Below are 56,726 nucleotides of genomic sequence, written 5' to 3'. Positions count from 1 at the left end.
GAACTGTTAACACAGAGGACAGAATACTGCTCACAACACTCCCCCCTTTACTGGTTCTTTTCCCTTAATAAAATGATAGACGTTCTCTAATAGAGGAGCCTGTTTTTCTTGCTTGTTTGCCTCCTCAAGGATAAAACCGAGAATGGCGTCTACTTCTGTCAGCCGATTCGCCTCGATATCTTTTAACATAGAGGAACGATTCTCGGCAGTTTTCTTACAGATTTCCATCACTTGTCGAAGGTGTTCCTCTGGGTGGTCTAAGTTCAAAATGAAGGATATTTCATCAAAAAGGCTCGTTAAAACGCGAAAAAAATATTCATTCTGAATCAATTCCCCATTTTTCACATGCAGAATAGAGGTTAATGGATTGATAACCGCATTAACAATTAATTTATTTATTAGCATCGAATAATAATCTTCTTGTACATGGATTGGAAAATCAGAAGGTACTGCAGCTGAAAAGCTTTGTAAGAAGGAGAAATCCCCTCTAAAAGGCGCCACATTTGTTGCCCCTTCACCATTATGGCTGACAGTAAAGGCATTTTCCTTCAACGCACCATGTTCAACCGTACCTACAAAAATATTTTTATTCTTTAATTCTTTTAACCACTTTAAATGCCCCATACCATTTTGTAAAAATAATAGGTTATCAGGATCTTCAGGAAGCTGATTAATAATCTCTAACACGGGAGTAAGTTGATATTGTTTAACCGTAATAAGGGTTAAATCCTCAGTTCCCTTCCACTTTGAAATTGGAAGTGCCTTGACTAAGGATACCGTTCTTTCGGCTTTTTTTTGAAGAATAATTCCATTTTCATTAATTTGTGAAGCTTGATTTTCAGTCCTTGTATAAATTGTTACCTCATAACTTCTACTGATATAGGATGCAAATAATAGTCCAATTGACCCAGCCCCAATGATTCCAACCTTCATGGTATCCCCTCATTTAGTCGTCTTTACCCACATTTTATCAGATATTGTCAGCATTCTGTAAGTAAGATGAAAAAAAATCCCTTATCGCTATACGACAAGGGATTCTAGAATCAAACTGGGTATACAGGATGCTTTCGGTCACTAAAGTTTAATTCTTTTGATTGATAGTAATCAAAGCGCTGAATAAGCACGTATCTTAATTCGGATGGAGCAACAATTTCATCGACAATTAGCTCTGAAGCCAGCTTGTAAATGTCAATATGCTCCTTATATTCCTTATGTTTTTCTTGAACGAACTTTATTTTTTCCTTCGGATCTTCAATTTCATTAATTTTATTAGAATATACTGCATTTACCGCTGCTTCTGGTCCCATGACTGCAATTTGAGCCGAAGGAAGAGCAATACAGCAATCTGGTTCAAAGGCTGGTCCGGCCATTGCATATAGCCCTGCCCCGTAAGCTTTTCTAACAATAACAGAAATTTTTGGTACTGTTGCAGAGCTCATAGCTGCAATTAACTTGGCTCCATGACGAATAATCCCAGCTCGTTCAACTTTAGTACCAATCATAAATCCTGGAACATCTGCTAAAAACAATAATGGAATATGGAAGGCATCACAAAGCTGAATAAATTTAGCCGCCTTATCAGCAGAATCGACAAATAAAACGCCACCTTTTACTTTCGGTTGGTTAGCTATAATTCCAACAGCTCTTCCATCCATTCTAGCTAACCCGGTGATTAGCTCTGGGGCAAATAATTTCTTCACTTCATAGAAACTATCTTGATCAATGAGTCTATCAATACATTCATACATATCAAAAGGTGCATTTTGATTTTCAGGGATAATTGCTTCTAAATCTCTACCCTCTTTTGGTGCGACGCCATTTGTCCTCTTCGTTTTTTCTTTAAAGCTGGCTGGAAAATAACTAATGTATCTTTTAGCTGATTCAATAGCTTCTTCCTCACTATAGGCAAGAACATCTCCACAACCGCTTACTGAACAGTGCATACGTGCCCCGCCCATTTCCTCCAGCGTTACCTTTTCCCCTATAACCTTTTCAGCCATACGAGGGGATCCTAAATACATGGATGCATTTTGGTCAACCATGATAACAATATCACAGAAAGCTGGGATATATGCTCCTCCGGCAGCGGAAGGCCCAAACAAGATACATACCTGCGGAATCATACCGGAAAGCTTCACCTGATTATAAAATATTTTCCCTGCCCCTCTACGGTTTGGGAACATCTCTAACTGATCAGTAATTCTCGCTCCCGCAGAGTCCACAAGATAAAACAACGGCACCCTCAATTTTTCCGCTACTTCTTGAATACGAATAATTTTTTCAACTGTTCTTGCTCCCCAAGAACCTGCTTTAATGGTAGAATCATTAGCCATGACGCAAACAGTTTGACCATTAATTTTACCAATCGCTGTGACTACACCATCAGCAGGAAGATCAGCTGCTTTAAAATTAGCAAATTTCCCGTCTTCCTCATATTTGCCATCATCAAATAATAGGGCAAGTCTATCACGAACAAACATCTTATTCTGTGATTTCAGCTTTTCATGATATTTAGGGTGTCCGCCAGCCTCGATTTGTTTTCTATTTGCATTTAATTGATCATTTAACATGTTAGTGGTCGTCATTCTGATCCCCCTCTCCTGTTATTCTAATACCATAAGAACATCGCCTTCATTTACGAAGTCACCTATAGTTACCTTTACATTTAACACAGTACCCTCCGTACTGCTCTCGATTGGAATCTCCATTTTCATAGACTCAAGCATTAATACTTCTTGGCCAACATTTACTTGGTCACCATTTGCTACAAAAATATTTAATACCGTACCTGCCATAGTTGCTGTAATTTCTTTCATGTTTCTCTCTCCTTATTTCACTAAATTTTTTGTAAGAAAACTCGTAGTATACAACCCTTTTTGGAAATCAGTATCAGCTAGAATGGATAAAAACAGGGGCACATTTGTTTTAATCCCTTCAATCACCACATCCTTAAAGAATCCTTCCGCAGTCGATAATACCTCTTCTCTTGTCTGTCCATAAACAATACATTTTGCAATCATTGGATCATAGAACGGTGTTACCGTTCCCCCCTCCTCATAGCCAGAATCAATTCTGACTCCTTTTGTCGCATTCATTTTAAGAGAAGTAATTTTTCCTGGTGACGGCAAAAATCGAACAGGATCCTCTGCGTATAAGCGGAATTCAATAGCACTTCCATTTGAGTTAATTTCAGATTGCAGCAAAGGTAATTTTCCACCTCGTGCTACAAGTATTTGCCATTTTACTAAATCAAGTCCTGTAATCATCTCTGTTACTGGATGTTCGACCTGAAGACGAGTATTCATTTCTAAAAAGTAAAAGTTCCCCGCTTCATCAACGATAAATTCGATGGTTCCCGCGTTAATATAATCAACCGCATGAGCCGCTTTCACCGCAGTCTCATACATCTTTTTCCTAACTGTTTCAGTTAGAAAAGGAGATGGTGATTCTTCCACAACCTTTTGATGCCTTCTTTGAATGGAGCAATCCCTTTCAAACAAATGCACGATGTTTCCTGCAGAATCCCCAAACACTTGAATTTCCACATGTCTAGCATCAGCAATATATTTTTCAATAAAAACCTCGTCTGAACCAAAGTAAGCCATGGCTCGGGTTTTAGTCGAATCATAGGACTTAACGAGCGCTTGCTCATTTTCACAAAGCACCATTCCAATTCCACCGCCACCGCCGCTCGCCTTAAGCATAATAGGATATCCAATCTCCATTGCTAAACTACAGGCTTCTTCAATAGTTTTTAAACCATTACCACTTCCAGGTACTACTGGTACTCCAGCCTTTTCCATCGTTTGTCGCGAAACTATTTTATCCCCCATTAATTCGATTGTTTCCGGTTTTGGTCCAATAAAAATAATTCCTTCTTTAATAGCTTTTTTGGCAAACGCTGCATTTTCAGATAAAAAGCCGTAACCGGGATGAATGGCATCCACTTTTTCACTTTTTGCTATTTCCAAGATTTTATCAGCTTGTAAATAGGATTTGTTTACTGGCGGCTCACCTACATATACAGCCTTAGTTGCGGCTTTTACAAAAGGCATATCCTTGTCAGCATCTGAATAAATAGCAATCGTTTCAATCCCCATCTCCTGACAGGTCCTTATGATACGAAGTGCAATTTCTCCTCTATTGGCAATTAATATTTTTTGCACATTTTTTCCCCTTTCATGCCCCTTTTGTTCCTCCATTAAAATTTCTACATCATTCTCGGAATTTCCTGCAAATTTTGAAAACGCTTCCTGAACTTATTTGAAGAATTTTTTGTGCTTTTGTTATATAATAATATTAATTCATTTCGAATAATGCAAAAATTAATACATCTTCATGTTATTCATGAACAAATGAATATATACAATATTATGAGGTTATGATTTCTTAGGAGGTTTACTATGAGAGCAAAAGTGGAGAAACTAAAAGTTAACTTTAAAACATTAGAAGAATTTAAAAAGTTTAAAGAATATGGAATTCAGGAGTTATCCATGCTTGAAGACCTTGAAGCCAATATGGTTGAAGATGATAGTGAATCACCATTTTACGGTATTTATTTCGGGGACAAACTAGTAGCACGAATGAGTTTATATCAAATTGATGCGAAATTCGATCGTTATTTTTATCCAGCACAAAATTATTTAGAATTATGGAAGCTGGAAGTACTAGCGGATTATCAAGGGAAGGGCTTTGGTAAAGCTCTTGTCGAATTCGCGAAGAACTTTGGTCTACCTATTAAGACAAATCCAAGAGTACAATCAAGTGGTTTTTGGGAAAAGATGGGCTTTTCTAAAGTTGATTATGATATGGAACGGGATCGCGGGGAAAATCCACTAGTTTGGTATCCAGAAGGCGTAGAACCGCAAAATTAATATATATCATTCCATCAAAAAAGCGGACAAAACATTGTCCGCTTTTTGCTATTTTTCTACCCTTTCCAGATTACCATTTTTGTCCATTTGGAATTTCACCTTTTGTTGTCTGTCTTCATCTTGAAGCACAACCATTTTCCGCGCTCTTTCCATAATCTCAATTAATGAGCGGTAATCCTCTTCAATAGCCTTTAAATTCTTAGACAATCTTTCATTTTCTGCAGCTAGATAAAAAGTCTTCTTTTCTAACTCTTTAATTTTATCAAGAGAGTTCTTCCTGTCCACTTCATAACTTGCCCAATCTTCCGCCTTTTGATGGATTCCTTCTAAGAAATGAATGACAGCAGGAAAAGTAATGGTAGGTCCCTGTTCACAACCTACAGGTGATGAGACTGTCTCAACCTTAACTGAATCTTGAATGACCTCACCTTCTGTGGTGACTACTTGCTTTTTTAGTTCTTTTCTTTGTCTTTTAGCAAGCTCAATACCTGATTTATATTGTTTACGTACATATGAGTTCCAACGGAAACCACAAGCAGCCGAAGTACGCGAAAGCTTTTTGCCTACTTCTTCAAACGCCTGCAATTGTGTCCCACCTTCACGGATATGCCGTAACACAACTTCAGCGAGTAATAAGTCTTCGTCTTGGGACCACGCATCTTGTCGAGTAGGTGACATAAGAACATCCCTCCTAGTGTTTTTATAATACATATGCATCTACTAGAAAAGATAGACTTAATCAGAAGTTGTCTTTTAATCTTTATTCATGGTTTTTTTATTAATAAAATTATTTACATAGTTATGGTGGGCATCGCTTTCCCATAATAAGGCACAAGTCCTTACCTCTTCTTCTATCCGTTCTCGCAGCTTCGCTTCCTCCCACTTCCTAATCCACATCTTCTTATAGGATTGCAGCACACTTAACTCTTTCTTTAGTATGTTTTCTAGGAACGCCTCACAAGCTTCCAATGCGTCATTTTCAAAGAGAGCATCAATAAACCCAGCCTCTTTTAACTCTTCTGCTGTTTTCATCTCCGCTTCCATTAGAAGCTTCATTGCATTTGACAGAGTGAGCTTTTCTCCTAAAATCGAACCGCCTCCCCAGCCAGTGGTTATTGCTTGTTTCCCTTGAACAAATCCTGCTTTTATTCCTTTTCTAGCCAAACGGAAATCGCAGGCTGTTGCAAGCTCACAGCCTCCCCCAATAGCCGTCCCATTTATAAGTGATATAGTGGGAATAGGCAAGGTCAATAAGGAGTAGAGAATGTTTGACATTTTAGAAAGCATAGGATAAGCCTCTTCTTTTGAATGAAGAAGGTGAAAAACCGACAAATCTCCACCTGAACAAAAAGCACGATCTCCTATACCAGTAATGATTAATGCCAAAACATCCGGTTCTGCTGCTCTTTTCATTACCTCCATTAATCCTTGCATTACTTCGTAATTGATTGCGTTTCTCTTTTCAGCTCTTGTAATGGTAAATAATAAATAACCTTTCTCTTTTTTTTCAATTAAATATGACAAACCTACCACTTCCCTTCTGCCAGTCAAAAGTCTCTATCAACATTCTAGTACAAACAATTTCAATTAATTATGTAGAAATCTTCTTAAACGACAAAAGCACAAGGGATTTATCACCCTTGTGCTTTCTATCCAAATGGAAATTAGTCGTTGACAACGTCTTTTCCTTTGTATGTTCCGCAAGCTTTACATACGCGGTGTGAAAGTTTCATTTCACCACAGTTTGGGCAGCTTACCATACCAGGTACGTTTAATTTAAAATGAGTACGACGTTTTCTTTTTGCAGTTTTAGAAGTCCTTCTAAAAGGTACAGCCATTCTTCCCACCTCCTTAAAGAGTATTAAGAAAGTAATGAAGGCCAGGAATGCTGGTTCTTCACTTTGCTTCTTAGTTTTTGCCGATTATGATTCGGAAGAAGAATTGTTTTCGTTAAAAAACTTTGCAAGTCCTGCCAATCTAGGGTCAATCTTCTTAGATTGCTCCTCTTCATGAACAACCTCCCAATCCTTACCAGACTGTGGAGCTGCTCCTTCACTATTGACATCTTCACAAAAGACTTGCATTGGAACCTCAAGTAATAGTATTTCGCGAATGATTGGCATTACATCAATCACGTCACCTTTTACTTGATTTACATCCTCTTCAGTTTCATAAACTGAACCTTGTAAGAGGAAAGTTTCAGTTGTTTCGACATTAATTGGAAGTTTTACATCCACTAAAGTACGAGAACAAGGAAGTATTAAATGACCTTCTATTTTTATATGAAAAGTCACTTTCGTTGAATCTATATCCCCACGACCTGTTATATGCATAGGAGATACCTCTCGGATAGAAGGATCAGTTTCTTTAATCTCATCAACCCGAATAGTTTCATCAATCGGAAAATCCTTGTTTCGATATTTTTGTAATTGACTTAATGTCCATTTCAATTGAATCACCCCAAGGCAACAAAAGTAATTATAGCCTTCATAAATTTTTTTGTCAATGTTTTTTCTTTACACCCCGTCAGGCGATTGTTAAAGAATACAAATCATCTAAATAAGCTCTCAGTCCTAGTTTATCCAGTTGTCCATTTTGCAAACATCTTTATCATCTTATCATATATTCTGATTGGTTTCCTTACAATTTTGCTATAATGATAATAATTAATATAATCGGTTAACTGTCTGTTTTACAACGGATTCTCATACCTTTTTCATTTTTAGTTTTAAGGAAGGAGATAAAAAATGAAAGCTGTTGGTTTAATTGTTGAATACAATCCATTTCATAATGGACATGCTTTTCATTTAAATGCTTCAAAGGAAGCCGCTAAGGCAGATGTTGTCATTGCGGTTATGAGTGGGAATTTTTTGCAGCGAGGGGAACCTGCACTGGTATCCAAATGGTATCGGACGAAAATGGCCTTGCTAAATGGTGTTGACATCGTTTTTGAGCTGCCCTACCATTTTGCCACACAGAAGGCTGAAACATTCGCTAACGGTGCGGTATCTATTTTAGATGCATCTGGTTGTGAGACCTTATGCTTTGGAAGTGAGAGTGGGGACATCAATTCCTTTCTTCAAACGCTTGATTACATTAAAGAAGAAGAAAAAAAACTAGATGTGGGCATAAAATACTTTATGGATACAGGTGTAAGTTATCCTAAAGCATCAGCATTAGCTTTTAACCAGTTACAAGCTTCAAAAAACTACTTGGACCTAGGTAAACCCAACAACATTTTAGGTCTGGAATACATAAAGGCAATAAAACGACAAAAGAGTTCTATTAGGCCAATGACTGTGACACGGAAAAATGCCAATTATCATGATGAACATTTCACATCAGAAACTATTGCTAGTGCAACTAGTATTAGAAAAGCTATTTTTTCTCCAAAGGACGATAACCATGGTATTGACCAATATGTACCTATGGCAACAAAGCAGTTATTAGAGGAATATTTCCATCATTTCCAACTGTTTCATCAATGGGAAAATTATTGGAGTTATTTACAATACCGACTAATTCATAGCAATAGTGAAGAGCTTAGGGAAATATATGAAATGGAAGAAGGCCTTGAAAATAGGTTACAGGCTGCAGCTATCGAATCAGAGAGCTTTCAGCATTTTATGCAGAAGATAAAAACAAAGAGATATACTTGGACAAGGCTTCAAAGGCTTTGCATTCATATTTTAACTAATGCAAAAAAAATAGAAATGAACAGAAACCTAGAGAAGGCTTCCTATTTAAGACTTTTAGGGATGACTACTAACGGAAGAGAATACTTAAATAAAAAGAAAAAGGATTTGAGCCTGCCTCTTGTATCAAAGCTTTCTAGCTTTAAGGAGAGCGAGATCAATCTTGATGTGAAAGCCGCTCGTGTTTATGCTCTAGGAGTCCCAAATCATTTAAAGAATGAAATGTTCAGACAAGAATTTAATCAACCACCTATTTATATAAGATAGCTCTTTTCGTAAACTTTGGTGCAACTGTCCAAACCTAGGGCAACTTCTGACAGGGTTGATAAATTTTACGTCAACTCTGTCCAAACATGGGCTAACTTCTGACAGGGTTGATGAATTTTTGGTCCACTCTGTCAGAACATGAGGCAACTTCTGACAGGGTTGATGAATTTTTGGTCCACTCTGTCAGAACATGAGCTAACTTCTGACAGGGTTGATGAATTTTACGTCAACTCTGTCCAAACATGGGCTAACTTCTGACAGGGTTGATGAATTTTACGTCAACTCTGTCCAAACCTAGGGCAACTTCTGACAGGGTTGATAAATTTTACGTCAACTCTGTCCAAACATGGGCTAACTTCTGACAGGGTTGATGAATTTTTGGTCCACTCTGTCAGAACATGAGGCAACTTCTGACAAGGTTAATGAATTGTAGGTCCACTCTGTCCAAACATGGGCTAACTTCTGACAGGGTTGATGAATTTTTGGTCCACTCTGTCCAAACATGAGCTAACTTCTGACAAGGTTAATGAATTGTAGGTCCACTCTGTCAGAACATGAGGTAACTTCTGACAAGGTTGAAGAATTCAAGAGAAACATGTCCGCCGATGTGAGACTTCAATAGAAAAATATAATATGAATAAGAACAAATTTTGCGAAAACAGTATATAAAATAAAAGATGATGCAGCTGCACCATCTTTTTATTTTTGCTTTAATTTTTCTAAGTAACTAACTGCATCGTCGAAGGTATCGATAGGAATAATTTTCATTTTTGTCTTGATATCTCGTGCAGTTTTTACAGCTGCTCGATAGTTAGAATTTTTTGCTCCGTTTTCATTAGGTGCTAAGAAAATTTCTGCACCCGCTTTATCCGCAGCTACAATTTTTTGTTCAATTCCTCCAATTGGCCCTACGACTCCATCTTCACTGATTGTACCTGTACCTGCTATTTGGTAGCCTCTTGTTAGATCTTCTTTAGTCAGTTGATTATAGATTTCTAATGTAAACATAAGCCCTGCCGAAGGTCCGCCAATTTCATCTGTTCTCACCTTTACCTTTGGATCAACAAGAATTTCCTTATCGTCTACTAAAGATATTCCAATACCAACCTTATTAGGATCCTCCTTGAAACGCTCAACGTTTAATGTTTCTGTCTTCGTTATTTTATTTCTAGAAAAAGTTAAAGTGACCTTGTCTCCTGCTTTTTTAGTACCTACATACTCAATAAATTTTTCCGAGGAAGAAAATTGATGTCCATCTACTTTAAATATTCGATCCCCTGCATTGATCTTTCCTGCAGCCGGCATTCCAGGAATCACTTGAACAACATAGATCCCTTTATATTTATAATGAACAGGTAAATCAGCTTTCCGATAGGCAACCTCTATTGCATTAAGTTTTGAACCTGCCATTAAGTGAAGCTGTCTAGCATTATATTCTTCTTCTGTCTCTTTTTTATATAAAATCATTTCTAGTGGATATAGCTCTTCATATTTTAGAAGTTTTGCTTCTAAGTAAGAATAGATATTTGCTCTACCCATTCTGACGGTTGTTAGCATAAAATTCCCTTCATCCTTATACCCACCGTCTACCGTTATGATCGGTCCCAGTTCTTTCGCCATTCCCGGTTTTGATACATAATAGGGTAAGGAAAAATACATCCCCCCAATTAAAAGCAGTGTAATGAAAAGTACAGAACTTATATATATTTTTTTACGCATTGCTCATTGTTACCCCTTCCACTGTTCAATGACAGTTTCGATTTGCTTGATATACTTCTTTGCTTCTTCTTCACCAATATTGATAATCTCCTCAATATTGGTAAATGCCCGGGAGCTATAGTTTTCTACAGGAGGGCGAATCATGACATCGGCAGTAATCTCCCTGTTTTTGACTATTTCTGATTGCATGATATCAATACTCTGCATAATAACGTCATAAATAGAGGAAATTTCCGCATTACGTTTTACTCTTGATACATCTACAGCAATGACGATATCCGCTCCCATTTCCCTAGCGACAGATACAGGAACGCGATCACTGACACCTCCGTCTACAAGGATTCTTCCATTATTTTTTTCCGGCACAAAAATACCGGGAATAGAAATACTAGCTCTCACCGCATCAGCAACAGGCCCCTTCTGAAAAACGATTTTCTCTCCTGTTAATAAGTCAGTTGCTACAATCCCGATTGGGAGGTTTAAATCTTCTATGTTTTTTCCATGGGTAAAAACCTTTATAAATTCCTTCACCTTTTTCCCGGAGATAAAGCCCATCTTTGGTACCGTAAAATCCAAGAAATATTTTCTCTTAAAGGCAGTGGATAGTTTATATAGCCGTTCCATGTCAATACCTGCCCCATAAAAACTACCAACAAGGGCCCCCATGCTGCTCCCAGCGATTAAATGAATGGGAATTCCAGCATCCTTAAATGCCTTTATGACACCTAAATGAGCAAACCCACGTGCACCACCAGAACCAAGTGCCAACCCTATTTTAGGGTGCTCCATCTTTAGCTACCTCCCATATATAGATGAACATTTCCTTCCATTGTAAAAGATAAATCTCGTTCAATCTTATGGTCTAAATTGACGTTCTATGAGTATATTTGTGTTATATGAGGACAAGTGTTCATATGATTATTAGGAATAATCTCTATTTTAGCATTGATAACATAAATTTGCACAATGTTACCAATCCCCTTGGAAGGAGGTCCCTCCATTGTTTCGGTCAAAGATAAAAACACTTTTTCTTTCTTTATCTGTCACCATTTTAGCAGTATCTCTGATTTCTTATCCACAGGAGTCATTTGATGCTTCGATTCGAGGCCTGAATATGTGGTGGGAAATTGTTTTTCCTTCCCTGCTGCCTTTTTTTATTGTTTCTGAAATGTTAATAGGCTTTGGAGTAGTAAAATTTATTGGGGTGCTATTAGAGCCACTTATGAGGCCGCTTTTTAAGGTTCCAGGAGTCGGAGGATTTGTTTGGGCCATGGGAATGGCTTCTGGATTCCCAGCGGGTGCAAAATTCACCGCAAGACTACGCCAAGAAGGACACTTAACTCAGATTGAAGCAGAAAGGCTTGTTTCCTTTACCAATTCCTCAAATCCACTATTTATCTTTGGAGCGGTCTCGGTTGGATTTTTCTATAATCCTCACTTAGGTGTCATCCTTGCTCTTTCACACTATTTAGGCAATATTTGTGTTGGGCTCCTTATGCGCTTTTATGGAAAGGAATCACCAGAGGTCGCTAGTGAGAAAAGAAAAAAGTTCAAGGTCAGGTCTGCCTTATCTGCACTGCATCAGACTAGATTGAAGGATAATCGCCCAATTGGAAAACTTTTAGGTGATGCTGTTAACTCCTCCATCCAAACCTTATTAATGGTTGGCGGTTTTATCATCTTGTTTTCCGTTATTAATAAACTGCTCTATCATTTACATATTACAGCAACACTGGCGAAAGCTGTTGAGGTAATACTGTCTTCCATCTCCTTTCCAGAAATGCTAAGTATCCCTTTTATTTCTGGTTTATTTGAAATTACTTTAGGAAGTCAATTAACTAGTCAGGTACAGGATGCCACCCTTCTCCAAAAAGCTATGATGACCAGTTTCATCTTAGGTTTTAGCGGATTTAGTGTTCAAGCTCAAGTAGCTAGTATTTTAGCTCAGACAGATATTAGGTTTCAGCCATTTTTTATTGCGAGAATCCTTCAAGGAATATTTGCCAGCTTGTTTGCACTTATATTATGGAAACCCATATATATGCGCTTTAATAGTAATGAACAGCCTTCTAATGCATTACCTGTTAGTTTTTTCGGGCAAGGATCGTGGGCTGATCACTTTTACCATAAATTGATTGAGATTGGCCCCCTCATAACGATTCTTTCACTTATGGTTTATGTCTTACTATTGTTTGCCAGATTAAAAAATCAAAAAAGCTAGGCCATTGCCTAGCTTTCCATTTGTTTGTCAATAAACTTTTTTTGTAATTCTTTTTCAACAATAGGAGGGACAAGTTCTGTAATTTTCCCATTGTACTTAGCAACCTCTTTCACAATACTGGAACTTAAAAAAGAGTATTGGTTGTTGGTCATTATGAAAAAGGTTTCAATATCTTCATCTAACACCCTATTCATTGAGGTTATCTGCATCTCATACTCGAAGTCAGAGACTGCCCGTAATCCCCTAAGAATCGCATTAGCCTTCACACTCTTTGCATAGTCCACAAGTAAACCAGCAAATTCATCGACCATTACGTTAGGCATATCCTTAGTTACCTCTTTGATTAAACTCATTCGCTCTTCAACAGTAAAAAGTGGATTTTTTGCTGAATTGTTTAAAACTACCACATATACCTTATCAAAGACCTTGGCTCCTCTACGGATAATGTCTAAATGACCGTATGTAATCGGATCAAAACTCCCTGGACAAACGGCTATACTAGCCAATATGACTCCCCCTTATTCCTCGCTGGTCCGAGAATAAATCGTCACAGCAATCATCCCATATTTTTCATGTTTAATTTGCGTAAGCTGTCTCACTGACTGTGGTAAATCTACGTCAAAGCTGTGTTCACAAACTATAATTCCATTTGTCTTTACAACATTCTGCTGATCCATTTTTTCCATTAAACTTACGAGTTGCTGCTTTTTATAGGGAGGATCTAAAAATATGTAATCAAAGGTAATCTCCCTTTTGATTAGGGCTTTTAACGCTCTCTCTGCATCATTACGGTAAACCTCTGTCTGCTCTTCAAACTTACAGGCCCTAATATTTTCATTTATGACTTGGATTGCTTTCGACTCTCGATCAATGAAAATAACCCTCTCCAAGCCTCTACTAAGTGCTTCCAAGCCTAGTCCACCACTTCCAGCAAATAAATCCAAACCTATTCCACCGTCAAAATAAGGGCCAATCATATTAAATAACGCTTCTTTTACTTTATCGGTTGTAGGCCTTGTTGTATTTCCTGGAACAGCTTTTAAAGGTCTACCTTTACATGTGCCCGAAACGACTCTCACTACCATATCACCACATTTTTCGGAAATAATTTTTCTTTATCCATCCTATCATAATTCACAAAAAGTAGACAATCTGTTGTCACATATCTTTAGATTGTAACAGGTTCACTAGCTAATTTTTGTTTCATATGGAAATTTTTTAAAATAGACGTATAAGCTTAAAGGTTGTGGAAATAATGTTATTAACAACATCAATTCGAGGATGTTGTTGCCAACCGCGGAGAAGACTTACGTTTCCCCATAAGTTCTTCCTCCGGTTTCTCCTCTCCCTTTGCCTTCTATCCTTTAGAGGATGTGGAAGGACCCCGCAGATTATTCTGCGGGGTTTTTTTTGTTTATAGAAAATGGTAAAGTATTAATGAATTTAGCGATTAAAGGAGAGTTTTCATTGATACAACGTTTTATTGAACTCGGAGAAGGATATTCAGATATTTATGAACTAATTGAGCTTGCTAAAGCCAATCAACATCGGCTTCACCATATGATGGCTCTTCATACTACGATAGATAACAAGGAGTTGACATCCTTAGTTGTTGTGTTAAAACCAACTGATCCAGGCAAGTTTCAACCTTTATACATTTGCCGTGAAGGAATACCAAACCCAAATATTTCACCTAATAAGAGATACTCACTTTTTTCTGAAACTGCTGAGGAACTTGGTAAACAAGTTATCCAACTATCTGTTAAACCATCTACCATCTTTAATGAAAAGGAATTATTCTATCAACACCTAATCGGAATTCTTAGATTGAATCACTACTTAGCTCCTTTACAGTAAGAAAAGAGGTTGACACTTGAGTCAACCTCTTTTTATATTCCCATTTTATAATCATATTCCTTTGCTTTGTCCGGTGCAGAATTCTCATACTCCATTCTTAGGAATGGTTTATAAGATGGCTCTACTTTTTTTACGAATGAAAAAGAATTTAACTTTTCCATGATGCCTTCCATGTCTTCTTGATTACAATACAAGACAACATATTTTAGTTTTTTTGAGACATAATGAACATTTCCAAAGCGACGTAGCATCTTAGCTTGTTTTAAAGAGTATAGCCAAACTACTAATCCTTGTCTTTGAACAAACATACTTTTTTCCCCTTCAGCAAAACCATCATTTTAGATAAGTCTAGCATATAGAAAAACAAAAAACCAGCTGAAATATGCTGGTTTACACTCATTAACTACACCCACAGCTTCCTCCGCCGCCACAGCCGGCGCCGTGATTAGATTCAAAAAATGGATTCCCTGAAGGAACTTTTATATGTTTAGAAACCGAGCCACCTACTAACAAGCTGATTTCATCCAATAGACTTTGCAAATCGTTTTCTGCTAATTTAAACTCAGCTACTAACGGGTCCAAATCCATTTCCCTCTTTACTTCTCGGATTTGAGTCATAACCCGTTTATAATCAGGGTGATACTTCCCAAAACGTTGGACTTCTTCGTATAACTCCTTCAGGCTTACAAAACGGTTAATTTTCCGTTGTGTCTCCTTATTACTTCTCAATTTATATAAACAAATCTGATATTGTTCCACTACCTCGGAATCAAGTACCATCCTAGCTAACGCTTCCGCATTTTCTAATAATTCCATTCTTTCTAACGTAGCAAGCATGCGCCCACCTCCAAGGACATTTTACCATGAAAAATGAGAGAATGCGAAAACTTCATTTTATTTATGGACATTTACCATAAATTCTTTTACCAATCCATAAGGCTCATTATTTAACTTAACAACCTCAAGCCTTACTTTATGCGTCCCTTGAGGTAGTCCTTTAATTATAAATGCAGCAGTCGTTACCTCTCTATTTCGTTTGCCATCAACCCAGATAACCATTTTTCCAATTTTTTGACTTGACTGGTTCGATTCTCTAAAGCTGATCCCAGTGACAATACATTCAACCAATACATCTTTCCCCTTCGTTTCGTGCTGTACCATTAATGTAGGTATTTCTTGTGCACTTGAATGAAAAATTGTTAGCATTCCTTGTAATAGAAGTAGAAGAACAATAGATGGTATAAACCTTTTCAAACCAATCACTCCTTTTTAGTATTGTTCGCCTCCTTTTTGATTTTTAGTCTATTTCTAAAAATTGCAATAAAAAAAGGCCACATTTTTCCCATGTGGTCCCTGATTAATTTTGGTTTTTCATTGCCTGAAACATAGAATACATCATCGATGCCATTTGCACGCTATTTGAAAACTTTTCTACTTGGTGTGGGATTGTTTTCTTATAATGATGTAACGACGCAATTTCAAGTGATTGTAAGTCATAAGGATTTCTGGATAGTTTTCGGTACCAATAGGGCTGCTCGCGTACAAACTGCTTTAAATCCTTTTGATTTTCTAAATAATCAAGTACCTCTCTTCGCATAATCTAATTCCCTTCTATTAGTCTTTTCGAAATGAAAAAGGATGTTTTGGCCCCTCTGGAGTCTTGACAGGACCTGCTGCTGCATTCGGATTCCCTCCTTGAAACTGTGCAATAACACCTTGAACGGCACCTAGTGCCTGACTTAGATTATTAATATGATTTTGCATTTGGTTTGGGTCCATTTTCTTGACCATTCCCATAATATTTGACATCCAATCTCCCTTAGCACTGCTGCTCTCTGCTTCAGATTCCGAACGTGTTTCTACACCGATGGTTTCCCAACGTTTATCATCTTCACCCAATAAGTACCAATCTTCATACAGTTCTTGCCACGTGGCCTTTCCATTCCGAACTTCCTTAATAATATTTGGATTGTTTTTAACAAATTCTTTGAATTGCAGTACGGAGGGATGTAATTTTTTTTGCGACATTTCTCTCACCTCTGCCCATATATATTGCCAATAATACAATATGTAAGAAAAGTAAAAATGTGAAATGCAAATGGAAATGAAATTATTTATAAATATATATCTTAGTGGTAAGATGACTTAAGAAAAGGCTGTGTTAAAGAACAGTGTTGATTTTTATACCCTGTTGATTGGAGCGGAAGGCTCGAAGACTCCTGTGGGAGTACGGTTCAGGGGAGACCCCGCAGGCGCAAGCGCCGAGGAGGCTCGCCGAAACGCCCACGAACCGCTCGAGCCTGGAGCGGAAATCAACAGGCAATTTTTACAAAGCCTATGAAAAAGAAATGAAAGAGGTAATTATTATGGAAGATGCATTGCGACAATTATTAGATTCTTGTATTAAAAATGGGACTGAAACGGACCTAGATGCATTACAACACCTACTTGAAGGTGTTCAAAAAAAAATTATTCAAAACAAAAGCACATTTATTGATGGAATTCTCCATATGGAAAGAACTTTTGATCAAAATACCTGTGAAATTACGATTCCCGTAAATTCTGTCCTTAATAATAATCTAAATATATTGCATGGCGGTATTACAGCAACAGTACTTGACACTGCCATGGGAAGCTTGGCCAATTATTATCTCCCTGAAGGATTCGGCGCCGTCACAAATCAGCTTAATATCCACTACACAGCCCCTGGAATAGGAGACCTGCTACGATGCAAAGCAGAAATTATCCATCAAGGGAGCAAAACCATGGTTATATCTGGGGAAGCATATCGAAGTGACGGCAAAAAAATCGCCCATGCAACAGGAACGTTTTTTATTATAAGTAAATAATTATGGAGGAGGCTGATTAAGAATGGTCACCGCCATTGTAATACCAATCATTTGTCTTTACTTTTATTGGCTTACAAAAAAAGAGATGAAAGAACAAGATAATAATTGGCTTTCAGTTAGTAATATACCCAAGGAATCCATATTAGCTGGTGAAATAAAGAGCATAAATGAGGAAAAACAACGCTTTTATTATCATCGATACATATATGTACAAACACTAAAACTCCAGACAGCAACCAAATTAATTACCGCTAAAAAAATCACTCCAATAACTAAAAATATTAAGTTAAATTCTTTTGTTGTTGGGGAACACATTCGTATGTTCGGTAAGTGGGAGGGTTCAACCTTTCTATTTAGCCATTATGAAATGGATAATAAACAAAAAGGTGACCAATAAGTCACCTTTTTTCATTGTTAAGCCTATTCAACTTTCTTAATAAAGTTCTGTGTATAGTATTTTTGGAATACACCAATTCCAATATGTGAAAAATCTTTATTTAATAAAGAATCCCGATGTCCTTTACTATTAAGCCATCCTTCCACTACTGCAGGTCCATCTGTGTAATTTGCAGCAATATTTTCGCCAGCTTCTTGATATGCTACTTTAGCTGTTTGTAATCGCTCGGTAAGGTCCCCAAATTTCTTGGACGTATGGGAAAAATCATTGTTTTCGGACATATCCTTACTATGTCCATATGCAACTTCTGCTGTTAGTTCGTCCCAGCTTAAAGGTTTCAGTTTGTGTCTTTGTCGCAAAACATTGGTAATATCAAAGATCTCCTGCTCCGTTCCAATTTCAATACTCCTCCATGTTTCATCTGAAAGTGCAGGTTCTTCAACTAACTCTCCTTGATAAACTAATTCATATGGACGCTGTTTAATTAGTGTTTCAGCATCTAGGAACCGAACACTTGAAAGATTGCCTGTAAATTTGTCTATATAAAGCTGGACATAAATGTCCCCCAACTGAACCATTGGTCGAAGATTTAGATCGGTATCATTGAGCTCAAAACGGTAGGTAGTACCCTCCCAATCCAAATTAATATTTGTATCAATGTATTGAGTATTAAAAATTTCTTCCACTGGCTGTCCAATTTCAAAAGGAGCAACATCTAAGTTTTCACCAATTGCAAAGATGGTTACCACTTTATTATTTGCAACACCTACCTGTAGATATCGCTTGTAATCTTGATTATATATATACCATTGATAGCCATATAATGATTCATCCTTGCGCACTGGTGTCCCAAATTCTTTTTCTAAAATAGAAACATCTTGCCCAATCATTAGAGCTAAACCCTCTTTCGGCTTTTCAGACGATGGTTTGTTACTTGACTTTAAATTTGGACTTTGTGGTAACGATATCTTACTTTCTTGCGTGTGATCTTCCTTTATTAAAACATTATTTCCGGTTTTTTCATTTATACTAACATAAAAACCTATGGATAAAAAAACAACTGAGAGTATCAGAATTCTAACAAGCGTTCGCAGAGGTTGTCACCCTCTCTATTCCTTTTTCTATCATTATATGTATAGATAAGATAATTATATCATCTATACCCCGATAAGTAATAGATATTATCGAAAATGTCTGATAAAAGAAGAAAAAACAGGTACAATTGGTACCTGTTTTAATAAAAATCCTATTGCCCATATAATAATTTTAATGTTGTATCCCATGCTCAGAAATCTCTGTTAAAGCTTCCTTTGCTTGATCATCTGATAATTCACGAACAGCAAAATCACCAAGTGAAACAATACCAATTAACTTATCGCCTTCTACAACAGGTAAACGGCGAATTTTATGCTGAGCCATTAACTTTGCAGCCTCTTGGCTTGTGGCTTCAGGAGAGATGGTTATCAGCTCACTACTCATGATATCTTCTACCTTAGTTGACCCTGGATGTTTTTCAGCGACACCTCTAATAACAATATCACGGTCAGTAATCATTCCTACTATCTTTTCTTGATCAACAATAGGAATTGCCCCTACATTAAGTTCTTTCATTTTAAGAGCTACTTCGTACATATTATCTAGTAAGGTACAACACTCTACATTGTCTGTCATAATATCAAGAATTTTTTCCATTAATTTTACCCTCCAAGATTTTCAAATATACTCAGGACCATATTTTATATTTTCCAATCATGAATGTTTTATTCGATGAATGAATTCATTGCAAGTTGAAACATTTTCAACTATTATTATAATGAATTATATTTGCTATAACCAATGAGGAAACATAGGGGTAAGGCAAGCGTCATTAGGAGGGATTCATAATGAAATTTGAGAATACGGGAATTGAGAAGTTAAAAGCAGATTTAAACCGTTTAGATGAGGTCATGACTGATTACGGTTTAGTTCGTGCAGGTCAATGGGATTACGAACGTGTTACATACGACCGCAAATTTGAATTAAAAGAAGGTGTGTTTTACCTTCGTGTACAAGGTTATTCAGTTGAAGGTGATGTTGATACTTTTAAAGCAACAATCCAATTGATGACACCTTTACTAGGAAAGCATTATTATCCACATGGTGTTGAGTATGGTGAAGGAGAAAATTTCCCATCCTCCCTTGTAAATCAATGCAAGAAAATTCTTGAGAACATCAACACAGAAATAAGTAAATTCGCATTGTAATTTCTAATAAAAAAGGAAGGACCACGGTCCTTCCTTTTTTATATTGGCTGTGTTAAAGAACAGTGTTGGTTTTTGCACCCTGTTGATTGGAGTGGAAGGCACGAAGACTCCTGTGGGAGTATGGTTCAGGCGAGACCCCGCAGGCGCAAGCGCCGAGGAGGCTCGCCGAAACACCCACGGAAAGCGAAGTGCCTGGAGCGGAAATCAACAGGAAAGATTAACAGAGCCTTTATATTAGAAAAAGTCATAGAATGATGATTTGATATGTGGAACCATTTTCTCTAGCTTTTGGACTTCCTCTTCATTCCCCTTTAAATACCCCATCTGATATAACTCTAATGGCCGTTTATAACCAAAAATGATGGCAGACAGGTCATTAATTGATAACTGGATTCCCCTCCTTGGCGGCTGTACACACTGGCTCCCATTCTTTTCTTTAAATACTTTTATTTGTTTATGTCCAGTTAAGTAGCTTCCATTATTCCATGGTGCAAAGGTATCTTCTAAATGGAGAAAAACAGGCTCAGTTCCTGAATGGAACCCAAACTTTCTTAAACATTCTTCTACATCAACAATCCGTGCCATGAAATACGGCTGTAATTCCATACTTACCTTCGGCTGTTGAATAAAGTATGGAAATGGGTCATGGATCGGCAGGGTCAGATACACTTTCTCCACCATAGAATCATGCTGACAAATAAAATTCCAAAGACCTACCCTTGCTTCTTGGTCAAGGCACACCATTTCCTCCACATCCATTTTTCTGTCCTTTACATGATAAAGGATATAACCCTTCGCTTCATTATCTGGATTATAATAGACAGCAATTTGAGAATCGTCATTAAGTACATGATCCTTCCACCAGTCAAAAGAACGAACTAGCATTCCATTAAATTGGTTACAGTACAATTGATAGATATGATTGATATCCTCTGGAAAAGCTTCCTTAGAATATCGGATGATTTTTCCTGGCTGTATTGGCAGTAAAGCTAGATCCTTTTTATCAAGAGTTACTTTTTTATACTCACTTAATATCTCCCATCCAAACTTCCGATAAAAGGAAAAATCAAAAGGATGAAGGAAGGAAACAATCTGACCGTCAGCGTGCATTTGTTTCAATGCCTCTATCATTAATGAGCGTACATACCCACTTCTCCTGTATTCAGGATAGGTAGCCACACCAGCTACTCCACCCATTTTCCACTCAGCCCCATTCATATAGACCCCAAGGGGAATAATATGTAATTTAGCTGCAAGATTCTCTTTTTCTTTTATTCCTAGGATTTTATGTTTCTTTAACATATCTCTTCTTGCGGAAATTCGTTCATCAGCTATCTTATATTGAAAAGCATACTCTGAGAGTTTTAATGATTCTAGAAAATCATCGTCCGTTAGAATCTTAATATCCAATTGATTTCCCCCTTTACACTAAAAACCTACCTTTATTATAAAGTGTTACCGAGGAAAAATGGGAACATTCTGATAAAGAAACATAAAAAAGTGCCTATTGGCACTTTTTTTATTAAAACCCTAGAATAGCTTTAATCATTGAAGTAGTTTCTCCACCATGATAAAAAACATATAGTAAAAGATAAACCGCAACGCCTGTTATTCCAGTAAAGAACCAAATAATGCTAGTAACAGGCCCAAGCTTTCGGTGGAGGGCAAGGTTATTTTTATAACCTGTTGTTAAAGAAACAATTCCAAAGACTGCCCCGATGGTTGCTAATGTAATATGAAATACTAAAAACACGGTGTAATAAATTTTAATGTCATCTGGTCCGCCAAAAGAAGTATTCCCTATAAAAATAGTTCTTGAAGCATAAATAATAAAAAAGATTAGTGCAAAAACAGCGGCGAAAAACATTGTTTTTTTATGGGCTTCTATTTTTCTTTGTTTAATTTGCCACCAGCCAATTGCAACCGTTATGGCACTTAAAACAATAAATGAAGTACTAATCGTAGGTAAAATCGGTAAGGAATTCATTTAAAAGTCCTCTCTTTTGTTTATTCTACAATAATAGTAGTGTAACAACCCTTTTATTTCAATCAATTTCCGAATAAAATAAAAAATTCTCGAAAAAAATCCCCCAATTTGTTGGGGGACTATTTAATCGGAGATGGATTTAATGTTTGGTTCATCTCTCGTTCGGATTCTTCCTGATCTTTACGGTACCATTCAAAGAAAACATGACCTAGTATCACACCATAGATGATTTCTTGGATAATCTTCATTAATACTCCGCCAAGTCGTTGATCTTCGATTACTGACATGGAACTAAAAAGTGCAGGACCACTTAAATTTAAGCTAGCAAAATTAGATGCCCCTACACATAAACTCATGACCTGTCCCCATACATGAGGATCAGAATAAGTTGCATAGAGTGAATTATCAGCAAAAATAATAAGTGCACATGCTGGAGTTAACAAGATACCGTCAGCAAAAATATAGCCAACCTTCTTCAACCCACTTAGAGTTTGGTGTTCCGGCATCTGATTTAGTAAAGGCCACCACATGAAAATAGAAACAAGAAATAAAAGAATAGAATAGCCTGCATGAAGCCAGAAATTCTGCATGACATGATCAAATATGATTGGAACATGGTAGAAAGAAAACAAGCCGTTAAATACGACTAAAGCAATTAGTGGTTTCGTTAAGAATCTAAACAAAGAATCAATTTTTTTAACGCTCAATAGCTTTTGCCATACCCAGTTTGGAATACTCAAAATAAATAAAGGGGGTACAACCAGAACTAACACGGCCATCTGCATCATATGGACATAAAACATTAGGTGTGCTAATAAATCCAAGGGTGACCCTTTTATAGCGTAGAGAAGAATCATCGATATTAAGAATAATGACCCTTGTTTTTTGGACAATGGCTCATTCCCTGGAAATAACATTCTATACTTTGTTGTAATGACTAAATAACCTACGGTTAATGCGATTAATATTAATAAAAAGTACGGGCTCCAAAGTGCTTTAAATCCAAATATATCTAATGTAAGCACCGAAATCACCTCAATGTTAATTGAAAGAATTATTGACTATATTATACCCGTGGCAAATAAGTTAAGCAAACCATGAAAACTTTCCATTTTTTCAAAAAAGAAAATCGGCATAAAGCCGATTTTCCTTTTTTTATAGCCCAATTCTTACCACCAAATAATGGTTGTAAAAGTTAGAATTGTTATTGCTCCTACCAACGCTCCAGAGTATAAGAAGAGAGATGGAGCTTCATGTCCTTTATGGCTCATATGCATGAAATAGTATAGTTGGAAAATTACTTGAACAACAGCTAAAAGGATAATAAATGGTACTGTAAACCATGCAGTAAATCCTTTGACAGCTACTGCAGCAAATGCGATTAGAGTTAAGAAAATCATTAGGGTAAAAGATACAACTTGATATCTCATCTCTTCAGTACTTTTCCGACGACGATATTCAATGTCAACTCTTGGGTTTCCTGAATTTAATTGTTGATCTGCCATCAGTTTATCCCACCATTCCCATTAAATATACTACTGTAAAGATAAATACCCAAACAACATCGATAAAATGCCAATATAAGCTAAATACATAGAATTTTGGCGCGTTGTATAGGTCTAAACCACGTTTTCCATTTCGGAACATTAATGTTAGACACCATAATAGACCAAACGCAACGTGGCCACCGTGAAAACCTACAAGCGTATAGAAGGCAGAACCGAATGCACTACTTGTAAACTTATGTCCTTCATGAACATAATGAGAAAACTCGTAAACCTCAAGTCCTAAGAAGCCTGCACCTAATAATGCTGTTAAGCCAAGCCAAACCATCATTTTTTTGAAGGCAAAGTTTTTCATGTGATACATAGCGTATACACTAGTCAATGAACTTGTTAATAACAACATAGTTGCTACAAATGTTAATGGAAGCTCAAATAATTCCTTAGCAAGCGGCTGTCCAGAATCACCGACTTTATCCTTTAACGCTAAATACGTTGCGAAGAGGGAGGCGAATAGAACCGTCTCTCCTCCTAGGAAAAACCAAAAACCTAAAAATTTATTTTTTGCTTCAAGGGTTGCTTTCTCCGGCGCAGCAGGCCATGTTTCATAAGTGAATTTATCTTCAGCGTGCATTATGCCTTACCCCCCTTATCCTCGTCATCAATTAGCTCTTCCTTGTGAATATGGAAACCATGATCATCTTTAACTGAACGCGTGAACATAGAACCCAATGTTATTAGTAGGCCTATAATCATTACTGGTAGAGACCATGAAACCTTATCTTGATGGTACAATGCACCAAAAGCAGCAATGAACAAGCCGACAGACATAATAAATGGAATAAAGGATGAATTAGGCATATGGATATCACCAAGCGGCTCGGCAGGAGTCATAGCCTTTTTCCCTTCCATTTTTTCAACCCAAAATGCATCTAAACTACGAACAAGTGGCAACTGTTTAAAGTTATAGAATGGAGGTGGTGACGGAATAGACCATTCAAGTGTTCTTCCATCGCCCCATGGATCATTCCCAACCTTAACATTTTTCACTGATGTCATAATGATGTTAATTAACATAATAATGACACCAAGCCCCATGAATGCTGCTCCAACTGAGCTTACCATGTTTGCTAATTCAAATCCTTGACCTGGAAGGTATGTGAATACACGACGTGGCATTCCCCATAAACCTAAGAAGTGTTGGATAAAGAATGTTAAGTGGAAACCAATAAAGAACAACCAGAAAGTAATTTTTCCTAGGGTCTCATTTAACATTGTTCCAAACATTTTTGGCCAATAAAGATGTGTTCCTGCAAAAATTGCAAAGACAACACCACCTACAATTACATAATGGAAATGTGCAACAACGAAATAAGTATCATGATATTGATAATCCGCGGCTGCAGAAGCAAGCATTACTCCTGTTACCCCACCAGCAAGAAACGATGGTATAAAGGCAAATGCCCAATGCATAGGTGTAGTGAATTTAACACTTCCACCCCACATAGTTAAAAGCCAGTTAAAAATCTTAATCCCAGTAGGGACACCAATTGCCATTGTTGCAACCGCGAAAATAGCATTCGCAACTGGACCTAAACCTGTTGTAAACATATGGTGAGCCCATACCATGAAGCCTAAGAAACCAATTAAAACTGTTGCAAAAACCATGGAGGAATATCCAAACAAGCGTTTTCTTGAGAAGATTGGAATAATTTCCGAGAAAATCCCAAACGCAGGAAGGATCAGAATATATACTTCAGGATGTCCAAAAATCCAGAAGAGATGCTCCCAAATTACTGTGTTACCGCCGGCTGCCACTTCAAAGAAATTAGCTCCGAACATTCGGTCAAACATCATTAATACAAGACCCACTGTAAGTGGAGGGAATGCAAATAAAATAAGTGCTGAGGTTACAAATGTAGTCCATGTGAACAATGGCATCCTCATATACGTCATTCCTGGTGCACGCATATTAATAATCGTTACCAAGAAATTAATACCACCCATTAATGTTCCAAAACCTGAAATCTGTAAGCCTAAGATATAGAAATCTACTCCATGGCCTTTCGAAGCCATCGCAAGTGATGCATAAGAAGTCCATCCAGCATCAGGAGCTCCACCTAAAAACCATGAAAGATTTAGGAAGATTCCTCCGAAGAAGAATAACCAAAAACTAACTGCATTTACAAATGGAAATGCTACGTCACGTGCCCCAATTTGTAATGGCATAACAGCATTCATAAATGCAAATACAAGCGGCATCGCGGCTAAGAAAATCATTGTTGTTCCGTGCATGGTAATAATTTCATTAAATGCACCTGCACTGACAAAATCATTGTTAGGTACTGCAAGTTGGATACGAATAAAGACAGCTTCAAGTCCGCCTATTAAGAAGAAGAATCCACCTGCAATAAGATATAGGATGGCGATTTTCTTATGGTCAACAGTTGTTAAAAAGTCCCACAAAGTCGCACCAAATCCCTTTTTTTGAGCTAAGGTACTCACAATTTTACCTCCCTTTCAACCAATTCCCCATTTATTCCTGAACTTTTAAGCTCATTAAATATTCGGCTAATGCATCAAGCTGATCATCTGACATTTCTGGATATTTTCCAGTCATTAAGTTCCCAGGCTTGTATGCTTCAGGATTTTTAATCCAGTTTTTTACTTCTTTTTTATTATGGTCTAATACACCGGCTACACGCGATCTTTCACCAAAGTTTGATAAGTTAGGTGCAATACGTGCAGTTTCTGGCATTTTATTAGCTGGAGTTACAGCATGACAGCCGATACAGCTCTTATTAAAGATTTCTTGACCTTGTGAAGCTAGAGCTCCTGTTGCTTTTTGTGGTTCTTTAACATCCTTCATTGCAGTAACCCAAGCATCAAACTTGTCACGGCTAATCGCCTTAACTTTAAAGTCCATTAGAGCGTGTCCTGGTCCGCAAAGCTCAGCACATTTTCCGTAGAATAGATTTCCCGCTTCATTTGCGCGCTTGTCGTCAAATTCCAACCAGAACTTGTTGATATTATCAGTATTGGTATCTAATTTTCCACCAACTGCAGGGATCCAGAATGAGTGTTTAACATCCATAGATTTTAAGTTGAAGTAAACTTTTTCATTTGTTGGAACAACTAATTCTTGACTCGTCACAATCTTTTTGCTTGGATATTCAAAATCCCACCAATATAAATGTGATCGAACATTAATTACTAATGCTTTTGTGTTTTTCTTGTCCATCTTGTCAACATCAGCAAGTTTGAAAGTAGATGCTACAGTTGGTACAGCTAGGATAAGAAGTAATAGAATCGGCACAACAGTCCAAATAATTTCTAGTTTATGACTTCCTTCAACTTGCTTTGGAATGGTTTTGTCGTCTTTTCTACGGTAACGAACAAATACCAAAACAAATATAACCATGACGACAATAATTACCCCAACCATGATTAAAGTACTTAACTTCATTAAATCATATTGCATGTCTGCAACTTCACCGGCTGGCATCAAAGTGGAAACGAATGGTTTGCCACATCCGGAGAGTACAAGCGCTATCATCGTAAACAACGAGACTAAACGCCATTTTGCAAGCCTTTTCATAGCTTAATCAAACCCCTCTTTCACTAATAAAATTCTAAATATATAATGCTTGGTCAAAGAAGTATGTAGGTGGCTGACTCAAGGAGAATTTAAAGCCTAAAAGTCAGCCAAAGCAAGCAAAACTAAATTAATGTAACAATCACCATCGCCACAAAAATAATAGTTAAATATTGCAAGGAGTAAACAAACATTAGTTTTGCCCACTTTATGTCATCTTTGATCCTATATCCATAAATCCCTAATACTAGCCACCCTATATTTAACAGAGTTGCAAGAATTAGAAATGGGATTCCTAATTTGGTAAGAAAAAATGGGATTGGCAAGAGTGCTGCCACCCAAAGTACAATATGAATTTTTGTTGTTTTAAAGCCCTTCACTACAGGAAGCATTGGGATTCCTGCTGCTTTATATTCATTTACTCTCCTCATTGCTAGAGCATAAAAATGCGGAGGCTGCCAAACAAACATTAGTACAAATAACGACCAGGCCATAATATCAAGATTTGCATCCACTGCAGCCCAACCGATTAACGGTGGAACGGCACCTGAGATACTACCAATGATCGTATTAGAAACAAGCTGTCGTTTAGACCATAAGGTATAGAGAACTACATAACTAAAAACTCCAAGCAGTCCAATAACTGTTGCAGTCATGGTTGTTAAGAATAAGAACAGTGTTCCCAGTCCAATAAGTAAAATACCTAAGGTAAGAACTCTACCCGGCAATACCTTTCCTGTTACTGTGGGTCTTCCTTTTGTTCTCTCCATTAGATGATCGATATCACGGTCAACGTAATTGTTTATAGCACATGAACCCGCAATGATTAGTGAAGACCCTGCCACTGTATAAAATACAATGTCTAAGTTCCCTAAAAAGCTTTGACCTGAAAAATGCAAGGCCAGCCAAAGTCCAGTAAAGGTTGTAATAAGATTGGAATTTACGATTCCTATCTTTATCAAAGCCATAAAGTCTTTCCATACTGAGGTTTTTTCTATGTTAGAATGCAGGCTTGCAGAACCATTGTCTATGGATGGTTCTCCATAAGCCTTTGAGTTGGACATACTTTCTCCTCCTAATCCTTCATAACAAATATTCACCAATTAACAGCTAACAATACTTACTAATTTTACCGTCTATTTTTTTTACAAAAAATTAGGGATAATCAGTTTATCAAATTAAACAATTTCACTCATAAATAAACCAGAGAAGCAGTGATTCAAAAAACACTTTCTCTGTATATTAAATCACACTTTTTGATATTTTTGTGAACTTTTTTCGAATAATTTTTGACCAAATTGTGACACGCCTTTAATATCAACAAAAAACCACTATATATAGTTCTAACACGCACTTTTCAAAGTTTCAATAGTTTTCACTATAATAATAGTGGAAAATATATATTATCCATTTGCCTTTTTCTGTTAGTAAACTTCTATAAAAATCTATACTTAAATCCTGTTCATTTTCCACTTTATTCGTTATGATAAATAAGGACTTTTTAATCTAGTTACTTTTCATTTATTATACTGTCAGGAATATCCAATGACAAATTATTGAACTATTTATGAGGTGATTTTTTGCGACGCTCTTTAAAGTGGTTGGCGGTTGCAACCACAATTGCAATGATATTAATATTAATTGGGGGAGCTTTAGTAACAAAGACTGGCTCTGGAATGGGATGTGGAAGATCTTGGCCTTTATGTAATGGTAAATTCCTTCCATTGGAAATAACTCCAGAATTAGCAATAGAGCTTGCACATCGACTTGTTTCAGGTGTAGGTGGAGTTATGGTGCTTGTTCTTTCCGTTTGGTCTTGGAAGGCTATTGGCCACATTAGAGAAACAAAGTTTCTTTCCTTTCTCTCATTCTTCTTTTTACTGTTACAAGCATTAATTGGTGCGGCAGCAGTAAAATGGGGGCAATCAAGTTTTGTTTTAGCATTGCACTTTGGAATTTCACTTATTTCATTCGCATCTGTGTTTTTGTTGACACTTCTTATATTTGAAGTTGATAAGAAATTCCAGGCCAATAAACTATTGATTGATAAAAGAATGAGCTTCCATATTGTTGGAATTTCTATTTATAGTTATTTTGTCATTTATACAGGAGCCTTGGTAAGACATACAAAGTCAAGCCTGGTCTGTCTAGATTGGCCTTTATGTAAAAATGAAAGTCTGGCATTTCCTTCTGATATGTGGGAATGGGTTCAAATGGGGCACCGAGCAGCCGCAGGGTTCATTTTCCTCTGGATTGCCTATGTTCTATTTATTGTTATTCGCCACTACAAGCATCAAAAGGTTTTATTTTGGGGTTGGATTATTTCATTCATCCTCGTTTCCTTACAAGTGATTGCCGGGGCATTTATCATTTTTAGTAGACTTAATCTATATATTGCTCTTCTTCATGCTTTCTTTATTACATGTTTATTTGGAATGTTGAGTTATTTTCTTCTTCTATATTCACGCTCTAGAAAGAATCAATAACAAAAAGAGGTTGACTCCCTAAGGGTCAACCTCTTTTTATTGCATATAGAATACCTTTCCGTCCTGACTGCCCTGTTGTTTTTCTATCGTTTGCTTATTTTTATATTTTTTCTCAAATTTTACAAACATGGAGACATTCACTAGGATTCCAGTTGCTGCCGCAAGCATCAAAATTGAAGATCCTCCATAACTGATGTACGGTAATGGAACTCCTGTAAGCGGTATTAACCCGGATACACCAGCGAGATTAATAAAGGATTGAATTCCAATCATACTCGAAATTCCAATGGCGAGCAGGCTCCCAAAAGGATCTTTACATTGTAAGCCAATATAAATTCCCCTTAATACAACATATCCTAATAAGATAATAACAAAGCCTACGCCCCAAACCCCTAATTCTTCTGCAATTACTGCCATGATAAAGTCAGTATGTGATTCTGGGAGGTAACCAAGCTTTTGGATACTTTTACCCAGGCCTAATCCATTAACGCCCCCTGATCCAATTGCAATATAAGAATTCGCTAGATGGAATCCCGCATCCTTAACATATTCCTTTGCAAATGGGTTACTCAGAACTTCTAATCGACTCATTTGTTCATCTGAAAAAACTTTCCCCCAGGAAACAAGTATAACCGGCAGAAGAAGAATGAGAACCATAAGAAGTAATTTCAATATTGTCTTTGGGCTCATTCCAGATGCTAGAATGATGGTCGCAGATATGGCTGCAATGATGGCAGCCGTACCAAAATCAGGTTGAACTCCAATTAATACACATACTATGAAAAGATAACCCAGTGGAGGAAGAACCCCCTTATTAAATTGATTAATATATGCCTGTTTTTTGGCATATACAGCAGCCAAATAAATGATAACGGCCAACTTTACAAATTCTGAAGGCTGGAAAAGGAAAGTTCCTATTGCATACCAACTTTGGGCATTGTTCTTTACCTCTCCGAAAGCAAATAACCCAAGAAGCGAGATAATAGACCCAAGCACCATCGGAAGCTGAAACCATTTTGTGAATTTCATCATTTTATAAGGAACAATGGCTGTAACCAAGAAGATGGCAGCAAACCCTAACAAAAATATTTTTTGTCTTTGGTAGAAAAAATCACTGCTAACTTGATATCGTTGAACTGCGTAAGCCATACTTGCACTGTAGATCATCACAAGTCCAAATGCACACAAAAGAATGATGGCAATGATTAAGGTGTAATCATAGGATTTCAGTATTTTTTTTACCATGTAAGACGTCCTCATTTTTTAAGTATTGATTATGCACTCTATTATAATAGAAAATGGATATGATTACTTGAAGAAAAGAAAAATTGTTACATCTTTTTAATATTAGACTTTGTTAACATTGTCTGTTGATTTCCGCTCCAAACAACAGGTTTTAAAAATCAACACTGTTAACACAGCCTAATATTAATAGAACAAAAAAACCCAAACAATTGTTTTTCATTGTTTGAGTTCTCTACGATTATTTTCTTAAGGATGCATCATGGAGCGCTGATAGTTCTCTTTCTAATTTATCTAAAATCGCTTTTCCATCCTTGACATCTATTAAGCCTAATCGAACAGCAAAGTCTATTTCTCTTGATAGGCCAAACATTTGTGTATCCAACACCTCTTCATAAAGTGGGCATTGAGGCATCGTGAGATTGTCCATTTGCACTTTGATAAGCTTCAATATCTTTTCAGCGTCAGCCTGCAATAATGCTAAGGCTTTTTCCTGGTGATTCACGATCATTTCAGACGCCAACAGTACTCCCCCCATTTCAGAGCGATAATTCAACTTATCTATAAATTTTACCGTTTACAATAGAAAATTGCAAGAACAATGAAGGCTATTACATAATGGTATTCAGTTTATGACATTACCTTAAAAAAAAGCTATACTTAATAGGGTTAGACTTTAGGGGGTATAGATAATGGAAAATATCATAATGATTACGGGTAAAGTTAAATATACAATTACACTTGAACCAGGTGTATGGATTTTTGATGACAGACGTATTGATTTAACCACTTACTTTTTAACAAACAACAAGAATTCTGATTCATTAGAAGAGTACACAAAGGCAGTTTCAAAGCATTGGGATCGTGAAATTATGGAGGGGGCTATTTATCCACCCACACTAAAATCGGAGAAAAAATTTGAAAAAGAAAAAGTACTAACAGGTACGTTCGGCATTCCTTTAAAGCCCTTCTTATTAAATGCTGAGCCTAATAGTGACGCACAAACCCTTGTCATTCATAGTAAGGATGAAAAATACGAATTTTCTCTTGAGGATGCTTATGATTTAATAGTGGGATTCTCAAAAGAAGGAAAACCATTATCATCTGACGGACCTATTCATATTTATTTAAGCGATGGCTCTAACCAAGATAATCCTATTAAACATGTAACTGGCTTTACAATAAAATAAGACGGGAGCCATATGGCGCCCGTTTTCTTTTCCTTTTTTTACTTATGGCTTTGTTAAACTTGCCTGTTGATTTCCGCTCCAGGCACTTCGCTTTCCGTGGGTGTTTCGGCGAGCCTCCTCGGCGCTTGCGCCTGCGGGGTCTCCCCTGAACCATACTCCCACAGGAGTCTTCGTGCCTTCCGCTCCAATCAACAGGGTGTAAAAATCAACACTGTTCTTTAACACAGCCTTACTTATAATAAATCGGCTGCAAGTCGAGCCAATCCTGACCGTTCTCCTTTTAGTAATTTTACATGCCCCGAAATAACTTGGTCTTTAAATCTTTCAACCACATAGGTTAACCCATTGTTATAGGCATCTAAATATGGATGGTCAATTTGTTCCGGGTCTCCCATTAACACAATCTTACTGCCCTCCCCTACCCGTGTTAGGATCGTTTTCACCTCATGCTTCGTTAAGTTTTGTGCTTCATCAATTATGATAAATTGCTTTGGCAAACTTCTACCACGAATGTAAGTTAGGGCCTCTACCTCAATCGACCCCATTCCTGCCAATATAGCATCGAGTTCACCCGGCTTTTTCGTGTTGAAGAGATACTCCAGATTATCATAGATTGGCTGCATCCACGGTCTTAGCTTTTCCTGTTTTTCCCCCGGTAAGAACCCTAAGTCCTTACCCACGGGTACAATCGGACGTGCCACTAATAACTTTTTATACTCTCTAAAATCTTCTGTCTGCATTAAACCTGATGCAAGAGCTAATAATGTTTTACCTGTACCTGCCTTTCCAGTTAATGTAACTAGCGGAATATCCTTGCGCAATAATAATTCGATGGCCATTGTCTGCTGTACATTTCGTGAGTGAATACCCCAAACATGCTCCTGATTTAAAGTTAATTTTTTTACCTTTTGTCCAGTTTTGTCAACCATCCCAATGGCAGAGGCAGAACTTCCTAAAGCATCTTTCATAACGAGGAACTGGTTAGGATAAAAAGGGTGGTTTGCTAATTCAGAAAGGTTTAATTCGCCTTTCTCATAGAATCTACCCAATAATTCAATTGGTAGAAATAGTTCAAAAAATCCGGTATATATATGATCAATTTCTACAACGCGGTCGTTTAAAAAATCTTCGGCAGCTAAGCCGATTGCATCAGCTTTTACCCGCACTAAGGCATCCTTACTCACAATAATAACAGGTTTGCCATCTTCCTTTGTTTGTTCCTCAAGGAATAAGTTCTTTGCAACCGCTAGTATTCGATTATCATTGGTCTTTTCAATAAAAATATCTTGAAGTTCATGAAACGTTCGGTGATTTAATTCAATTCTAATTGTTCCTCCGTTTTCAAGCGGAATTTTTTCATGCAGCTTTCCTGAGGCTCTTAGGCCATCAATTAATCTAGATACATGTCTTGCGTTTCTACCAATTTCATCCATATACCTTTTCTTTGAGTCCACTTCTTCAAGAACGACTGCGGGAATAACAACTTCATTATCTTCAAAGGAAAAAATGGAATACGGGTCTTGTAGCAAGACATTTGTATCTAACACGTATATTTTACTCAAAGCAACGCCTCCTGCTTTCCATGTTGTTGGGTCTGTTAGAGCATATCAACAACCCTTTTGCTAGATTGGACTTTGGTAAAATATATGTTTATTGGAATAAAGATAGAAGAAGTTCCGCACAATAATTGTTAATGGAACCACTTAGTTTGTCTAAATGAATTTAGCTACTGTTGCTTAATTTAACTTATATTTTGCAACTTGGAGGTATGGGTCAATGAAGAATATTGGAATGATAATTGTAATAGGTTTGCTTTTAGCGGGATGCAACACTGATAACAATAAAGAAACAGCAAAAAATGCTAATCAGTCCTTAGTAAAGGTAAAGAACAGTTATATTGAAAATGTTGATCGAAAAACTGGACAGCAAATTTCAAAGCGTTTAGTTAAATTAGCAACAAGTATTCCAAATGTAAATGATGCAACAGCAGTCGTGATAGGAAATTATGCGATTGTAGGCATTGATGTGAATGCTAAAATTGATCGTTCTCAGGTTGGTTCAATTAAATATTCTGTAGCTGAAAGTCTGCGAAAAGACCCTTACGGCGCCAAGGCTGTTGTTGTAGCCGATGCTGACACAACTGCTCGATTAAAGGAGATACAAGGAGATATTAATAAAGGAAGACCGGTTCAGGGAATAATGGAAGAACTGGCAGATGTAGCTGGTAGGTTAATGCCAGAAATTCCTGGAGACTTAATCACACCAAGCCCTAAGAATTCCACAGAAAAGCCAAAACATAAACTTCCAGCGAATAAGGAAAAACAATTGAAAAAAGAACAAAATGATCAATCCAATCACTATAAAGAATAAGAAAAGCGTAAGCGCCTTGGTCAGCCCCGACAGGCAAATGTTCTTCTGCAAGAAAAGTCGCGCTTTGACTTTTATTGCAGAAGGTTATTTGACCCGAGGGGCTAGGCGCTGGAGCTGGACAATTCTCGAAGTCGAATTTTATACTTTCTTATTATGTAAAAAAGCTTAGGATTTCTCCTAAGCTTTTTTCATTGCATCCATAACCTGATTATCTAATTTTTGAGCTGCATTTTTATCATACGTCTTATCATATTGTACTTCTGTCACTATTTTTGAGCCGTAAAACATTACATCCCTGACTTCTTTAATAGCAACTTCAACCAATGCCAGCTTTAATGGCACCTCTTCCAGTCGTTCTACTTTAATCTGCGCTTCCCCTTGAATGGAGTAGGTAGATTCATTTGCAATGAGGTTAATCACTACCATGTTATTTTTATTAATATTTTCTAATATTCGGGAACGATTATCTACAGAAAAATAAATGGTATTTTCATCCCTCGCTAACACCCAGGAAATTGCACTTACATTGGGTCCCCCAGTTTCATGATCGACTGTTGCTAGCGTTACAAATCGTTCTTTTTGTAACTCATCATATAACGGCTTAATTAGTTTTTGTTCTACTTGATTTGGCATTCCTACAACCCCTTTAAATTTCCTTACACTGTAATAAACAGATAATCTCATATTACTACTATCCCTTTTTTGGTTCAACTTTAACCAATTGATTACCTGTCTCCTTTCTAACATGGTATACTATAAGAAAAGCGGAAGCGCCTTGGTCAGCCCCGAGGGGCTAGGCGCTGGAGCTGGACAATTCTCGAAGTGAATTTTATACTTTCCTATTATATAATACAAACATTCTGTTTTTAGAAAGAGTTGAAGAGGTGCCTTAATGCGAGTAAAATGTGTAATATGCGATAAAATTGAATCGATTGAAAATGAATCGTTGATAGCTAAGAGGCTTCGCAATCGCCCCATCCATACATACATGTGTAATGAATGCAGTGAAAGAATTACAGAGAAAACGAATGCCCGAATAGAAACAGGAAACTTTAAATTATTTCGTACCAAATCCGAGAAAGATGAATGGTAGACAGAAAAGAGGAAACGCCCGTTCAGCAATAAAAAACAAAAACCGCTTGCTCTAATTATATAGAGCAAGCGGTTTTTTTAATCTTCAATCGGATAATTCTCATACTTTTCAGGTTCTTGATTGATTTGATTTAACATAATCTCAATCAATTCACGCGGATAACGAACCTTCTTTGTTTCATCACCTTGTTGATAGGTAACATAATACATGACAGCATCTGTTGTGATGCTTAGATTTGAGACGTGATGCTGATTAGTTAGCATATCGTCAAAAAAGGCACGAGTTTCTTGTGCTGCTGTGTCATCTGGACGGGCATCACAAACAACTTTAATCGTAAGCCAATTATACAGTGCATCTTGTAAGGATTTCATTCTTTAAACCCCCGTTATTTCGCTTCAGCCTGATGCTTTTTTGATTGGTGCAGGCGGATTTTATAAATAATTAACAACAATGCAGCTGCACCTAAACCTTCTGCTATTGGTAGGGCATATGAAAAAAACAACATAAATACACATCCAACACAGAGGCTAATATAAATTACTATGTTTTTCAAAAGAGGCAGTTTTTTTGCAAAGCCTAACCGGTAGACAATTACAGACAGGATGACAATAAATACATATTGTAGTAACACACCTGTTTCTACATCGTTCGTTAGCTCAATAAAAAATCTAAGACTTGGGGAAAAGGATTTTAAATCTTCCACAGCGTGCACCTCTTTAATTAGCTTAATTCAGCAACCTTTTTCTTTTTAGCCGCTCTTTCACGTTCATTTTTATCAAGAATTTTCTTACGAAGACGAATCGATTCTGGAGTTACCTCACAATATTCGTCATCATTTAAATATTCTAATGACTCTTCTAATGTCATGATGCGCGGTTTTTTAATAACAGACGTTTGGTCTTTGTTAGCTGAACGAACATTTGTCGCCTGTTTCATTTTTGTAATATTAACAGTGATGTCATTTTCGCGAGTGTTTTCGCCAACGATCATCCCCTCGTAAATTTCCGTACCTGGTTCAACGAAAATGGTTCCGCGGTCTTCTATTTGCATGATACCATATGTTGATGCTTTTCCTGATTCCATTGATACAAGTACACCTTGGTGTCTTCCACCAACTTGACCTGACAACATTGGCTGGTAGCTATCAAAGGTATGATTAATAATTCCATAACCTCGAGTCATTGTTAAGAACTCGGTTGTGTAACCAATTAATCCTCGTGCTGGTACGTTAAAGATTAAGCGCACCTGACCTGAACCATTGTTAACCATGTCTATCATTTCGCCTTTACGGGCACCAATGGATTCCATTACTGAACCAGTATGTTCTTCTGGTACATCAATTTGTACTCTTTCAACTGGTTCACAGCGTACACCATCAATAACTTTAACGATAACTTCTGGTTTTGAAACTTGGAGTTCGTAGCCTTCACGACGCATGTTTTCAATTAGGATTGATAAGTGAAGTTCACCACGGCCAGAAACGATCCATGCATCTGGTGAATCTGTGTTTTCAACACGTAAGCTTACGTCTGTTTGCAATTGAGCGCGTAATCTTTCTTCAATCTTTCTTGAAGTTAGATACTTACCTTCTCTACCTGCAAATGGACTGTTATTTACAACAAAAGTCATCTGTAATGTAGGCTCATCGATTCGTAGAATTGGTAGTGCTTCCTGATGTTCAACTGGACATACCGTTTCACCAACATTTATATCTTCCATCCCTGAAACAGCAATCAAATCGCCGGCAACTGCTTCTTCTATTTCTTGTCGTTTTAATCCAAAGAAACCAAAAATTTTGGTCACACGGAATTGCTTAACTGAACCATCTAATTTCATCAGTGCTACTTGTTGACCGACTTTCATTGTACCGCGGAAAACGCGACCGATTCCGATTCTTCCAACATAATCATTGTAATCGAGAAGGGCAACTTGGAATTGCAATGGATCTTCACGATTGTCAACTGGGGCAGGGATATATTCAACGATAGCATCATACAATGATTGCATATTTTCATCTTGCTTTTCTGGGTTGGTACTTGCTGTACCATTAATTGCTGAAGCGTAAATAACCGGGAATTCCAACTGGTCTTCAGTTGCTTCAAGTTCGATAAACAAATCGATTACTTCATCGATTACCTCTGCAGGTCGAGCGAAGTCACGGTCAATTTTATTAACAACAACAATTGGAGTTAAATTCTGCTCCAAAGCCTTTTTAAGAACAAAACGCGTTTGTGGCATACAGCCTTCATATGCATCAACGATAAGCAATACTCCGTCAACCATTTTCATGATTCGTTCAACTTCACCGCCAAAATCTGCGTGTCCTGGTGTATCTAAAATATTGATTCTTTTATCTTTGTATTGAATGGCGGTATTTTTTGCCAAAATGGTAATTCCACGTTCTCTTTCCAAGTCATTGGAGTCCATTGCACGTTCTTCCACATGCTCATTGCTACGAAACGTTCCAGATTGTTTTAACAATTGGTCAACCAATGTTGTTTTCCCGTGGTCAACGTGAGCAATGATGGCTATATTACGAATATCTTCTCTTATTTTCAAAAAATTCCACTCCTACCTATATTCTAAAAATAAAACTATTTATAGTTTCCCATATACAACTAAAACATTATACCATAATTAAAGTGGAAACCTATAAGCATTTTATGTAGAATATAAAATAAAGCTAAAAAACACAAGTCAAACCGTTTTTTTTTAATGTAGGACTTGCTATAAAAGGGGTAATAAAATGAATAAGATTAAGTGGCCAATGCTTGTTTATTCTATTCTTGCAGCAGTTTGTATCATGGGAATTGGAATTGCAATTGGAGAACAGAGCGTGCTAGGAGCAGCTTTCTGTGTCCTTGGATGTTTTGTCATTATGGGATTAGGATTTAAAACAAAAAAGAAAATGAGAGAAAATGGGGAACTTTAAACATTCTTAAAAAAAGAAGCCATCGAGGCTTCTTTTTTTACCATTTACCATTTTTTAGATATTCTTTCAAAATGGTTTGATGTAAACCTGGTTTTGCGGTGAACAGAGAGTCCTGGGAAATGAAATCCAGCTTTTCTCCTCTTAAATTCGTAACAATTCCACCAAGTTCTTCAACAATAACCGCCCCTGCAGCAACATCCCATGGAGATAACCTCATGGACAAATACGCATCAACCCGGCCAGTTGCCACAAACACCATTTCAAGTGCGGCCGTTCCATATGAACGAGTCCCCCTTGCAGCTCTAACTAGAGGTATCATTAAATGATGATCAATGCGATGATTCTCCATCACCCAGGTAGCATTAAGCGCAATGATCGAATCCTCGACTTTTGCTTCTTTTAAGGGTGGTATAGGCTTATCATTTAAAAATGCGCCACCCCCACGTTTGGCATGATATAACTCATCATGAACTACATCATATATAAGTCCTACTTTGCCTATTCCGTCTTCGTACACGCCAAGAGAAATGGCAAAATTTCTTTGTTGATGGATAAAATTCATTGTTCCATCTATCGGATCAATCAGCCAGACAACCCCCTCATGGGTAGTAAATTCGTCACCAAATCCTTCTTCCCCCATAATATGATGACTGGGATAAACCTCCCTAATTTTCTTTATAAAAAACTGTTCTATTTCTTTATCCATATTCGTTACGAGATCATTACGGTTTGTTTTCGTCTGGATATTCAATGTCTTATCAAAGGATAATCGAATAGTCTCTCCGGCTTCCTTGACCCATTGCTTGGCATGATTATAAACTTCTTCCCAATTCATTATTTACCTCCAATGATCTTATTTTCCAATTTATGTAGTATGGAACATGACCATTCCATTGATGTACTTATAGCTTAATCAAATTAAAGGATCACATCAACTTTTTGACATAACTTGTTTTAAGTTAAATTAATCACACAAAAGCACAATAATAAACGAACTCCCCTTACTAAAATTTCGGAGTTCGTTTAGGTAAATCCCTTCACTATTCTTTTTCTGTCCCTTCTTATTTGTTTCTCTTTAGATAAATAAGTACGTACTTAGGGTTCATAAAAGTGCTATTAAAGAGCCTTTAATCGTAATAATTCCTGACGAATTCTCTCTAACTTTTGTTTACATTCCTTCATTTTCTTCTCATTCTTTTCTTCAATTGCTTCAAATAAGGTTGCTAATTCATAATCCATTTCTAATCTTAAAACAGCTGTTCTTTCCTTTTCCCCTGCTTTTTTTAAAGAAGTATTCATTAGTTGCTTCATCTTTCCTCTCCCCTTTCTTATTATTGACTTACTTTTCAGATTATTTTTTTACTGTATAATATGAGGCTGCTTGATATGTTGCAACAAATATGTGCTCTAACCTAGAAGTGCAACAAACTTCTTCAAATTTCTTTCCTATGCTACAATAAGTGACAAATGGCTTGTTGGAGGTATTATGATGGATTTCAAGGGTTTTACACATGAGGATTTTGATGTTTTTTTAATAGATGGCTTAGAGGCAAGAATGGAAGCATTAAAAAGTACTATTCGTCCAAAACTTGAAGAGCTCGGTCAATATTTTGCGCCTACCTTATCTACACTTACTGGTGATGAAATGTTTGTGCATGTAGCTAAACATGCTAGAAGAACAATCAATCCACCAAAGGATACATGGGTAGCATTTGCTAATAATTCTAGAGGCTATAAAATGCTGCCTCACTTTCAAATTGGGTTGTGGAATACCCATTTATTCATTTGGTTTGCTGTTATATATGAAGCGCCATTAAAAACTACAATTGCTGAGAGATTTATAAAAAAAGCAAACAAAATATATAAAGATGTTCCCGCTGAATTTGTATGGTCACTTGACCATACGAAACCAGATATAGTTAAACACGATGATTTATCAAAGAAAGACCTTGTGGAAATTTTTGAAAGACTGAAGAATGTAAAAAAAGCCGAATTACTCTGTGGTTTAACCATCGATAAAGAAAAGGCTATTGAGTTAGGTGCTGAAGGGTTAATCCAGCAGATTGAACATGTTTTTCAAACAGTTGCCCCGTTATATAAACTGGCTCAAAATATTAAATAAAGAAGTTTTAATAAATTTTTATTTACGCAGATCCAATCTATGTTACCAAAATCATTCACGCTTGCCTTGTTCGGTCTCGTAGACCCCGTCTATGTTACCCAAATGGTTCTCGTTATTGGCGGTTCAATACAAAATAAATATATACTACGCGAAAGAAAGCTCCCTAGATATTAATAATCTCGGGAGCTTTCCATTTTTACATTTTAATTCTGTCACCTGATGAGGATTCTTTAGCTTTTTTAATTGTTCGATACGAAGAATATCCACTTATCTCTTCAAACTCTCCACAAACAGTCTTTTCTTCAGCAATGCTAGGAACTATTTCCTTAAAACGACGATAGACCTTCATTAATTCATCGCGTTCAATTCCTTTTTCATATGCTTTTTCGATGGCCTCAAAGAATTTAATCACATCAACAATCTCATCGGTGGACCAGCTGTAATCAATTGGGTATTGGTACTCCATTGTTTCACCTTCTAACTATTTTCAATAGGCTTTGTTAAAGTTGTCTGTTGATTTCCGTTCCAGGCGCTTCGCTTTCCGCGGGCAGTCGGGGAGCCTCCTCGTCGCTTTGCTCCTGCGGGGTCTCCCCTGACACGCTACTCCCGCAGGAGTCTTCGCGCCTTCCACTCCAATCAACAGGGAATAAAATCAACAATGTTCTTTAAAACAGCCTTTCAATAAAGAGTATGATACCTTTATTTTCCCCACTTTGCACGAATTTCTTCCGCTTCTTTTATCATTCGCTCAAACAGCTCTCCTACAGAAGGCACATCCTTTATTAAACCCATTACTTGGCCAGCCCAAGCAAACCCCTCATCCTCAGCTCCTTCGTAGATATAGCGTTTATTCGCCATTCCACTAATTAAGTCCTTTAGATCAGTATAGTCACCTTTACTTTTCTCGATTTCAAGTATTTTATCAGTCCAACTATTCGCTATCGCTCTTGCTGGTGTTCCTAACGTCCTCTTGATAACAACCGTATCTGATTCTGAGCCTTCTACTAACCTATTCTTATAAAGTTCATTTGCATGAACACATTCCTTTGTGGCAATAAATCTTGTTCCCATTTCTATTCCCTCTGCACCTAAACTAAGCGCTGCCATTAATCCTCTTCCATCTCCAATTCCACCCGATGCGATAACAGGAATGGAAACTGCATCTACGACTTGAGGAATTAATACCATGGTCCCAATATCATCCCTGCCAAGGTGGCCACCACCTTCCTGACCTACAACCATTACTGCATCTGCACCTAGTTCTTCTGCTTTGACTGCCTGCCTTCTTGCAGCAACAAGGACTAGTGTTTTTATTTGGGTTCCTTTTAACTGTTCAAAAATTGGAGCCGGATTTCCCCCTGTCATGGAAATGACGGGAACTTTTTCATCAATAGCGACCTGTAAAAAATCTGAAAACGGTCTGCCATGTTGACCAATAGCAAAATTAACCCCAAATGGATTATTCGTTAATTGTTTCACTTTTCGGATTTCCTCACGCAATTGATCGGGATGACTCAAGGACATCGCAGTAATCTGACCAAGCCCCCCGGCATTGGAGACAGCGGCAGCTAATTCAGAATACGCTAAATAGGCTAAGCCGCCTTGTATGATTGGATATTGAATGTTTAAAATCTCGGTAACCCGTGTTCGCCAATTCAAATGAAATTCCCTCCTAAATGTTCGTTACTTGTTATTTCGTCTTAAAAGGTTAATTTTCCTCTCTTTATGGGAAACTAACTTGAAACAAATAAAGCGTTAGAGCAAAATAAATCCTATGCAATATAAAAGAATAGTGCTATAATTCCTTTGTTTTATGTATTTTATAGACTTGATCTTAAGAGTATTTCTATATAAAGAGGTGTAGTTAGATTGTCACAAAATCAAACACCGTTATTTAGCGGTTTACTGGAACATGCAAAAAAAAATCCCACCCAGTTTCATATTCCTGGACATAAAAAAGGGGCTGGAATGGACCCCGAGTTTCGCCAATTTATCGGCGATAACGCCTTATCTATTGACCTTATTAACATTGGTCCCCTTGATGACTTACATTCACCTAAGGGAATGATTAAAAAAGCACAGGAACTAGCAGCAGAAGCATTTGGTGCCGATCATACCTTCTTTTCTGTTCAAGGTACTAGCGGTGCCATTATCGCGATGGTAATGGCTGTTTGTGGACCTGGTGAGAAAATTATTGTTCCAAGAAATGTTCATAAATCTATAATGTCAGCTATTGTTTTTTCTGGATCTATTCCTGTGTTTATTCATCCTGAAATCGATAGAGAATTAGGAATCTCTCACGGAATTACTCCTGAATCAGTGGAACGGGCATTACAGCAACACCCAGATGCAAAAGGGGTATTAGTCATCAATCCCACCTACTTCGGAATTTCTGGAGACCTAAAGAAAATCGTTGAAATTACCCATTCCTACAATATTCCTGTTTTAGTAGATGAAGCACATGGTGTTCACATTCATTTTCATGACGAACTTCCTCTTTCAGCCATGCAGGCTGGTGCTGATATAGCAGCAACTAGCGTCCACAAACTAGGTGGCTCTATGACTCAGAGTTCCATTTTAAATGTACGTGAGGGCTTAGTCTCTGCCAAGCATGTACAATCGATTTTAAGCATGCTTACAACGACTTCAACATCCTATTTACTATTAGCATCACTTGATACTGCCCGAAAGCAATTAGCAACAAACGGGAAGGATTTAATTGATCGTACGATCAAATTAGCGCAATCCACTCGTAAAAAAATTAATGAAATTGATCATATTCGTTGCATCGGTGAAGAAATTTTAGGCTCTAATGCCACATTTGATTACGATCCGACCAAACTAATCATCTCAGTGAAAGATTTAGGGTTAACCGGTTATGATGTTGAGAAATGGTTGAGAGAAAAGCATAACATTGAAGTAGAGCTTTCTGACCTGTATAACATCCTTTGTATCATCACACTTGGTGACACAGAAGTAGAAACAAATCTTTTAGTAAAAGCCCTGAAAGAGCTTGCTGAGGAATGTGAACACCGTCCAACAAAGATTGAACCAGTGGAGGTTCTGTTACCTGAAATTCCTGTGTTGGCTTTAACCCCTAGAGATGCTTTCTATGCAGAGACCGAAGTGATCCCATTCGAGGAATCTGAAGGAAGAATTATCGCGGAATTTGTTATGGTGTATCCTCCAGGTATTCCTATTTTTATCCCAGGTGAGATTATCACTAAGGAAAATCTTCATTACATTAAGGAAAATCTAGAAGCTGGCCTACCTGTACAAGGGCCAGAGGATGATGAAATGAAAACCATCCATGTAATAAAAGAGTATAAAGCAATTAAATAAAAGTGAAAAAATAAAGGCTGACTCAAAGTAAACGAGTCAGCCTGTTTATATTTGGCAGCAATATTTATACTTCTTCTTCGATATGGTGGTTATCACAGCAATTGCATTTAGAGTATAGTACCGTTACTTTTTCATCTTCAAAATGATCAATAGTAGAGTTACAAGTTTGGCATACAAGTGTACCCATTTGTCCTATCCCCTTTTCATAATTGAATATCTTGCTATGAAAGCGTTTTAATACCCTTAATTAGATAATAATATATCACATTAATAATTTCAAGCCTAAATTGTATGTCACATTTAAAAAATATCATAAAAAATAGACCCTTTCAGGCCTATTTTTTCTTTTATCTACTCATATTGGGTAACAAAAGGAATGGACGGTAGTGTTTCTCTAAAAAATTCAGCTAGATCAACTGCCTGCTCTTTAACAGGGATACGGAATACAGTTTGAAGGTAATCAATATCTTCAATATCTTTGGGGTCGAGGAGTGTGGAGCGTCCGGTTTGCATGCAAATCACAAGAGGCTTTCCAAAAAACATATTGGTATAAATAATTCCAAAGTCATAACGAGTATCTTCAGTAGTGAAACCAATGAACCTCACTTTTGCATTTTCATGCTCATCATAGAGCTTATCAAATAGTTCCATAAGACTCCTCCTTTTAATTAAATATTTAGAATATTATTATAATTCATTTTTGATAAAATAACAAGAAATGATGACAATTTAATTCTTCTAATTGTTGTCATCACTTTTTATTCAGTGCTAGAATAGAAGGGCATATACTACGGACTATAGGGGGGAATGATGATGGCTGTTAATGCATTTATTAAGCTCGTGCCTTCATCTGCAAAACAAACGATAACCATTGATGAGGTTAAGGAATTATTTTATTACTATAAAGATATTACATCCAAAACAGGCAATCAGGTAAGCTGGAAATTTGGAGAATCTGCCTTTCCTTATGACATCAAAGAAACGGAAGACGGTAAAGGGAAATGGTTTTACCTACAAGCCAATCTAGAACGTTACTATGCCATACTAATTGGTGTTGATACGGAATCGGTTCAAAATGATGACGGTGTTATTAGTGAACAAACATACATACAAGTCACTCTTCCTGAACAATCCACTTATGGAGATAAAGGAAAAGCGAATGAATTCTGTAAATTTCTTGCTAAAAAGCTGCAAGGCGAGCTTCATCTTTTTAATGAAAGAGTCATGTATTATTACCCAAGAAAATAAAAAGCAACGAAAGGCTCCTATAGGAGCTTTTTTTAATGCATAATTTGAGCCATTGTATAATGAAATGAAGTATAGATAACTAAGCTTAATGCGGTAATAAAGAGGGTTTTACGGACAGACTTTGTGACATAATTTCCGATTAAAAAGGCTAAGTAAAAAAACACAAAAAACATAATGACTTTATAGATGAGTTGATCATGCTTTGAAAGCCATTCAATAAACGTAAATCCGCTCCAAATAATAAATTGTAAAAGCATGACAATATATACTCTCATTTTTATCACCACTCAAATTCTCTTTATCCATTTGGTGTTTTAAGTATATGAATTAAATCGGGTCATAAGTTATTTTTTTAACACCTCCTCAATATTAAAATTCGCTGAAAAAAAATAAAGTCCTTTCCGTTTTCCGGAAAGGACTTTTATTTTTATTATTTAATGATATGGATTGGGCTGCCTAGGGCAACTTCAGCAGCTTCCATTGTAATTTCACCAAGTGTTGGGTGAGCATGAATTGTCATCGCTAAGTCTTCCGCTGTCATTCCTGCTTCAATGGCAAGACCAAGTTCAGCAATCATATCAGACGCGCTTGCACCGGCAATTTGAGCACCAATTACAAGACCATCTTCTTTACGTGTAATAAGCTTTAAGAAACCGTCTGCACTGTCTAGAGAAAGCGCACGGCCGTTTGCTGCAAATGGGAATTTAGCAGCAACCACTTCAATGCCTTCTTCTTTTGCTTGACTTTCAGTATATCCTACCTGTGCTAACTCAGGATCTGAGAAAACAACTGCTGGAATTCCTAAATAATCAATTTCAGACGGATGACCAGCAATCGCTTCAGCAGCAATTTTAGCTTCATACGATGCCTTATGTGCTAGTTGAGGACCAGCAACAACATCACCAATTGCATAAATATTGCTTAAGCTTGTACGGCATTGCTTGTCAATTTCAATTAAGCCACGGTCGCTTAACTTCACTCCAGCTTCCTCTAAGCCCATTTCATCAGTGTTTGGACGACGGCCAACCATTACAAAAACATAATCAGCTTCGATTTTCTTTTCTTCGCCTTTTGTTTCAAATGTTACCACTACGCCGTTTTCAGTTTCTTCTACACCCTTGGCAAATGCTTTTGTATAGAATTCCGCACCTTTTTTCTTCATCGTTTTCTTAACAAGAGCAGCCATTTGCTTATCAAATACTCCCATGCCTAAAATTTCATCGGCACCCTCTAAAACAGTTACTTGCGTGCCAAAGTTTGCATAGGCGCCACCAAGTTCAATCCCAATAACACCGCCGCCAATAACAACGATCTTTTCAGGAATTTCATTTAGATTAAGAGCACCTGTAGAATTTAGAACACGCTTTGAATATTTAAATGCTGGTAATTCAATTGGACGTGATCCAGTTGCTACGATAGCATTTTTAAAAGTGTAAGTTTGGGCAGATGTCTCATCCATTACACGTAGTGTATTAGCATCTACAAAGTACGCTTCACCACGAACAATATTGACTTTATTTCCTTTTAATAATCCTTCAACGCCACCAGTTAACTTTTTAACAACTCCAGCTTTGAATTGTTGAACCTTAGAAAAATCAACCTTAACATTTTCAGCTGTAATTCCGAAAGATTCAGAATGTACAGCTGTTTCATAACGGTGACCCGCAGAAATTAAGGCTTTTGAAGGGATACATCCAACATTTAGACATACTCCACCAATATATTCCTTTTCAACAATGGTCACTTTTTGTCCAAGCTGAGCAGCGCGGATTGCTGCAACATATCCTCCAGGACCGGAACCGATGACTATAGTATCTGTTTCAATTGGGAAATCTCCAACTACCATTTTTCTTACGCCTCCATTAACAATAGTTCTGGATCGTTCAATAAACGTTTAATATGATTCATTGCGTTTTGCGCTGTGGCACCATCAATCATTCGGTGGTCGAAGCTTAACGATAATGCTAACACAGGAGCCGCAACAATTTCACCATTTCGAACGATTGGTTTTTCTGCAATACGACCTACACCAAGGATAGCTACTTCTGGATGGTTAATAACTGGTGTAAACCATTGACCGCCAGCAGAACCGATGTTGGAAATTGTGCAAGATGCACCCTTCATTTCATTTGGAGCTAGTTTTCCATCACGAGCTTTTCCAGCCAATTCATTAATTTCATTTGAAATTGTGAAAACTGACTTACGATCAGCATCTTTTACAACTGGAACTAGTAGACCTTTTTCAGTATCTGCTGCAATTCCGATGTTGTAGTAGTGCTTGTGGATAATTTCATTTGTTGCATCATCAAGAGATGTATTTAAAGCAGGGAACTCTCTTAATGCACTTGTTAATGCTTTTACGATATATGGTAAGAAAGTAAGCTTGATGCCTTTTGCCGCAGCTACTTCCTTGAATTTCTTACGGTGTGCAACAAGTTTTGTTACATCGATTTCATCCATAAGAGTTACGTGTGGAGCAGTGTGCTTAGAATTAACCATTGCTTTTGCAATTGCCTTACGGATACCGCTCATCTTCTCACGTGTTTCTGGATATTCCCCTTGTGGAATTGGAGTTGGTGCTGCTGGTGCTGCTGCCTTAGGAGCTTCCTCCACTGCTTCTGCTGCTTGTGGTGCCGCCTGTGGCGCTGCTGCTCCTCCACTTAAGAAGGCATCAATATCATTCTTCAAAATACGTCCATTGTTACCTGTTCCTGCAACTAAGGCGATCTGAACACCTTTTTCACGTGCATATTTACGAACAGATGGCATAGCGATAATACGACGATTTGGATCTACTTCCACTGCAGGTTGAGCTGTTACTGCTGCCGCAGGTGCTGCTGCTGGTGCAGGTGTAGCTTCTTGCTTAGCTTCTGGTGCTGGCGCTGCTGGTGCTTCTTGTTTAGGCTCCTCATCACCATGGTCACCTTTGAATTGTAGATTTTCATATCCTGGAGCATCAAATGTTACGAGTACCTGTCCAACAGTCGCTACAGTTCCTTCGCCAATTAAAACTTCCAAAACTGTTCCCTCTACTGGAGAAGGAATTTCAACTACTGCTTTATCATTTTGTATTTCGCAAAGTACGTCGTCTTCTTGGACTTTATCGCCTGGTTTGATGAACCATTTTACGATTTCCCCTTCATGAATACCTTCACCGATGTCAGGCATTTTAAATTGGAATGTGGTTGCGGTTGCGCTCACTGGGATTCATCTCCTATAATATATAGATTTCAGTAGAACCTCTTTTAGAAAGTTAAAACTTTTTTAGCTGTTTCGATTACGTCTTTATAGTTTGGAAGCCATACAGATTCAGCTTGTGAGAAAGGATAAATTGTATCTGCAGCAGTAACACGTAATACTGGTGCTTCTAAGCTAAGGATGGCACGATCGTTAATCTCAGCAACTACGTTAGCTGCGACCCCTGCTTGTTTTTGTGCTTCTTGAACAACAATGGCACGACCTGTTTTTTCAACAGAAGCAATAATTGTATCGATATCAAGCGGGCTAATTGTACGTAAATCTACAACTTCTACAGAGTGTCCTTCTTTAGCTAATTCATCTGCAGCTTTTAATGACTCATGGACCATAGCACCGTAAGTAATGATAGATAAATCTGTACCTTCACGTTTTACATCCGCTTTTCCAAGTGGAATTGTATACTCTTCTTCAGGAACTTCCTGACGGAATGCACGATATAATTTTAAATGCTCTAAGAATACAACTGGGTCATTGTCACGAATCGCTGACAATAATAATCCTTTTGCATCATAAGGTGTTGAAGGAACAACAACCTTCAGACCAGGTGTTTGGGCCATTAATCCCTCTAGGCTGTCTGAATGAAGTTCAGGTGTATGTACCCCTCCACCAAACGGAGAACGGACAGTTATCGGCATATTGTAACGGCCACCAGAACGGTAACGCATACGTGACATTTGTCCAGCAATAGAATCCATTACTTCAAAAACAAATCCGAAGAATTGGATTTCAGGGATTGGACGGAAACCTGTTAAAGCAAGACCAATTGATAAACCACCAATACCAGATTCAGCAAGTGGTGTATCAAACACACGATCTTCCCCAAACTCTTTATGAAGTCCTTCAGTTGCACGGAATACTCCGCCATTAACACCAACGTCTTCCCCAAAAACGAGTGTTTTAGGATCGTTGCGCAACTCAGTTCTTAATGCATCAGTGATTGCTTGAATCATTGTCATTTGAGCCATGACTTACTTCGACTCCTTTGCTTGATAAATTTCATATTGTTCTTTAAGGTTATGAGGCATTTCTTCGTACATAATGGACATTAGGTCGGTTACCTTTTGCTTAGGAGCCGCGTCCGCTTGCTTAATTGCCTCTTTAATATCTTCTTTTGCTTTTTCGATTACTTCGTTCTCTTTATCTTCGTTCCAAATGCCTTTGTTTTCTAGGAACTTACGGAAACGGACTAAAGGATCTTTCTTTTCCCACTCATTATCTAGGTCAGACGTACGGTAACGAGTTGGGTCATCACCTGCCATTGTGTGTGGTCCATAACGGTATGTTAAAGTCTCAATTAAAGTAGGTCCTTCACCATTAATCGCACGTTCACGAGCATCACGAGTAGCAGCATAAACAGCTAGTGGGTCCATACCATCAACTTGAATTCCAGGAATACCTGCAGCAACAGCTTTTTGAGCAACCGTTTTAGCTGCTGATTGTTTTTCAACCGGAGTAGATATAGCAAAACGGTTATTTTGAACAACGAAAATAGCTGGAGCCTTGAACGCACCCGCAAAGTTTAGACCTTCATAGAAGTCACCTTGAGAAGCTCCGCCATCACCTGTATACGTAATCGCTACAGATTTTGCACCATTCTTTTTCATACCAAGGGCAACACCTGCAGCTTGGATGATTTGAGCACCAATAATGATTTGTGGAGAAATAACGTTAACACCTTCTGGAATTTTATTTCCTTGGAAGTGTCCACGAGAGAATAAGAATGCTTGGTATAATGGAAGACCATGCCAAATCATTTGAGGAACATCACGATAACCTGGTAAGATAAAGTCTTCTTTTTCTAATGCAAACTGTGATGCTAATTGAGATGCTTCCTGGCCAGCAGTTGGCGCATAGAAACCTAGTCTTCCTTGACGATTTAAAGAAATGGATCTTTGGTCAAGAATTCGTGTATATACCATACGACGCATTAATTCCTGAAGCTGCTCATCTGATAGCTCAGGCATTGCTGCTTCGTTTACAACTTCACCTTCTTCATTAAGAATTTGAAGTGTTTGAAATTGATCCTCTACAGCTTCGAGTGCTTTTTTAGCATTAAGCTGGGCATTCTGAGTTTTAGAAGCCATTTGGGTCACCTCTTCCTTTCTATTCAAAGAAAAATTTTTTAAATAAATCCACTAAGTTAGATTACCCCAAAAACACACGGGTCATGTTGGCCTAGTTCTGAAATTACTAATTGATAGTTTTTCACAGAAAAGAGTAGATAAAACGAAAAATCTTCCTTCTACCAACATTTTATTCTGTATCACTATTTTCTGTAACTCAATTGATACAATTATTTAACTCATATATGAGTTTACCTCATTCATTTTTCTTCGTCAAATACTATGTTTTATAATTTTTCACCATCTACGTATTATTAATTTTTCAGGTTAATTTATTATCTGTACCAATAAACAATAACTTCTGTTATATACAACTAACACAGAATCACATTTGTTATAATATAGAAAAAATCGGCTTTTTCGAGCCGATTTCTTTGATGTATACCTATTTATCCGGATTTAGACCCGCTTTTTTATAAAAAGCCAGCTTCTTATCATTGTATTGTTCTGTTAACTTGTTAAAGTTTTCATTTGCTTCAAAGACTTTTTTGTAATTATCATTAAGCTGAACAACCTTTGCTTCTAAATCTTCTAAGGGAAGGTCTTTATTCTTAAACATCTCATATAGTTCTTTATCATTTTTTAAAGCCTCAGTATATTCTTTATACAATACCTCATGTGCTTCATATCTTTGAGTCATGGTATCGTAAAGGTCATTAGCTAGTTTTTTTAACTCTTGATTATCCAAATCCTCTTTAATTACAGCCACTTTCTTAAATTCCTTTTCAGAATCCTTTATGCTGTTTGTTTCTTTTTCCATAAGTGTTTTTCTTTTCTCAGTCAAAGCCAGTGCTTTGTCGGAGAGCTTGACAATTTGGTCATATTCTTTCATACCTAGTTTGATTATCTGATCATAAAGAACTTTCTCTTCTTCCTCTAATTTAACTAGGGGGTCTTGCTGTTCTTCAAAAACCTTTTCTTTGTCTACAACCTTCTCCAATACATCATACATCTTTTCTTCAGGTGTTTCTTTAGCCAGGCATCCAGTTATAATAAAAATGACAGCTATTACAGAAATAAGAAAACGCCATTTGCTTTTAAATAACACTATACACCCTCCTAATCTCATTCAACTCCTACTATATCGATACTTGGAATATTTGACAATATCGAGACCATTTAGAGTTGCATATCTATATCATGAATCAATGATTAACATTTTATCTATTGTTTGATAGACTATTGATACCAATTACTTTTTTGAACACAGGAGTGAAAGTTATGTTAACGATGGAGGATATTATTCGAGATGGCCATCCAACTCTTAGAAAAGTGGCTGCGGAAGTTGTTATGCCGCCATCAGAAGAAGATAAACAAATATTATCCAGTTTGATGGAATACGTTATAAACAGCCAGAATAACGAAATTGCTTCTAAATATGGTTTGCGTCCTGGAATAGGTTTAGCTGCTCCACAAATTAATGTTTCCAAGCGAATGATTGCCGTGCATGTAACAGATGAAAAAGGTGTGCTCTATAGCTACGCTCTTTTTAATCCAAAGATTGTTAGTCATTCCGTTGAAAAGGCATATCTACAAACAGGTGAAGGTTGTCTCTCTGTAGATGAAGCCATTCCAGGCTTTGTTCCTAGATATGCAAGAATTACAGTGAAAGGTATTAATCTTACTGGCGAAGAGGTTAAAATTCGTCTAAAGGGTTTACCTGCTATTTGTTTTCAACATGAAATCGACCACTTAAATGGTGTGATGTTTTACGACCTTATTGATAAGCAAGAACCATTAAGACCAATTGATGGAGCAACAGCAATTGAACGTTAAAAAATGGCTGACTCAGGTAGAGTCAGCCATCTTTTATTTTATATTAACTGAAGTTCCTTTAGTCCGTTCCATATACCATTCTCAGATACATCAGTTGTAATAAGGTCTGCATGGGCCTTAGCTTCTTCTACACCATTCCCCATTGCCACACCTGTTCCAACGGCTTTCAACATTTCTAAATCATTCATCCCGTCGCCAAATGCGTATACATCCTTTAATTCAAAACCTAAGCGTTCAATCATTTTTTTAATGCCTTCCGCCTTTGATCCTCCCTTTGGTAAAATATCAACGGAATAAGGGTGCCATCGGATAAAATTAAAATTCGGATAGTCAACCGCGTATTTCTGTTCCTCCTGTTCCTTACAAAAAAGGAGTGACTGATACATTTTACGATTTACATAAAATCTTGCATCTTCGTCTGGATGTGTAAAATTCAAACTTCCCAAACTTTCTTCAATATACGTATGATGCCGCACACTTGATTTCATTGTCTTATCATTCATAAAAACTAATGGGTGTTCGTTTGTTTTAGCCTGCTGGAATAGTTTTTCTAATTCTTTTTCATTTAAGGTGTTCTCATAAATAATCTCGTTCTCAAAGACAACAAATTGCCCATTAAAACTTACGAAAGAGTCTATCTCTAACTCCTCCCGTAAACCTGTGAACATAAACGGGGCTCTGCCTGTAGCAATGGCCACAAAAACTCCATTATCCTTTAACAGTTGGAGAGCCTTTTTTGTACTGGCAGGGAGGTTTTTTTCATGATCAAGCAGTGTTCCATCTATATCAAAAAATACAATTTTTTTCATTTAAAAATAACTCCTTTTTGCTCGAACTATGCTGTGAAGGTTGCGTTTGATTTTTCCTTTGGTTTGATGGTTGAAATATATACACCAGAAAAAATAATAAGTAATCCTACCATCATGGAGAGGTGTATTTCCTCTTGTAATAAAAAAGTACCCCAGATTATTGCTGAGACTGGTACAAGATAGGTTACAAGAGAGGCAAATTCTGCACTACCTTCCTTCACCAAATAGTAGTAAAGTAAATAGGCGATTCCCGATCCTAAAACACCAAGCCCGACAAAAGGTCCCAAGGTATTCATGTTGACAAAAGTTGAAAGTGAATGCGGCGTCTTAAATAGCACCATGATTAAGCTGATCCCAGTAGAGAATAGTAAAGTAAAGAACGAGGTTTCAAGCACAGATAAATGAGCTAAATATTTTTTAGACAGATGAGAACCAATTCCATAACATAGAGTTGCACCTGTCATTAAAAGAATGCCGATTACATTTCCTGAATAAAAATCCCCTAATTTAAAATCGGATAAAATAAAAATGCCGAGGAAACCAATCATTATGCCAATCCATTGATTCCTTCTCAGTGATGAAGAAAAAAAGAAAGCTCCAATGATTAAGGTCCATATCGGTGTTGTTGCATTAATAATAGATGCCATACCAGAAGTAAGTTTTGTTTCACTTGAACTAATGAGTAGCCATGGTAGGGCATTATTAGCTAATGCTACAAGCAATAACTGAAACCAAGGAAGTGTACTTAGTTTCAATTTTTTCTTTTTCAATACCACAATTAATAGCAGGATCATTGACCCAAATAGACATCTGCCAAAAACCACCACAACTGGATCCATAGAGGTTAAAAGTAATTTTATAAATAAAAATGAAGTTCCCCAAATTAGGCTCAATACAGCCAAAGCACTAAATAATTTTCCCATCTCACCATTCTTCCTTCTATTTAATTTATCCCTTTAAAACACTAAACCTTCTATAAATAATTGTCAATTTGTAATTCGCCATGAATCTTCCATGTTTATCCATGAGAAAATATGCGTTTTTATCATATCATAATAGTAAAAAAACCCTTTCTTTTTAAAAACCTTCAATAATCTACCATTGATTGCTTTACATTGGACAAGGATCGTATAAAATAAGAGGTAAGGAGATGATCCACTATGTTAAAGAAGCTCCGGAAAAAGCTCTTAAAACAGTGGAATGATTTACTTAGAAAGAAATCCATTGCCTAAATTTTTCGAGCCCTTCAAACTTGCGGAGGGCTCCTTCGTTATTGTACATTGTAAAAACAGCGATTCTTTTACATACTTTTCATATTTAGTCCAAGGGCTGCCAAAGAAAATAAATGAAAAAGATGAAAATGTTTTATATAATAGAAAAAGTTATGACCTAAGTTAGGAGCGATATTGTAATGATATTTAAAGTATATTACCAAAGAAGTATTAATGAAGTACCTGTAAGAGAAAACACAAAAACAATCTTTGTTGAAGGCGAATCGGTTAGAGATGTCCGCACAAAAATTGCTGATCGTGGGTTAAATGTAGAATTAGTGCAGGAAGTAACAGGAGCATTTTTAGAATATGAAAAACAAAATGAAGACTTTAAAGTATTGGAGATTGGATAATTTATGAAATTTGTAAAAAATGATCAAACTGCAGTTTTTGCCTTAGGTGGTTTAGGTGAAATAGGCAAAAATACGTATGCAGTTCAGTTCCAAGATGAAATCATCTTAATTGATGCTGGAATTAAGTTTCCTGAAGATGAGTTATTAGGTATCGATTATGTTATACCTGATTACACTTACCTTGTTAAAAATGAAGATAAAATAAAAGGCTTATTTGTAACACACGGACACGAGGATCACATTGGTGGAATTCCTTACTTACTTCGTGAGATTAATATTCCTATTTACGGCGGAAAATTGGCATTGGGCTTAATTAAAAATAAATTAGAAGAGCATGGCTTATTAAGAAATGCTAAACTGATTGAAATTAAAGAAGACGATATCATTAAATTCCGCAAAACATCGGTTACTTTTTTCCGTACGACCCACAGTATTCCTGACTCCTATGGTATTGTTGTAAAAACACCTCCTGGTCAAGTCGTTCATACGGGTGATTTTAAATTTGATTTTACCCCTGTTGGAGAACCAGCAAATTTGACTAAAATGGCTGAAATCGGTAAAGAGGGCGTATTGTGCTTGCTTTCTGATAGTACTAACAGCGAAATACCTGATTTCACGATGTCAGAACGTCGTGTCGGTGAAAGTATTCATGATATTTTCAGGAAAGTAGATGGCCGTATCATTTTCGCTACATTTGCATCTAATATTCACAGACTGCAACAGGTAGTGGAAGCCGCTGTAGTAAATGGTAGAAAAGTGGCTGTTTTTGGACGGAGTATGGAAGCAGCTATAAACATTGGTATTGAATTAGGTTATATTATTGCGCCTAAGGAAACGTTTATTGAGTCCAATCAAATTAATCGACTACCAGCAGATAAAGTGACGATCCTTTGTACAGGAAGTCAGGGTGAACCGATGGCGGCACTTTCAAGAATTGCTAATGGGACACACCGTCAAATTCAAATTATTCCTGGGGATACTGTTGTATTTTCTTCATCACCAATTCCAGGGAATACAATCAGTGTTAGCAGAACAATTAATATGCTTTACAGAGCCGGGGCAGAGGTTATCCACGGTAAACTAAGTAATATCCATACTTCTGGTCACGGTGGTCAAGAAGAGCAAAAGCTTATGCTTCGTTTAATTAAACCAAAATTCTTCATGCCGATCCACGGTGAATACCGGATGCAAAAAATGCATGCAAAGCTTGCAGTTGATTGTGGCGTAGAAGAAGAAAATTGCTTTATCATGGACAATGGTGAAGTATTAGCCCTCTCTGAAAATACGGCACAGGTTGCAGGGAAAATTCCTTCAGGCTCTGTCTATATTGATGGTAGCGGCGTAGGTGACATCGGAAATATCGTTCTCCGCGATAGAAGAATTCTTTCAGAAGAAGGTTTAGTCGTTGTCGTAGTGAGTATTAATATGAAGGAATTTAAAATTGCCTCAGGACCAGACCTTATCTCTCGTGGATTTGTTTATATGAGAGAATCTGGTGATCTAATTAATGATGCACAAAACTTAATCACTAAACACTTAAATAAGGTTATGGAACGAAAAACAAGCCAATGGTCTGAAATTAAAAATGAAATTACAGACACGTTAGCACCATTCCTTTATGAAAAAACAAAACGTAGACCAATGATCCTTCCAATCATTATGGAAGTGTAAAATAATAAAAGCTCCAGCCTAGAGAGGCTGGAGCTTTTGCGTTATTCAAGGACTTTCTTTTCAAATCTGTCTATGTCGGTATCATTTCCTATTACAATCAATACATCATTAAGGTAAATCGTTTCCTTTGCTTGCGGAGAGACAATAATTTCTTCTCCTCTTTTAATTGCAACAATATTTAGTCCGTATTTCTTACGGATATCCAAATCAATAATTGTGTGACCACTAAGCTTA

The 56,726-nt window shown here is 37.1% G+C and carries 68 protein-coding genes (2 of these 68 cut by a window edge); 18 read left to right on the top strand and 50 right to left on the bottom strand.

The features are described 5' to 3' along the window. The 5 genes from AC3A54_RS08555 to AC3A54_RS08535 all read right to left on the bottom strand — a co-directional run. Positions 1-34 carry the 5' portion of a DUF3397 domain-containing protein gene (locus AC3A54_RS08555; RefSeq protein WP_487654140.1) on the bottom strand. 362 nt of this gene lie to the left of the window's left edge, so only the first 34 of its 396 coding nucleotides appear in the window; its start codon is at positions 32-34; its stop codon lies beyond the left edge, outside the window. Next, the gene (locus tag AC3A54_RS08550; protein WP_487654139.1) at positions 31-933 is read right to left on the bottom strand and encodes a 2-dehydropantoate 2-reductase; all 903 of its coding nucleotides are present in this window, start codon (positions 931-933) and stop codon (positions 31-33) included. The genes AC3A54_RS08555 and AC3A54_RS08550 overlap by 4 nt, the downstream gene beginning before the upstream one ends. Positions 934-1,043: 110 nt before the next feature. After that, a complete protein-coding gene (locus tag AC3A54_RS08545; RefSeq protein ID WP_487654138.1) occupies positions 1,044-2,585 on the bottom strand; it encodes an acyl-CoA carboxylase subunit beta in 1,542 nt (513 codons plus the stop codon). 18 nt (positions 2,586-2,603) lie between these two features. Further along, a complete protein-coding gene (locus AC3A54_RS08540; protein ID WP_309865228.1) occupies positions 2,604-2,816 on the bottom strand; it encodes an acetyl-CoA carboxylase biotin carboxyl carrier protein subunit in 213 nt (70 codons plus the stop codon). Between the two features lie 12 nt (positions 2,817-2,828). Beyond that, positions 2,829-4,166: an acetyl-CoA carboxylase biotin carboxylase subunit gene (locus tag AC3A54_RS08535; RefSeq protein WP_487654137.1), complete on the bottom strand. Its 1,338-nt coding sequence runs from the start codon at positions 4,164-4,166 to the stop codon at positions 2,829-2,831. A 237-nt stretch (positions 4,167-4,403) separates the two neighbouring features. Between AC3A54_RS08535 and AC3A54_RS08530 the strand changes: the two genes are divergently transcribed. After that, on the top strand, positions 4,404-4,874 hold the full coding sequence (locus AC3A54_RS08530) for an N-acetyltransferase (RefSeq protein ID WP_335544783.1): 471 nt from the start codon (positions 4,404-4,406) through the stop codon (positions 4,872-4,874). 48 nt (positions 4,875-4,922) lie between these two features. On the opposite strand, the gene AC3A54_RS08525 is transcribed toward AC3A54_RS08530, so the two are convergent. The 4 genes from AC3A54_RS08525 to AC3A54_RS08510 form a co-directional block, all read right to left on the bottom strand. Then, a complete protein-coding gene (locus tag AC3A54_RS08525) occupies positions 4,923-5,552 on the bottom strand; it encodes an RsfA family transcriptional regulator (protein ID WP_487654136.1) in 630 nt (209 codons plus the stop codon). Positions 5,553-5,627: 75 nt separating this feature from the next. Beyond that, complete coding sequence (locus tag AC3A54_RS08520) at positions 5,628-6,398, bottom strand: enoyl-CoA hydratase/isomerase family protein (RefSeq protein ID WP_487654135.1); 771 nt, start codon at positions 6,396-6,398, stop codon at positions 5,628-5,630. Between the two features lie 140 nt (positions 6,399-6,538). Next, entirely contained in the window at positions 6,539-6,712 is a 174-nt protein-coding gene (gene rpmF, locus AC3A54_RS08515) for a 50S ribosomal protein L32 (protein WP_026566356.1), read from the bottom strand. Positions 6,713-6,796: 84 nt separating this feature from the next. Next, on the bottom strand, positions 6,797-7,324 hold the full coding sequence (locus tag AC3A54_RS08510; protein WP_487654134.1) for a YceD family protein: 528 nt from the start codon (positions 7,322-7,324) through the stop codon (positions 6,797-6,799). Between the two features lie 297 nt (positions 7,325-7,621). Here AC3A54_RS08510 and AC3A54_RS08505 point away from each other — a divergent pair, with 297 nt between their 5' ends. Further along, positions 7,622-8,836, top strand: a complete 1,215-nt coding sequence (locus AC3A54_RS08505) for a nucleotidyltransferase (RefSeq protein ID WP_487654133.1) — start codon at positions 7,622-7,624, stop codon at positions 8,834-8,836. Positions 8,837-9,535: 699 nt separating this feature from the next. Here the strand turns inward: AC3A54_RS08505 and AC3A54_RS08500 are convergent. Continuing rightward, the gene (locus AC3A54_RS08500; protein ID WP_335548719.1) at positions 9,536-10,555 is read right to left on the bottom strand and encodes a SepM family pheromone-processing serine protease; all 1,020 of its coding nucleotides are present in this window, start codon (positions 10,553-10,555) and stop codon (positions 9,536-9,538) included. Between the two features lie 9 nt (positions 10,556-10,564). Beyond that, the gene (locus tag AC3A54_RS08495; RefSeq protein WP_308080279.1) at positions 10,565-11,344 is read right to left on the bottom strand and encodes a patatin-like phospholipase family protein; all 780 of its coding nucleotides are present in this window, start codon (positions 11,342-11,344) and stop codon (positions 10,565-10,567) included. Between the two features lie 211 nt (positions 11,345-11,555). Between AC3A54_RS08495 and ylbJ the strand changes: the two genes are divergently transcribed. Continuing rightward, positions 11,556-12,776, top strand: a complete 1,221-nt coding sequence (ylbJ, locus tag AC3A54_RS08490; RefSeq protein WP_487654132.1) for a sporulation integral membrane protein YlbJ — start codon at positions 11,556-11,558, stop codon at positions 12,774-12,776. A gap of 8 nt (positions 12,777-12,784) precedes the next feature. On the opposite strand, the gene coaD is transcribed toward ylbJ, so the two are convergent. Both coaD and rsmD read right to left on the bottom strand, forming a co-directional pair. Then, entirely contained in the window at positions 12,785-13,282 is a 498-nt protein-coding gene (gene coaD / locus AC3A54_RS08485) for a pantetheine-phosphate adenylyltransferase (protein ID WP_308080281.1), read from the bottom strand. Between the two features lie 12 nt (positions 13,283-13,294). Beyond that, positions 13,295-13,855: a 16S rRNA (guanine(966)-N(2))-methyltransferase RsmD gene (gene rsmD / locus AC3A54_RS08480; protein ID WP_487654131.1), complete on the bottom strand. Its 561-nt coding sequence runs from the start codon at positions 13,853-13,855 to the stop codon at positions 13,295-13,297. A 388-nt stretch (positions 13,856-14,243) separates the two neighbouring features. On the opposite strand from rsmD, the gene AC3A54_RS08475 reads away from it, so the two are divergent. After that, entirely contained in the window at positions 14,244-14,633 is a 390-nt protein-coding gene (locus AC3A54_RS08475; RefSeq protein ID WP_308080283.1) for a DUF7147 family protein, read from the top strand. A 32-nt stretch (positions 14,634-14,665) separates the two neighbouring features. Here AC3A54_RS08475 and AC3A54_RS08470 read toward each other — a convergent pair whose 3' ends face one another. The 5 genes from AC3A54_RS08470 to AC3A54_RS08450 form a co-directional block, all read right to left on the bottom strand. Beyond that, positions 14,666-14,941, bottom strand: coding sequence for a YlbG family protein (locus AC3A54_RS08470; protein ID WP_308080284.1), 276 nt, complete (start codon positions 14,939-14,941; stop codon positions 14,666-14,668). Positions 14,942-15,032: 91 nt separating this feature from the next. Next, on the bottom strand, positions 15,033-15,470 hold the full coding sequence (locus tag AC3A54_RS08465) for a YlbF/YmcA family competence regulator (RefSeq protein ID WP_487654130.1): 438 nt from the start codon (positions 15,468-15,470) through the stop codon (positions 15,033-15,035). Between the two features lie 57 nt (positions 15,471-15,527). Next, on the bottom strand, positions 15,528-15,887 hold the full coding sequence (locus AC3A54_RS08460; RefSeq protein ID WP_487654129.1) for a hypothetical protein: 360 nt from the start codon (positions 15,885-15,887) through the stop codon (positions 15,528-15,530). A 103-nt stretch (positions 15,888-15,990) separates the two neighbouring features. Continuing rightward, complete coding sequence (locus AC3A54_RS08455) at positions 15,991-16,230, bottom strand: YlbE-like family protein (protein ID WP_308080287.1); 240 nt, start codon at positions 16,228-16,230, stop codon at positions 15,991-15,993. A 17-nt stretch (positions 16,231-16,247) separates the two neighbouring features. Next, positions 16,248-16,661 carry a YlbD family protein gene (locus AC3A54_RS08450; RefSeq protein WP_308080288.1) on the bottom strand — a complete coding sequence of 138 codons (414 nt, stop codon included), beginning with the start codon at positions 16,659-16,661 and terminating at the stop codon, positions 16,248-16,250. Positions 16,662-16,999: 338 nt separating this feature from the next. Between AC3A54_RS08450 and AC3A54_RS08445 the strand changes: the two genes are divergently transcribed. Beyond that, positions 17,000-17,482, top strand: a complete 483-nt coding sequence (locus AC3A54_RS08445) for a PaaI family thioesterase (RefSeq protein ID WP_487654128.1) — start codon at positions 17,000-17,002, stop codon at positions 17,480-17,482. A 22-nt stretch (positions 17,483-17,504) separates the two neighbouring features. Then, positions 17,505-17,879 (top strand): hypothetical protein, encoded by a 375-nt coding sequence (locus AC3A54_RS08440; protein WP_487654127.1) that lies wholly within the window; start codon positions 17,505-17,507, stop codon positions 17,877-17,879. A gap of 23 nt (positions 17,880-17,902) precedes the next feature. Here AC3A54_RS08440 and AC3A54_RS08435 read toward each other — a convergent pair whose 3' ends face one another. Together AC3A54_RS08435 and AC3A54_RS08430 are read right to left on the bottom strand one after the other, a co-directional pair. Further along, positions 17,903-18,769, bottom strand: coding sequence for a CAP domain-containing protein (locus AC3A54_RS08435; protein ID WP_487654126.1), 867 nt, complete (start codon positions 18,767-18,769; stop codon positions 17,903-17,905). Positions 18,770-19,145: 376 nt separating this feature from the next. Beyond that, positions 19,146-19,571: a CBS domain-containing protein gene (locus tag AC3A54_RS08430; RefSeq protein WP_487654125.1), complete on the bottom strand. Its 426-nt coding sequence runs from the start codon at positions 19,569-19,571 to the stop codon at positions 19,146-19,148. Between the two features lie 191 nt (positions 19,572-19,762). Between AC3A54_RS08430 and AC3A54_RS08425 the strand changes: the two genes are divergently transcribed. After that, positions 19,763-20,122: a YugN family protein gene (locus tag AC3A54_RS08425; protein ID WP_308080293.1), complete on the top strand. Its 360-nt coding sequence runs from the start codon at positions 19,763-19,765 to the stop codon at positions 20,120-20,122. A 234-nt stretch (positions 20,123-20,356) separates the two neighbouring features. Here AC3A54_RS08425 and AC3A54_RS08420 read toward each other — a convergent pair whose 3' ends face one another. The 8 genes from AC3A54_RS08420 to cyoE all read right to left on the bottom strand — a co-directional run bounded on the left by AC3A54_RS08420 (position 20,357) and on the right by cyoE (position 28,270). Beyond that, positions 20,357-21,532 (bottom strand): GNAT family N-acetyltransferase, encoded by a 1,176-nt coding sequence (locus tag AC3A54_RS08420; protein ID WP_487654124.1) that lies wholly within the window; start codon positions 21,530-21,532, stop codon positions 20,357-20,359. A gap of 112 nt (positions 21,533-21,644) precedes the next feature. After that, a complete protein-coding gene (locus AC3A54_RS08415; protein ID WP_308080295.1) occupies positions 21,645-22,109 on the bottom strand; it encodes a DUF420 domain-containing protein in 465 nt (154 codons plus the stop codon). Positions 22,110-22,228: 119 nt separating this feature from the next. Further along, positions 22,229-23,134 carry a cytochrome c oxidase assembly factor CtaG gene (ctaG, locus tag AC3A54_RS08410; protein ID WP_487654123.1) on the bottom strand — a complete coding sequence of 302 codons (906 nt, stop codon included), beginning with the start codon at positions 23,132-23,134 and terminating at the stop codon, positions 22,229-22,231. 144 nt (positions 23,135-23,278) lie between these two features. After that, entirely contained in the window at positions 23,279-23,614 is a 336-nt protein-coding gene (ctaF, locus tag AC3A54_RS08405; protein WP_308080297.1) for a cytochrome c oxidase subunit IVB, read from the bottom strand. Positions 23,615-23,618: 4 nt separating this feature from the next. Beyond that, positions 23,619-24,245 (bottom strand): cytochrome (ubi)quinol oxidase subunit III, encoded by a 627-nt coding sequence (locus AC3A54_RS08400; RefSeq protein WP_487654122.1) that lies wholly within the window; start codon positions 24,243-24,245, stop codon positions 23,619-23,621. After that, complete coding sequence (gene ctaD / locus AC3A54_RS08395; RefSeq protein ID WP_487654121.1) at positions 24,245-26,116, bottom strand: cytochrome c oxidase subunit I; 1,872 nt, start codon at positions 26,114-26,116, stop codon at positions 24,245-24,247. The genes AC3A54_RS08400 and ctaD overlap by 1 nt, the downstream gene beginning before the upstream one ends. Positions 26,117-26,147: 31 nt before the next feature. Next, positions 26,148-27,209, bottom strand: coding sequence for a cytochrome c oxidase subunit II (gene coxB, locus AC3A54_RS08390; RefSeq protein WP_487654120.1), 1,062 nt, complete (start codon positions 27,207-27,209; stop codon positions 26,148-26,150). Between the two features lie 122 nt (positions 27,210-27,331). Further along, positions 27,332-28,270 (bottom strand): heme o synthase, encoded by a 939-nt coding sequence (cyoE, locus tag AC3A54_RS08385; protein WP_487654119.1) that lies wholly within the window; start codon positions 28,268-28,270, stop codon positions 27,332-27,334. Between the two features lie 516 nt (positions 28,271-28,786). Between cyoE and AC3A54_RS08380 the strand changes: the two genes are divergently transcribed. Beyond that, the gene (locus AC3A54_RS08380; RefSeq protein WP_335549199.1) at positions 28,787-29,692 is read left to right on the top strand and encodes a COX15/CtaA family protein; all 906 of its coding nucleotides are present in this window, start codon (positions 28,787-28,789) and stop codon (positions 29,690-29,692) included. Positions 29,693-29,728: 36 nt separating this feature from the next. Here AC3A54_RS08380 and AC3A54_RS08375 read toward each other — a convergent pair whose 3' ends face one another. Together AC3A54_RS08375 and AC3A54_RS08370 are read right to left on the bottom strand one after the other, a co-directional pair. Beyond that, positions 29,729-30,937, bottom strand: a complete 1,209-nt coding sequence (locus AC3A54_RS08375; RefSeq protein WP_487654118.1) for an FtsW/RodA/SpoVE family cell cycle protein — start codon at positions 30,935-30,937, stop codon at positions 29,729-29,731. A 238-nt stretch (positions 30,938-31,175) separates the two neighbouring features. Further along, entirely contained in the window at positions 31,176-31,457 is a 282-nt protein-coding gene (locus AC3A54_RS08370) for an Fpa/YlaN family protein (protein WP_308080304.1), read from the bottom strand. Positions 31,458-31,626: 169 nt separating this feature from the next. Here AC3A54_RS08370 and AC3A54_RS08365 point away from each other — a divergent pair, with 169 nt between their 5' ends. Beyond that, positions 31,627-32,124: a peptidyl-prolyl cis-trans isomerase gene (locus AC3A54_RS08365; protein ID WP_487654117.1), complete on the top strand. Its 498-nt coding sequence runs from the start codon at positions 31,627-31,629 to the stop codon at positions 32,122-32,124. 233 nt (positions 32,125-32,357) lie between these two features. On the opposite strand, the gene AC3A54_RS08360 is transcribed toward AC3A54_RS08365, so the two are convergent. Then, on the bottom strand, positions 32,358-33,686 hold the full coding sequence (locus AC3A54_RS08360) for a PhoH family protein (RefSeq protein WP_335549202.1): 1,329 nt from the start codon (positions 33,684-33,686) through the stop codon (positions 32,358-32,360). Positions 33,687-33,900: 214 nt separating this feature from the next. Between AC3A54_RS08360 and AC3A54_RS08355 the strand changes: the two genes are divergently transcribed. Continuing rightward, positions 33,901-34,494 (top strand): YhcN/YlaJ family sporulation lipoprotein, encoded by a 594-nt coding sequence (locus AC3A54_RS08355; RefSeq protein WP_487654116.1) that lies wholly within the window; start codon positions 33,901-33,903, stop codon positions 34,492-34,494. Positions 34,495-34,671: 177 nt separating this feature from the next. Here the strand turns inward: AC3A54_RS08355 and AC3A54_RS08350 are convergent, their stop codons facing one another. Next, positions 34,672-35,127, bottom strand: coding sequence for a pyridoxamine 5'-phosphate oxidase family protein (locus AC3A54_RS08350; RefSeq protein ID WP_335549204.1), 456 nt, complete (start codon positions 35,125-35,127; stop codon positions 34,672-34,674). A 259-nt stretch (positions 35,128-35,386) separates the two neighbouring features. Between AC3A54_RS08350 and AC3A54_RS08345 the strand changes: the two genes are divergently transcribed. Then, positions 35,387-35,587 carry a YlaI family protein gene (locus tag AC3A54_RS08345; RefSeq protein ID WP_308080309.1) on the top strand — a complete coding sequence of 67 codons (201 nt, stop codon included), beginning with the start codon at positions 35,387-35,389 and terminating at the stop codon, positions 35,585-35,587. A gap of 77 nt (positions 35,588-35,664) precedes the next feature. Here AC3A54_RS08345 and AC3A54_RS08340 read toward each other — a convergent pair whose 3' ends face one another. From AC3A54_RS08340 to typA, 3 genes are read right to left on the bottom strand one after another with little or no spacing between them, the layout of a single operon-like run. Continuing rightward, positions 35,665-35,958: a hypothetical protein gene (locus AC3A54_RS08340; protein WP_308080310.1), complete on the bottom strand. Its 294-nt coding sequence runs from the start codon at positions 35,956-35,958 to the stop codon at positions 35,665-35,667. A gap of 14 nt (positions 35,959-35,972) precedes the next feature. Further along, positions 35,973-36,290 carry a YlaH-like family protein gene (locus tag AC3A54_RS08335; protein WP_308080311.1) on the bottom strand — a complete coding sequence of 106 codons (318 nt, stop codon included), beginning with the start codon at positions 36,288-36,290 and terminating at the stop codon, positions 35,973-35,975. A 17-nt stretch (positions 36,291-36,307) separates the two neighbouring features. Beyond that, the gene (typA, locus tag AC3A54_RS08330) at positions 36,308-38,146 is read right to left on the bottom strand and encodes a translational GTPase TypA (protein ID WP_308080312.1); all 1,839 of its coding nucleotides are present in this window, start codon (positions 38,144-38,146) and stop codon (positions 36,308-36,310) included. A gap of 187 nt (positions 38,147-38,333) precedes the next feature. On the opposite strand from typA, the gene AC3A54_RS08325 reads away from it, so the two are divergent. Next, complete coding sequence (locus AC3A54_RS08325) at positions 38,334-38,519, top strand: YlaF family protein (RefSeq protein WP_308080313.1); 186 nt, start codon at positions 38,334-38,336, stop codon at positions 38,517-38,519. Positions 38,520-38,556: 37 nt separating this feature from the next. On the opposite strand, the gene AC3A54_RS08320 is transcribed toward AC3A54_RS08325, so the two are convergent. Further along, positions 38,557-39,354 (bottom strand): inositol monophosphatase family protein, encoded by a 798-nt coding sequence (locus AC3A54_RS08320; RefSeq protein ID WP_335549205.1) that lies wholly within the window; start codon positions 39,352-39,354, stop codon positions 38,557-38,559. A gap of 281 nt (positions 39,355-39,635) precedes the next feature. Continuing rightward, positions 39,636-39,830 (bottom strand): hypothetical protein, encoded by a 195-nt coding sequence (locus tag AC3A54_RS08315; RefSeq protein ID WP_308080315.1) that lies wholly within the window; start codon positions 39,828-39,830, stop codon positions 39,636-39,638. Between the two features lie 178 nt (positions 39,831-40,008). Here AC3A54_RS08315 and AC3A54_RS08310 point away from each other — a divergent pair, with 178 nt between their 5' ends. Then, complete coding sequence (locus AC3A54_RS08310; protein WP_487654115.1) at positions 40,009-40,641, top strand: YktB family protein; 633 nt, start codon at positions 40,009-40,011, stop codon at positions 40,639-40,641. A 196-nt stretch (positions 40,642-40,837) separates the two neighbouring features. Here AC3A54_RS08310 and AC3A54_RS08305 read toward each other — a convergent pair whose 3' ends face one another. Next, positions 40,838-41,107, bottom strand: coding sequence for a UPF0223 family protein (locus tag AC3A54_RS08305; protein ID WP_487654114.1), 270 nt, complete (start codon positions 41,105-41,107; stop codon positions 40,838-40,840). Positions 41,108-41,340: 233 nt separating this feature from the next. Next, positions 41,341-42,300, bottom strand: a complete 960-nt coding sequence (locus tag AC3A54_RS08300; RefSeq protein ID WP_487654113.1) for an NAD(P)H-dependent flavin oxidoreductase — start codon at positions 42,298-42,300, stop codon at positions 41,341-41,343. Positions 42,301-42,510: 210 nt separating this feature from the next. On the opposite strand from AC3A54_RS08300, the gene AC3A54_RS08295 reads away from it, so the two are divergent. Next, positions 42,511-43,983 carry an aminotransferase class I/II-fold pyridoxal phosphate-dependent enzyme gene (locus AC3A54_RS08295; protein ID WP_487654112.1) on the top strand — a complete coding sequence of 491 codons (1,473 nt, stop codon included), beginning with the start codon at positions 42,511-42,513 and terminating at the stop codon, positions 43,981-43,983. Positions 43,984-44,047: 64 nt separating this feature from the next. On the opposite strand, the gene AC3A54_RS08290 is transcribed toward AC3A54_RS08295, so the two are convergent. Both AC3A54_RS08290 and AC3A54_RS08285 read right to left on the bottom strand, forming a co-directional pair. Next, complete coding sequence (locus AC3A54_RS08290; protein WP_307289124.1) at positions 44,048-44,170, bottom strand: GapA-binding peptide SR1P; 123 nt, start codon at positions 44,168-44,170, stop codon at positions 44,048-44,050. A gap of 164 nt (positions 44,171-44,334) precedes the next feature. Beyond that, entirely contained in the window at positions 44,335-44,634 is a 300-nt protein-coding gene (locus AC3A54_RS08285) for a DUF3055 domain-containing protein (protein ID WP_335549499.1), read from the bottom strand. Positions 44,635-44,796: 162 nt separating this feature from the next. On the opposite strand from AC3A54_RS08285, the gene AC3A54_RS08280 reads away from it, so the two are divergent. Then, positions 44,797-45,231, top strand: coding sequence for a DUF1885 family protein (locus tag AC3A54_RS08280; protein ID WP_487654111.1), 435 nt, complete (start codon positions 44,797-44,799; stop codon positions 45,229-45,231). A 32-nt stretch (positions 45,232-45,263) separates the two neighbouring features. Here the strand turns inward: AC3A54_RS08280 and AC3A54_RS08275 are convergent, their stop codons facing one another. From AC3A54_RS08275 to AC3A54_RS08250, 6 genes are all read right to left on the bottom strand, one after another. Then, positions 45,264-45,506 carry a hypothetical protein gene (locus tag AC3A54_RS08275; protein ID WP_308080320.1) on the bottom strand — a complete coding sequence of 81 codons (243 nt, stop codon included), beginning with the start codon at positions 45,504-45,506 and terminating at the stop codon, positions 45,264-45,266. A gap of 155 nt (positions 45,507-45,661) precedes the next feature. Then, entirely contained in the window at positions 45,662-47,077 is a 1,416-nt protein-coding gene (lpdA, locus tag AC3A54_RS08270) for a dihydrolipoyl dehydrogenase (RefSeq protein WP_335549020.1), read from the bottom strand. Positions 47,078-47,082: 5 nt separating this feature from the next. Beyond that, complete coding sequence (locus tag AC3A54_RS08265) at positions 47,083-48,399, bottom strand: dihydrolipoamide acetyltransferase family protein (RefSeq protein WP_487654167.1); 1,317 nt, start codon at positions 48,397-48,399, stop codon at positions 47,083-47,085. A 77-nt stretch (positions 48,400-48,476) separates the two neighbouring features. Next, positions 48,477-49,454: an alpha-ketoacid dehydrogenase subunit beta gene (locus tag AC3A54_RS08260; protein ID WP_308080322.1), complete on the bottom strand. Its 978-nt coding sequence runs from the start codon at positions 49,452-49,454 to the stop codon at positions 48,477-48,479. A 3-nt stretch (positions 49,455-49,457) separates the two neighbouring features. Then, positions 49,458-50,573 carry a pyruvate dehydrogenase (acetyl-transferring) E1 component subunit alpha gene (pdhA, locus tag AC3A54_RS08255; RefSeq protein WP_335549021.1) on the bottom strand — a complete coding sequence of 372 codons (1,116 nt, stop codon included), beginning with the start codon at positions 50,571-50,573 and terminating at the stop codon, positions 49,458-49,460. Between the two features lie 424 nt (positions 50,574-50,997). Continuing rightward, positions 50,998-51,660, bottom strand: a complete 663-nt coding sequence (locus tag AC3A54_RS08250) for a YkyA family protein (RefSeq protein ID WP_487654110.1) — start codon at positions 51,658-51,660, stop codon at positions 50,998-51,000. A gap of 173 nt (positions 51,661-51,833) precedes the next feature. Here AC3A54_RS08250 and def point away from each other — a divergent pair, with 173 nt between their 5' ends. Continuing rightward, positions 51,834-52,388: a peptide deformylase gene (def, locus tag AC3A54_RS08245; protein WP_335547783.1), complete on the top strand. Its 555-nt coding sequence runs from the start codon at positions 51,834-51,836 to the stop codon at positions 52,386-52,388. 38 nt (positions 52,389-52,426) lie between these two features. Here def and AC3A54_RS08240 read toward each other — a convergent pair whose 3' ends face one another. Together AC3A54_RS08240 and AC3A54_RS08235 are read right to left on the bottom strand one after the other, a co-directional pair. Then, positions 52,427-53,197, bottom strand: coding sequence for a Cof-type HAD-IIB family hydrolase (locus tag AC3A54_RS08240; RefSeq protein ID WP_487654109.1), 771 nt, complete (start codon positions 53,195-53,197; stop codon positions 52,427-52,429). 26 nt (positions 53,198-53,223) lie between these two features. Further along, a complete protein-coding gene (locus tag AC3A54_RS08235; protein WP_487654108.1) occupies positions 53,224-54,120 on the bottom strand; it encodes a DMT family transporter in 897 nt (298 codons plus the stop codon). A 488-nt stretch (positions 54,121-54,608) separates the two neighbouring features. Between AC3A54_RS08235 and AC3A54_RS08230 the strand changes: the two genes are divergently transcribed. Both AC3A54_RS08230 and rnjA read left to right on the top strand, forming a co-directional pair. After that, the gene (locus AC3A54_RS08230) at positions 54,609-54,821 is read left to right on the top strand and encodes a DNA-dependent RNA polymerase subunit epsilon (protein WP_335547778.1); all 213 of its coding nucleotides are present in this window, start codon (positions 54,609-54,611) and stop codon (positions 54,819-54,821) included. Positions 54,822-54,824: 3 nt separating this feature from the next. Continuing rightward, complete coding sequence (rnjA, locus tag AC3A54_RS08225; protein ID WP_309865366.1) at positions 54,825-56,492, top strand: ribonuclease J1; 1,668 nt, start codon at positions 54,825-54,827, stop codon at positions 56,490-56,492. A gap of 41 nt (positions 56,493-56,533) precedes the next feature. On the opposite strand, the gene AC3A54_RS08220 is transcribed toward rnjA, so the two are convergent. After that, positions 56,534-56,726, bottom strand: partial view of a potassium channel family protein gene (locus AC3A54_RS08220; RefSeq protein ID WP_487654107.1) — the final stretch only. Its footprint extends 467 nt past the window's final position; only the last 193 of its 660 coding nucleotides appear in the window; the start codon falls outside the window, past its right edge; its stop codon occupies positions 56,534-56,536.

This window comes from Neobacillus sp. Soil_C_43 (assembly GCF_057656715.1).
The sequence above is the reverse complement of the archived record's forward strand: the minus strand, read 5'-3'. Positions and strand labels throughout refer to the sequence as shown.

Excerpts from the sequence above, each read along its gene's own strand:
- AC3A54_RS08345 (WP_308080309.1), top strand. The coding sequence starts at position 35,387 with ATGCGAGTAAAATGTGTAATATGCGATAAAATTGAATCGATTGAAAAT.
- lpdA (WP_335549020.1), bottom strand. The coding sequence starts at position 47,077 with ATGGTAGTTGGAGATTTCCCAATTGAAACAGATACTATAGTCATCGGT.
- AC3A54_RS08495 (WP_308080279.1), bottom strand. The coding sequence starts at position 11,344 with ATGGAGCACCCTAAAATAGGGTTGGCACTTGGTTCTGGTGGTGCACGT.
- AC3A54_RS08440 (WP_487654127.1), top strand. The coding sequence starts at position 17,505 with ATGGTCACCGCCATTGTAATACCAATCATTTGTCTTTACTTTTATTGG.
- AC3A54_RS08500 (WP_335548719.1), bottom strand. The coding sequence starts at position 10,555 with ATGCGTAAAAAAATATATATAAGTTCTGTACTTTTCATTACACTGCTT.
- AC3A54_RS08320 (WP_335549205.1), bottom strand. The coding sequence starts at position 39,354 with ATGAATTGGGAAGAAGTTTATAATCATGCCAAGCAATGGGTCAAGGAA.
- AC3A54_RS08285 (WP_335549499.1), bottom strand. The coding sequence starts at position 44,634 with ATGGAACTATTTGATAAGCTCTATGATGAGCATGAAAATGCAAAAGTG.
- AC3A54_RS08470 (WP_308080284.1), bottom strand. The coding sequence starts at position 14,941 with ATGTTTGTTCAAAGACAAGGATTAGTAGTTTGGCTATACTCTTTAAAA.
- AC3A54_RS08325 (WP_308080313.1), top strand. The coding sequence starts at position 38,334 with ATGAATAAGATTAAGTGGCCAATGCTTGTTTATTCTATTCTTGCAGCA.
- rnjA (WP_309865366.1), top strand. The coding sequence starts at position 54,825 with ATGAAATTTGTAAAAAATGATCAAACTGCAGTTTTTGCCTTAGGTGGT.
- AC3A54_RS08265 (WP_487654167.1), bottom strand. The coding sequence starts at position 48,399 with ATGCCTGACATCGGTGAAGGTATTCATGAAGGGGAAATCGTAAAATGG.
- AC3A54_RS08550 (WP_487654139.1), bottom strand. The coding sequence starts at position 933 with ATGAAGGTTGGAATCATTGGGGCTGGGTCAATTGGACTATTATTTGCA.
- AC3A54_RS08375 (WP_487654118.1), bottom strand. The coding sequence starts at position 30,937 with ATGGTAAAAAAAATACTGAAATCCTATGATTACACCTTAATCATTGCC.
- AC3A54_RS08430 (WP_487654125.1), bottom strand. The coding sequence starts at position 19,571 with ATGGAAAAAATTCTTGATATTATGACAGACAATGTAGAGTGTTGTACC.
- pdhA (WP_335549021.1), bottom strand. The coding sequence starts at position 50,573 with ATGGCTTCTAAAACTCAGAATGCCCAGCTTAATGCTAAAAAAGCACTC.
- coxB (WP_487654120.1), bottom strand. The coding sequence starts at position 27,209 with ATGAAAAGGCTTGCAAAATGGCGTTTAGTCTCGTTGTTTACGATGATA.
- AC3A54_RS08445 (WP_487654128.1), top strand. The coding sequence starts at position 17,000 with ATGGAAGATGCATTGCGACAATTATTAGATTCTTGTATTAAAAATGGG.
- AC3A54_RS08540 (WP_309865228.1), bottom strand. The coding sequence starts at position 2,816 with ATGAAAGAAATTACAGCAACTATGGCAGGTACGGTATTAAATATTTTT.
- AC3A54_RS08235 (WP_487654108.1), bottom strand. The coding sequence starts at position 54,120 with ATGGGAAAATTATTTAGTGCTTTGGCTGTATTGAGCCTAATTTGGGGA.
- AC3A54_RS08525 (WP_487654136.1), bottom strand. The coding sequence starts at position 5,552 with ATGTCACCTACTCGACAAGATGCGTGGTCCCAAGACGAAGACTTATTA.
- AC3A54_RS08355 (WP_487654116.1), top strand. The coding sequence starts at position 33,901 with ATGAAGAATATTGGAATGATAATTGTAATAGGTTTGCTTTTAGCGGGA.
- AC3A54_RS08275 (WP_308080320.1), bottom strand. The coding sequence starts at position 45,506 with ATGAGAGTATATATTGTCATGCTTTTACAATTTATTATTTGGAGCGGA.
- def (WP_335547783.1), top strand. The coding sequence starts at position 51,834 with ATGTTAACGATGGAGGATATTATTCGAGATGGCCATCCAACTCTTAGA.
- AC3A54_RS08310 (WP_487654115.1), top strand. The coding sequence starts at position 40,009 with ATGGATTTCAAGGGTTTTACACATGAGGATTTTGATGTTTTTTTAATA.
- AC3A54_RS08240 (WP_487654109.1), bottom strand. The coding sequence starts at position 53,197 with ATGAAAAAAATTGTATTTTTTGATATAGATGGAACACTGCTTGATCAT.
- rpmF (WP_026566356.1), bottom strand. The coding sequence starts at position 6,712 with ATGGCTGTACCTTTTAGAAGGACTTCTAAAACTGCAAAAAGAAAACGT.
- AC3A54_RS08260 (WP_308080322.1), bottom strand. The coding sequence starts at position 49,454 with ATGGCTCAAATGACAATGATTCAAGCAATCACTGATGCATTAAGAACT.
- AC3A54_RS08230 (WP_335547778.1), top strand. The coding sequence starts at position 54,609 with ATGATATTTAAAGTATATTACCAAAGAAGTATTAATGAAGTACCTGTA.
- AC3A54_RS08465 (WP_487654130.1), bottom strand. The coding sequence starts at position 15,470 with ATGCTTGCTACGTTAGAAAGAATGGAATTATTAGAAAATGCGGAAGCG.
- AC3A54_RS08280 (WP_487654111.1), top strand. The coding sequence starts at position 44,797 with ATGGCTGTTAATGCATTTATTAAGCTCGTGCCTTCATCTGCAAAACAA.
- AC3A54_RS08455 (WP_308080287.1), bottom strand. The coding sequence starts at position 16,230 with ATGCGAAGAGAGGTACTTGATTATTTAGAAAATCAAAAGGATTTAAAG.
- AC3A54_RS08400 (WP_487654122.1), bottom strand. The coding sequence starts at position 24,245 with ATGCACGCTGAAGATAAATTCACTTATGAAACATGGCCTGCTGCGCCG.
- AC3A54_RS08340 (WP_308080310.1), bottom strand. The coding sequence starts at position 35,958 with ATGAAATCCTTACAAGATGCACTGTATAATTGGCTTACGATTAAAGTT.
- AC3A54_RS08290 (WP_307289124.1), bottom strand. The coding sequence starts at position 44,170 with ATGGGTACACTTGTATGCCAAACTTGTAACTCTACTATTGATCATTTT.
- AC3A54_RS08305 (WP_487654114.1), bottom strand. The coding sequence starts at position 41,107 with ATGGAGTACCAATACCCAATTGATTACAGCTGGTCCACCGATGAGATT.
- AC3A54_RS08365 (WP_487654117.1), top strand. The coding sequence starts at position 31,627 with ATGGAAAATATCATAATGATTACGGGTAAAGTTAAATATACAATTACA.
- AC3A54_RS08315 (WP_308080315.1), bottom strand. The coding sequence starts at position 39,830 with ATGAAGCAACTAATGAATACTTCTTTAAAAAAAGCAGGGGAAAAGGAA.
- AC3A54_RS08530 (WP_335544783.1), top strand. The coding sequence starts at position 4,404 with ATGAGAGCAAAAGTGGAGAAACTAAAAGTTAACTTTAAAACATTAGAA.
- AC3A54_RS08435 (WP_487654126.1), bottom strand. The coding sequence starts at position 18,769 with ATGATTGGGCAAGATGTTTCTATTTTAGAAAAAGAATTTGGGACACCA.
- AC3A54_RS08450 (WP_308080288.1), bottom strand. The coding sequence starts at position 16,661 with ATGTCGCAAAAAAAATTACATCCCTCCGTACTGCAATTCAAAGAATTT.
- AC3A54_RS08545 (WP_487654138.1), bottom strand. The coding sequence starts at position 2,585 with ATGACGACCACTAACATGTTAAATGATCAATTAAATGCAAATAGAAAA.
- AC3A54_RS08505 (WP_487654133.1), top strand. The coding sequence starts at position 7,622 with ATGAAAGCTGTTGGTTTAATTGTTGAATACAATCCATTTCATAATGGA.
- ctaF (WP_308080297.1), bottom strand. The coding sequence starts at position 23,614 with ATGGCAGATCAACAATTAAATTCAGGAAACCCAAGAGTTGACATTGAA.
- cyoE (WP_487654119.1), bottom strand. The coding sequence starts at position 28,270 with ATGTCCAACTCAAAGGCTTATGGAGAACCATCCATAGACAATGGTTCT.
- AC3A54_RS08425 (WP_308080293.1), top strand. The coding sequence starts at position 19,763 with ATGAAATTTGAGAATACGGGAATTGAGAAGTTAAAAGCAGATTTAAAC.
- AC3A54_RS08415 (WP_308080295.1), bottom strand. The coding sequence starts at position 22,109 with ATGAATTCCTTACCGATTTTACCTACGATTAGTACTTCATTTATTGTT.
- AC3A54_RS08350 (WP_335549204.1), bottom strand. The coding sequence starts at position 35,127 with ATGCCAAATCAAGTAGAACAAAAACTAATTAAGCCGTTATATGATGAG.